The sequence below is a fragment of the Paenibacillus sp. Marseille-P2973 genome, from assembly GCF_018101095.1.
Lineage (GTDB): Bacteria > Bacillota > Bacilli > Paenibacillales > Paenibacillaceae > Fontibacillus > Fontibacillus vini.
Map to the genome: position 1 here is coordinate 1 of NZ_JAGQEH010000009.1, position 57,671 is coordinate 57,671.

Below are 57,671 nucleotides of genomic sequence, written 5' to 3' on the forward strand. Positions count from 1 at the left end.
ACGTGTTACTCACCCGTCCGCCGCTAACCATCAGAGGAGCAAGCTCCTCATCAAGTCCGCTCGACTTGCATGTATTAGGCACGCCGCCAGCGTTCGTCCTGAGCCAGGATCAAACTCTCCAATAAAGATGGAAGGAGTCTCAAACCCGAAGGTAAGAGGTGTTCCATCAAGGTGTTTGACTTGCTCATTTTGAAACTGACGAGAAAAATTAATTTCTCTATTTAATACTCACTCGTTGTTCAGTTTTCAAAGATCAACTTCGCTTTCGTTCGTCGCTGCGTTTCAGCGGCGACTTAAATAATATATCATGTTCTAGCGAAGAAAGCAAGCACTTTTTTGAAGAAGTTTTTCACTCTATCAATTTTTAAGCTAGCTTTCTTTTCCGGTAAAAGAGTTAGGCTCTCACCGGGATACTTACTATATCATAAATCTTTTAACGCCTCAAGCAATTTAATAGCTGAAATTAATGGAAGAACAACATAAAAAAAGCGGAGTCGCAAAACTCCGCTTTTTTCACTAACTATTCCTTAATCCACGGGTTCCGATTTTCAGAGCTGTTTCTAGCTCGCCCTGTTGCTTGGCGTTCTTTTTTTTCCGAGCTCCCTGAGGAAGATCCTGATCTCTTCTTGTTTGTTTTCCCCGAAACGGCACTCCCCGATACTTTTACATCCTTTTTCCCTTTAGTTTTAATCTTAGATTGGACTTCGGCAACATTCTCCGAGCCTTCTAAGCTCTGTTGCTCAACCGTTCCCGTCAACTCAGTGGCTACGGTGTTCCGGTCAAACAATACCGGTTCAGGAACGCCGAAGCCGCCCAGAGGAGCCATAGGGACATTCGGTTGAACCGGAATTCCCGCTACTCCCGGCATCCCAGACATTCCGGACATTCCTGGCATTTCAGACATTCCCGGCATTTCAAACATCCCTGGCATCCCAGACATCCCCTGCATTCCGGTCATTCCTGGCATTCCGGGAGCAACTTGCTCTCCCATAACTCCATACGGTTCCTGATAAGCAGGCGCATATCCATAGGGGTTCATGGCATTTGGATGCATAGCGTTTGGATGCATTGCGTTAGGGTGCATAGCATTTGGGTGCATAGCGTTAGGATGCATAGCATTTGGATGCATTGCGTTAGGGTGCATAGCGTTAGGGTGCATAGCATTTGGATACATCATTTCATGATGATATTCCTGAATAGGCATTGCTTGAGGTCCGCAACAGGTGGATGGTCCGTATGGAATCGGCCAGCCGTAGCCCTGCTGCTGATGCATTCCGCCATACATCTCATTCGGATGTACGGAATGATGCGGATAATTCTCGCCCATTAACGGATGCTGCCACGGAGATTCGTAATGCTTGTTATCCATTAGATGCTCCGGGCATGGCTCCATGGAATATCCCGTTACAGGCGCTTGATGGAACGGAGCGTTTGAAATTCCCGGATACTCGCCTCCAAAGGAGTGTTGCATTTGCATCCCCATTACCTGCTCCTGAGGCATTTGTGGAAAATCATAATATGAGGACACCATCTCGGCATGCATTGGATACTGATAAAACAAATTTTCGTTCTCCATTTTTGGTCCCTTATCCGAACACCCGCATGGAGAGGAAGTATGGGCAGGAGCAATATAAACGGGTTGTTCCACCTGATAATGATAAGGAGAAGGGAGGACTGGATATTCTTGTTTCGGCGGACAAGGCGGCTCTTCTGCTTTAATGTGCTCGATCTTAATGTTCTCATATTGAATCGGTTCATAAGTAATATTCTCTATGCCGATTTCTACTTGGATCGGAACAGGGACGGGGGCTGGCTTCGGCGGCTCCACATTCTCAGGTGCCGGGGCCGGTAATGGCGCCGGGGCCGGAGCAGGAGCAGGAATTGGCTTAGTTTGTTCAGGTTTCTGCCCTCCCGCTATAGGTGCCGTATTTTTCTTTCCGGTTGGTCCGGACACAATCGGCGCCTGATTGGCATTGTTTTCATTTGCGGGAGGATCCGACGGCGCATTCTGTCCTTGGGTCGGAATATTAACGATTTCTCCAACCTTAAGCACATTGGGATCGCTCAATTGAGGGTTGGCTTGAATCAGGGACTGCAACGGAAGCCCCCAGGCTTTAGCCAGCTTCCATAAAGAATCTCCCTGTTTGACTGTATGCTTGTAGACATTGGCTCCTTCGCCATCAACCGGAACAGCGGACGACGGAATCTTTACCTTGTCGCCTAGATTGAGTTGATCCGGATTAACGATTTGCGGATTGGCCTCAATCAGCTTTTGCAAAGGCACCTGATACTTTTTTGAGAGATCAAATAAAGTGTCGCCCTTTTTAACAATGTGGATTTTCACGCGTTAAAGACCTCCTAGAATTCTTCTCCGGTACGCGACTCTCCCGCCCGGGGCCCAATTAATACATCCTATGCAGGAGCCCATGTTTTTGACATCCCCGCACAATAAAAAAATCCTATCCGTCTCTTCCGAAACGAACAGGATTTTGATTCAAAATTCTAAGAATACGCGCCTTGCTATGCAATTACCACACTTTTAAGCCGTCTTTGTCAACGATGCTGCGGAACTCTTCAAGCAGGTTCAACGTGATCGGGCCTGCATGACCTTCGCCAATAATCCGGCCGTCTACTTCGCGAACCGCAATTACTTCGGCCGCCGTGCCCGTCAGGAAAACTTCATCCGCTACATAGACATCATGAAGCGTGAACGGCTCCTCTTTAATTTTGAGGCCTTTATTGTTGCAAATTTCGATGATCGCCTGGCGGGTAATCCCGTCAAGAGCTCCCAAGTAACAAGGCGGCGTAGTAATCACGCCGTTCTTCACTACAAAAATATTGTCCCCCGAGCCCTCAGTAACGTAGCCTTGAGCATTCAGCATGATCGCCTCGCCCGCTCCCGACAGATTCGACTGGATTTTCACCAGAATATTGTTCAAATAGTTCAGGGATTTGATCTTCGGATTCAAGGCATCCGGGAGATTCCGTTTAGTGGAGACGGATACGGTCTTAAGCCCGGTTTTGTAAGCTTCCTCCGAGTAAATCGCGAGTTGCTCCACAATAATAACGACCGAAGCCTTCGGACAACGGTTCGGGTCGAGTCCCAAATTGCCCATCCCGCGCGATACGACCAGGCGGATATATCCATCGCGCAGTTCGTTGCGGCGCAGCGTTTCAACAAGAGCCTCCTCCATTTCCTGAAAGGTCAGCGGAATGTTGAGCATGATCGATTTTGCCGAGTCATACAGACGGTCCAAGTGTTCTTTGCATTTGAAAATATTGCCGTTGTAGATACGGATACCTTCAAATATCCCGTCACCGTATAAAAAACCGTGGTCGAATACCGAAACTTTTGCATTTTCCTTGGTTACGAATTGTCCGTCTAAATAGATCCATTGTTCTGCCATTATTTCTGCACCTCCGATTTTAATCCTTCATAAGTGTAACTGGGATAACTGCCCAGAATCCGTACCTGGCAGCCCAAAGCCTCAATTTCCCCGATCGCGGACGGAAGAAGCACCGAATCCATCGGAGCAAGCACATCCATATAAAAGTAATAATTACCCAGCCGTTTTTTGGTGGGCCGGGATTCGATTCGCGACAAGTTCAGTTTCCGCCAGGCAAACGCCGAGAGAACCTGATGAAGCGCGCCCGGAAAATCCTCGGGCAAGGTAACGAGAATGCTGGTCTTGGCCTCGGAAGGCCTAGAACCGATTTGCAAAGGCGACGGCCCGATCAACGCAAACCGGGTATAGTTATTGTCGTGGTCCGTAACCTTTTCCGCAAGAATATCAAGTCCGTGATGTTTGGCTCCTAAGGTGGTCCCTACCGCCGTCCAGCCGGATCCGGGATGCTGCTTTACCAGCTCCACGGCCTCGGAGGTGCTTCCTACATGCTCCAGCTCCGCATGAGGCATGCGGGACCGGATAAACTGCAGGCACTGCGCCATGGCCACCGGATGAGAGAGAACCTTCTTTACTTTCGAAAAGTCGATGCCTTCACCCGAAGAAGCTTCAAATTCGTTGCGATTGCCGACCAGATTTTGAATCGACGGATATACCCATTCGACCTGCATCGGAATGTCGACCTCATGGACAAGCCAGTCCATATGCAAACTGACCGAGCCTTCAATCGTATTTTCCATCGGAATCACGCTGTAATCGCTGATGCCGTTTGCGGCAGCCAAGAAAACATCCGAAATTTGCTTATAATGTAGCAGTTCCACCGGTTCGTCTCCGAACAAGTGAAGCACCGCCTCGTGGGATACCGATCCTGCCGGTAGCAATGCTATTCGTTTCATGCTTTTACTTCCCCTTTAATCATATCCAGTAATGAAGAGCCTTTAATCATAGTAAGCTCGGTAACGCCATGTGTGCAAGGTTTTAACCAAAGCGTCCTTGCCGTAATCCCTTCGTTCCCTAGCACACCCAACAAAAAGCTTCTAAGCTCTTCACCCTGATTATCCGTCCGGTCAACCAGTGCCAGCAACGTAGGACCGGCGCCGCTGAGGGCCGTTCCAAGCGCTCCATGCTCGGTCGCTTCCTCCAGAATGCGTCCCATTCCCGGGACGAGCGAGGCCCGATAAGGCTGATGCAGCCGATCCCGCATCGCATCCTTGATCAAATCCAACCGGCCCATGGTTAAAGCGGCGGTCAGCAAGGAAGCGCGGCTTATGTTATAGACGGCGTCGCTCATGCCAATTTGCTTGGGTAATACCTCTCTAGCTTTCGAAGTGGACAGCTGAAAATCCGGAATGGCTACCAGCACATCAAGCTGTTCCGGTGGTTCAATCCGCAACGCTTCTGCGTGCGCCCCGTCCCAAACAGCCGTGATGATTCCTCCGTATAGCGAAGCCCCCACATTGTCCGGATGATGTTCAAGTGCCGTAGCCATATTGAATAGTCGGCCAAGGCTCAGCGGCGAACCGATCAGCAAATTGGCGGCATACAGGGCGCCCACGATAGCCGAAGCGCTGCTTCCAAGCCCGCGGGTCAAAGGAATATCGGAATACATCGTAATTTCAAGCTCAGGAAGCGATACTCCCGCTTCATCAAACACGGATTGGGCTACTTTATAAAGCAAATTGCTCTTGTCCGTCGGCAGTCCATCCAGATTCTCGCCATGCAGGTGAAAAACGGTGGCTTTCGCCGGTTTCATTTCGATCCATGCATAGAGGGTGAGCGCCATGCCGAGAGTATCGAAACCCGGCCCCAAATTGGCCGTGCTTGCCGGGACTTTTACCCGGACCCCTTCATTCCGGATCATAGCGCACCTCCCCTCCATATTCTATACAAGTTTGTGTCATGCACATGCCGTTCATAAGATGAAACTCCTTTTATGAATATGGGATACTTATTTATATAAAATTCAGGTTTACTAGCCTTCTACGCGATATACGCTCTTAACCCGACGAATCACATCCAGGGTTTCGAAATGGTTCAGTACTTGATCCATACTAGCCTTGCTGGCGTTATGGGTAACAATCATAATTTCAGCGTCAGGAGTATCCACGTTAGGCGACTGGACTACCGATTCCAGACTTACTTCGTATTCAGCGAACACCTGTGTAATCTGAGCCAACACCCCGGCTTTATCAGATACCTGAAGCAGAAGGAAGTTTTTAAATGAGATCTGATCGTCATTTTTCAATTTTTTTGGTTTGTAAGGCACAATAGCTTTCAGACCGTTAACGCCCAGCTTCAGGTTCTTAACGACCGCGACCAGATCGGCAACGACGGAAGTGGCTGTCGGCATTTCGCCGGCCCCGGCTCCGTAGAACATCGTCTCGCCTACCGCTTCGCCATATACGTATACCGCATTAAACACTCCGTTCACCGCCGCAATCGGATGGCTCTTCTTCACCATGGTCGGCTGTACGGCGATACTGAACTCGTCATCCTGACGATCCGCGATCCCGAGCAATTTCATCTCATAACCGAGACGTTTTGCATACTGGATGTCTTCTTTGCTAACGGACGAAATTCCGCGAACCTGTACGTCCTGCAATTCTACATTTGTCCGGAACCCGAGCGTTCCGAGAATGGCCATTTTGCGGGCCGCATCAAGTCCTTCGACATCGGAGGTAGGATCCGCCTCAGCGTAGCCAAGTTCCTGGGCTTCAGCAAGGACGTCTTCATAGGAAGCCCCTTCCTGGCTCATCTTGGACAGGATATAATTCGTCGTCCCGTTGACAATACCCATGATTTTCATGATCCGATCCGAAGAGAAACCTTCAATCAAAGTACGTATGATCGGGATGCCGCCTGCCACGCTCGCTTCATAGAACACATCGCATTGCTTCTCCAGCGCTTTGGCCAAAATTTCAGATCCGTACAACGCCATCAGATCCTTATTGGCCGTAACGATGTGCTTTCCCCGGTCAAGGGCTTCCAGAATGTATTCTTTAGTGCCGGCAATGCCGCCCATTACTTCCACAATAACGTCGATTTCGGGATCGCGGATGACCTCCCAAGGATCTTCCGTCAACTTGCTTCGCTCTATTTCAATGTTCCGCTTCTTATCCAGACTCTTAACCGCTATTTTCTCAATGACGATCGGGGACCCGACTTGACTGCTCAAGTCCTCCTGATGTCCTTCAACAATCCGTACGACACCGGTTCCCACCGTGCCCAATCCAAGCAATCCTACTTTAACGGGTTTCATATTTTGACCCCTCCCTTGTAATAAATGGTAAAGAACGAATGACTTATCCCTGACCGACGATCTGCGTTTTTCTGACGCCGGGGGTGGTTTGAAGCAATTCCATCAAGGCATCCAATTCTTCCGTCAATCTGGAGGTTTCCACGGAAATAACCACATTGGCTCTGCCTTGAAGCGGTATGCTCTGATTGATCGTCAGAACATTTCCTCCCGAGCCGGCAATTAACGACAGCACTTTAGACAAAATACCCGAAGTGTGCTCCAGGTCAAAGGAGATAGTAACAATGCTGTCCCGCTCAATCTCATTTAATAGATGAATGCCATCTTTGTATTTATAAAAGGCACTTCGGCTCAATCCTACCTGGGCGACCGCTTCATGCACGGTTTTTACATCCCCAACAGCAAGAAGCTGCTTAACTTGCAACGTCTTGATGACAGCCTCAGGCAAAATATCCTCGCGGACCAGATAATAACGTTCCTTCACAAACGTCCTCCCCTTAGAGACTTATGTTTTCGTATAGTGGACATTATAACGGAAAGCTTCCCTTGAGGCAATCCACATTTGTGTAATAGGCGCTATTTATAAGAAAAACGGATACTATATCCTGCTCTAGGATAGTATCCGTTTCATGGTGTACATGGACCTGCATTGCATCTTAATAATAGTAGCTGCTGCCTTCAACAAATTCAAATTCAAAATCGCCGATGCGGACCAAGGTTCCGTCTTTGGCGCCCCGGTTCCGCAGCTCCTCGTCCACACCCATATGGCGCATAGTCCGGGCCAATTTCAAGATCGCGTCATGGGTATGAAGCTGCATACGCTTCATCATCCGCTCGATCTTAGGACTCTCGACGATAAACATCTCGTTCTCTCTCCGGATCGTGAAGCTGTTGTCTTCCGTTTTATCCAGTTTGTAAATTTTCCGTTCGCTGAGCTCCGTAACCTCTTCGATAGCTGGTGCTTCCGGAATTTCATCCAACATATCGGCAGCCCGGTAAAGCAGTTCTTGCACGCCTTGGCGGGTCAACGAAGAAATAGGGAGAATCTCCAGGTCCGGACGGATTTCCTTCACTTGTTCGCGGAACTTCTCCAGATTCTCCTCCGCTTCGGGCATATCCATTTTATTGGCGGCCACGATTTGTGGACGGCTCTCTAAATCGGTATTATAGAGCTTAAGCTCATCATTGATCTTCATCCAGTCGTCAAAAGGATCCCGCCCTTCGGAACCGGCCATATCAACCACATGAATAATGATCCGGGTGCGCTCCACATGACGCAAAAATTCATGTCCAAGCCCAACACCTTCATGAGCTCCTTCAATAAGCCCCGGGAGGTCGGCCATGACGAAACTACGGCCTTCACTGACATCTACGACACCGAGATTCGGCGTAATTGTTGTAAAATGATAGGCTCCGATTTTCGGTTTGGCTGCCGATACGACGGACAGCAGCGTCGATTTGCCGACGCTCGGGAAACCGACCAGCCCGACATCCGCCATCACCTTCAGCTCAAGCACAATCCAACGTTCCTGACCTTCCTCGCCATGCTCGGCCAATTCAGGGGCCGGATTGTTCGGCGTAGCGAAGCGAATGTTTCCGCGTCCTCCGCGTCCTCCTCTTGCCACGACGATTTGCTGGCCGTGATGCGTCATATCCGCCAACACTTCCTGCGTGTCGTCATCAATAAGGACCGTACCCGGAGGAATGCGTACTACCATACTTTCCGCATTAGCGCCGTGCTGGCTCTTGTTGCGTCCCTTTTCCCCGCGTTCCGCCTTGAAGTGACGTTGGTACCGGAAATCCATCAACGTTCTGAGGCCCTCGTCGACCCGGAATATGACGTCGCCGCCTTTGCCCCCGTCGCCGCCGGCCGGTCCGCCATCAGGCACATACTTCTCTCTGCGGAAAGCAACGATTCCGTCTCCGCCATCTCCGCCTTTAACATATATCTTTGCTTTATCTACAAACATGCATTCACCTCATTCTAGTTTGCGCAAGCTACGCGGAGTCTTAAGGATTCGGGTCTCGAATCGATCTGCTCCGCCAGCACTCTTTTGCCGGTATTCCATTCATTCAGGTGGCGTTTTAATATCTCTATATTGTCCAACGTATGATCTTGCCGTTCAAACATGGCCAGTACTTCGCCGCCTTCCCGGCAAATGGACAATTTAAGCTGCAAGACCTCTCCCCAGGAGGAACGTCCCGTAAACTGATAAGCCCGGATCGTCGAAATAATCGCTTCCGTGAATTGTTCCGCATCCTCCGCAGTCAACAGGTCTCCGAGTTGGAGGTCGTCCTGTATGCAAACTTCAAGCTGGACCGAACCGTTCATTTCCCGAAACGAGTGGAGGTAAAAAACAAGCGAAGGAATGCCTAACCTGGAAATTTTACTGTCCGCTGCCATCCGTTCCTTTATTCTTTCCACACAGCCCGCCAGTTTATCATACTTGCCCAGCTGGATATATCCGTATAAAATTTGCAGATCGTTCATCCAGTCATGGCGATGATGGCCAAGGGTAGCTGCAGCCGTCCGTTGAACGGATTCGAGCAGTTGCTTTCGCTCGTTTTCCGCCTGTCTGTTTACATACTTTACATACCCGAAAAATAGGAACAACAGGCATAAGCCGATAAGAGTATAGCCAGCCGGTGAATGAAAATAATACATAAGAACCAGACAAGCAATGGATAGCGCAGCCACGATCGCCGACGCCGTGAACCGATGTTTCATGAGTTACCCCGTTCCTCTAAACAGATTGGGCGAACCTTCCACCCTGACATCATTACCCAGTATATCACAAACCTTGTCCGAATAACGTTCCAAAATATATACTTTCTGCTTCACCCGGCGAAACAATTTCGGCTTATCATTCCATCATGTCAAAAAGAAAGCCCCCGGCATTCACATGCCGAGGGCTTTCGAAAGTTACAACCGAAGCGAAGCTCTTAAGCTTCTACTGCAGCCGCTACAGGAGCGGTTTCCACTGGGTAGACGCTCACTTTTTTACGGTCGCGACCCCAACGTTCGAATTTCACGACGCCATCCACTTTTGCAAACAGCGTGTCGTCTTTACCGATTCCCACGTTGGTACCCGGATGAATTTTCGTGCCGCGTTGGCGAACAAGAATGCTTCCGCCGGTAACGGTTTGACCGTCTGCACGTTTAACGCCAAGGCGTTTCGCAATACTGTCACGTCCGTTCTTCGTGGAGCCTACGCCCTTCTTCGAAGCGAACAACTGAAGATCCAATTTCAACATTGTCCATCTACCTCCTTCTTCAAATAATAACGTCTTTTATTTTAATATACGATCCGTATGAGCCTTCGATACTCTGAAGCATAACGACCATGGATAAGAGCAGCAATTGCACCTGTTCAGCCGCTTTCGGAGCAACATCCCCGGGAAGTTTCGCGTTCAGAAAGCCGTTTTTCATTTCGGCATCCATCACGGTTCCCGTCAGCGCCTCGATAGAATTCACCGTACCAACAGTAACGGCGGATACACCGGCACATACGATATCCTGTCCTGATTCGGCGTAGCCAGCATGACCTGACACTTCAAACCCTGTTATGTCGTTATCCCTGCCGCGCAGAATGGAGACGATAATCATCTACCGCACCTACTTACGCTTGGATTTTCTCGATGGTCACTTTCGTGTAAGGTTGACGATGACCTTGTTTTTTGTGGTAGTTCTTCTTAGGCTTGTATTTGTAAACGACAACTTTTTGGCCTTTGCCGTGTTTTTCGACTTTCGCCGTTACACTTGCGCCGGATACCAATGGAGCTCCCGTTACCAAACCTTCACCTTTAGATACTGCCAACACGCGATCGAACGTCACGCTTGCGCCATCTTCAGCGTTCAATTTCTCGATGTAAAGAACATCGCCTTCTTGAACACGGTATTGTTTACCGCCAGTTTCGATAATTGCGTACATTTGCTTGCACCTCCTCATGTCTCAGACTCGCCTGATTTAGGTGCCGTTGTCCTTAAGAACAAACGGACTTTCTAACCCGATCGGAGCGGTTACAGCATGTGTACAAGGCTAACTCATAACACATACCCTAATATACTACCATGGGTTCATTAAGAAATCAATCATCACCTAAAAAATAGGTTGCTCCCTCATTCTTTTCCGGGTCATTTCCAGCAATCCAAGCTTGGTCCAGCCTAATATATGATGCTGTGTCCGATCCCCGTTCAGCGAAGCTTCCAACGTATCGCACACGGCCGTACGATGATGCTCGCTGCTCATATCAATGAAATCGACAATGATAATTCCGCCGGTATCCCGGAGCCGGACCAGCCTCGCAATTTCCCGAGCCGCCTCCACATTCGTCCGAAATACGGTATCTTCCAAATTGTCTCCGCCGGTAAATTTCCCGGTATTCACATCGATCACCGTCAAAGCTTCCGTCGTGTCCCAGACCAGATATCCGCCTCCCGGCAGCCACACCTTGCGCTGAAAATCCTTATCCAGTTGCTGCTTGATTCCATAGTAATCAAATAGAGGAATATCGGCCTTGTAAATTCGGACATTCGGTTGTTTACCTTGCAGCATTGCCGCCAAAAAAGCAGTCGCCTCTCCGGCTTGTTCCGGGCAATCCATGATCAGCTCATCCGTTGCCGGGCTATACACATCCCGCATCAGCCGTTGAACCATGCTAAGATCATGATGTAAAGCGGCAGGGGCGGAAGCTTGTTCACCTTTAAGCAAAATCGTTCCCCATTGCTCTCTTAACTGGGCAAGATCCTCCGCGACCGCTTCTTTCTCCGCATATTCGGCAACCGTCCGCAGGATAAGCCCTTCTTCAGGCGTACGCAGCTCCTCCCCGATCTCTCTGAGACGGGAACGTTCTTCCTCTTGCCCGATTTTCTTGGATACGGCAACATACCCGGCTGACGGCATATAAACAAGCCAACGACCGGGTAGCGAATAGTGCGTCGTTACGCGCGCCCCTTTGTTTCCGATTGCTTCTTTAACTACCTGCAGAATTAATTCCTGTCCCGGCTTAAGCAAGTCCGAAATCGGAGGCTTTTGCTTAGGCTGTTTCTCCAAATGAGGATGCAATAAATCATCGATATATAGGAATGCATTCTTCTTCTGGCCGATATCAACGAAAGCAGCCTGCATACCGGGTATCACATTCATGACTTTTCCTTTAAAAAAACTGCCTACCAGTCCTCTTTTTTGAGAACGCTCCGCTGCATATTCCACCAATTTTCCTTCTTCAAGCAGCGCCATCTGGGTGGAATCAGGGCCGCAGTGAACAATCAACTGTTTCATTGACCTCACCCTCACTCTTACGTTCTATCCAAGCCGTCTTCTTCATTATAACATGGCCTCCCATAATCAAGCGCCGGGATCTCCCCGCAAATAAGAGGAAATTACCCGTTGCTCCGGCACCACAGCTACAATATTCCCTTGAGCATTCATAATATATATGAAATGATACTTTTCCCTTTTAAAGAGACGCAAAAGTCCGTCCAAAGGTTTCGCTTTGTCGGCAACAATCGGCTGTGCCAGACTCCCGGCCAATAGATGGCGGGCAAATTCATTCTCACGGTTAACGAGAAACCGCAAGAACCGGTACGGGATATTTCGATAATCCGTTATATTGGAATAAAGCAAAAACACGCCTACCAATAACAGGTTCATTTGCAGCGCCCCATAACCCAGCACCAGCGGAGCAACAGAATACACCGTCACAAACAAACTGAACAGGATGCTGATGCGAAGCGACCAAACCAGCGTGGAATGAAACGGAAGCCCCTTACTGCATAAGGCCTGGCAAACCCTTCCTCCGTCCAGCGGCAAAATCGGGAGCAAATTAAACAAGGCGATTAACAAGTTGCTTTCTACAAAATAAGAAAAAAACGGCCCCTCCCAAATGCCGGTGGCATGAAGAAGCCAGGAGATTCCAATCATCAGCAGGTTTTGCGCCGGTCCGGCCAGCGCAATGGCCACCTCACGTCCGGCAGTCAAATGTCCGGTATCCTCCATCACCGCAACGCCGCCAAAAGGGAGCATTTGTATGGACGATACGTGAATGCCGAATAGCCGGGCGCAAGCCACATGGCCGAGCTCGTGAACGAACACTATGGCAAACAAGGCGAGAAGCTCCAAAAAATGACCGGTAAAAATGGAAGCCAGCATAATTAGTATAAAAAAGGGATGAAAAGAGATATTGATGCCGCCCCACTTAATCAAAAGGAATCACATCCGCCGGATCAATATACCGATCATTTTTTTTCATCGCAAAATACAGGGTTGGAAATTCGTTCTCGCTCGGGGCTACGATTTTTCCAAGGACGTCGCCCCCCTCCACCCAATCGCCTTTGGCTACCGAGGGCTGTTCCAGATGTCCATAGACCGATACATACCCGTTCGCATGTTGAACCGTTACCGTCATTCCGGTTATGGCGTCACGGGCTACGCTGAGAATACGTCCCGTTTCTACGCTTTTAACCTGATCTCCGCCGCCCGAATCTCCCGTCGGGATAATCTCCACCCCTTTCAGGTTAAGGGCAAAAGGAGATGCCAATGTCCCTTCGATCGGAGTCACAAATCCGGTGACCGTCCCTACCTTTAAACCTTTCTCTTCATTGTGTTTAAAGATTGGAATAAAGGAAGGCGGCCCCCCAAAAGTACGCTCATACCAAGCCTCTGCGGCGCCAAAATCCATTTCCTGCGTAAGCGATTGGGCCACGAAGGCACGGACCGGAAGAGACCAGGCGGGCTCATACCGTTCAATTCCCCATAATGCAGCAAACAATAGAGCGCTGATGATCATTCTCAGGAACAACATACTCCAAAATGAGGTCTTGTTGCCTCCGGAATAACCGCCGTCTCCCGAACCAGGCACATCGCTATCATTCCATCGGCCTTGCCCCCGTTTCCACAGGAGCTCGGGATCTGGCTCATCCACTTCTCTTGAAAATAGAGGCTTCGGCGCTTGCTTGTCTCCTCTGACCACTTCCGTATTTCCGGGCATTCCGTCCGCCGCGGGGGCATGTCCCGCTCCCGCTCCCGCCAAATCTCCGGCAGTCAACTGTCTGATGCGTTCTTCGCGGCGCTTTCGCACATTCGATTTCACATCCATTTCTCGCACCCTCCCGGTCACATCTCGTGATTTATATGTATGAGGGGCTTGACCGAAATATGAACCGCAAAAAAACCGATGCCCTTCGGCACCGGTTCTTTAATCCACTTTATACTTTTCCTGATGCAGCTTAATGCTGAATACCAATCCAATACAAAGCATATTGATCAGCAGCGAGGTCCCGCCATAACTAATAAACGGCAGCGTAATCCCCGTGATTGGCATTAATCCGATCATCATTCCGACGTTCTCGAAAATCTGGAACAAAAACATCGCGGCAATCCCGACGATCATATAGGCGCCTCGCTTGTCGATGCAGTGCAAGGCAATGAGAATCATCCTGTAAATAAACAAGAAGTAGATGAGCAGCAGCAAGGCGGAGCCGAGAAAGCCGAATTCTTCACCGACCACCACAAAGATGGAATCCGAATAAGGATACGGGACGAACTTTTTATTTTTTAGTTCACCTTGCAAATAGCCGTCTCCCGTCAGCCCCCCGGAGCCGATTGCAATTTTGGCGTAACTGGACTGATGCTTATCATCGCTTGAAGCCTGGTCCGGATTAATGAACGTATTTATTCGCTGGTACCAGTGCAGCTTCTTATGCTGTTCCAAATAATCGTGAATCTGCACATTGTAAGTGTTGAAAATAGTAACAAAAGCAATTAAGGCAGCTATTACTACGGTTAGTCCGATGAGCACATGACTATACTTTGTATTGCCGATCCACAGCATCGCAACCAGGACGACCAGATAAATAATGGCGTTGCCCAAATCGGGTTGAATAAGCACCAAAATAAACGGAAGCAACGTCACTGCCGAGATGGGAATAATGTCCCGGCGAAAGCGCAGTTGCTGTCCGTTTCGCTGACCCAGCAAGTAAGCCGTAGTCAGAATCAGTATGATCTTGACGAGTTCGGCAGGTTGAAACTGCAGTCCTCCCGGAATCATGAACCAACTGCGCGCTCCATTAATTTCCGGGGCAAACAAGAATACCAGGACAAGCAGGAAGCAGCCTCCCCCGTAAATATACCAGCTATATTTCAAAAGTGTCCTGTAATCAACCAGGGCCATAGCGAATACCACGATAAATCCCACGATATAGAATCCTAGCGTTTTCAAATCGTAAGCCCTGAATTGGGTTTCATACGGAGCAATGGCGCTTCGGACCAGCAGCGTGCTGAACACCATAAATACAAGGAGGATACCCACCATTGGCCAGTCCACTTTTTTCAGTTTGAAAAACAAGTAATATCAACCCATTCCGAAAAACTTTTTGAAGCGCGTAAACATGCCCTTTTTCTGATCCAGCAGCATCAGGGGAACCGTATCGCCCAAAATCCGGCGGGCAATGTTGCGGTAAGCGATTGCCGCTCTCGAATCGGGGTTCATTACCGTCGGCTCACCGGAATTGGCCGCTTTGATTACAGACTCGTCATCCGGCACGATACCGATCAAGTCGATATTCAGCACCTGAAGGATATCCTCAATTTCGAGCATGTCGCCGGATTTGACCATATTTGCCCTGATCCGGTTTACGATCAATTTTGGCGAAGAGATATGGGAGCTCTCAAGCAGCCCGATAATCCGGTCCGCGTCCCGCACGGCCGCATGCTCCGGCGTAGTCACGACGATAGCCTGATCGGCACCGGCAATAGCGTTTTTGAAGCCCTGTTCAATCCCGGCAGGGCAGTCGATAATCACGTATTCATGATCTTTTTTCAATTCAAGAATGATGTCCTTGACCTGTTCAGCGGTCACCGCGTGTTTGTCCTTAGTTTGCGCAGCGGGCAGCATGTAAAGCTCATCGAATCGCTTGTCCTTCACCAGAGCCTGGTTTAAACGACAGCGTCCTTCAGCCACATCGATCAAATCATAAATGATCCGGTTCTCCAGTCCCATAACTACGTCCAGATTGCGCAGTCCGATATCCGTATCCACCAGACACACCTTTTTGCCAAGCAGCGCAAGCGCTGTACCGATATTGGCCGAAGTGGTCGTTTTGCCCACACCGCCCTTACCGGATGTGACAACGATAGCTTCTCCCATAGATTACACCCCTTTAAACGCGATAAAATCCGGTCTCATCCGGAGGATATTGCTAATTTTGTCTATCTGCATCTTCCCGTCACTTAAAAAAGCAAATTCCATACTAGTCTCCCGGTTCTCCCATTCATCCGGAGGCCGGCTGATAACCTCGGCAATTCTAAGCTGGGTAGGCGCCAAATAAGAGGCCGCAATTACCGCCTCTTCATTGCCCTCCAAGCCGGCATGCGCCATTCCTCTCAATGATCCGAGAATAAAAATATCTCCCGTACAGGCGATCGTTCCGCCCGGATTCACGTCTCCCAGGAACATCAGGTTCCCTTCATGATGGAGCACTTGCCCGGAGCGGACGATTCCGCACATCGTAGTCAATGATTTGAGAGGATCGGCAGCAGACTCCGAATCCGGCATTTCCACGGAGCGAATCAGCAGGTTTCCCTTTTGCCTCAGGATATCCAGGATCGACTCTTTCTGGTCGTCGCTTACGATCCGCGTCCCCAGCTTTACGTCAACATGTATGATCGGACCGGTTAAAATATTTTGATGGCTATGTTCCAATTTATAACGCAACTCTTCCAGCAAAGTTCCGAGTTCACACTTGTCGTCCAGCAGGAAAACCAGGCCATCCTTGATGCCTTTGATTGTAACGTGATTGGGTTTTACTGTCATAAGCCTGTCCCTCCTCCCTAATCAATTCGAGCAGAAGGCGGAAAGTTCCTGCTTCTCCCGGGCAAAAGTCGGAAATCAAGCCTTGTCTTCGACTGAACGACGCTTGGTAATGATTTCTAGCTGTCGGCGAAGCGGTACATAAATGATCAACGCGAACACAAACTGCACGAACACATTCGGAATAATATGATTCATCAAAGCCCAGGCATACGGCTCGTGAACAAGTCCGAACAAGGAATAAGTACCGAACAATATCGAATCAAGCAGTATACTTCCGGTCAAAACGATAATCATCATTAATGGAAGCGGAGCTTGACGCGTCTTGGACAGAAGCCCCAGCAGGTAGCAGGAGAATCCCATCGCGAACGAATAAGCGCCGATCATGGAACCATAGTATACAATATCCTGCAGCAAGCCGAAGCACAGTCCGAGCACCAGTCCGGTATGGCGATTCTCATATACGGAGAAAAATAAAATAGCGATATAAACCAGATGCGGGACGATGCGGGTCTCCCAGGAAGGCGGGATCAGCCAGGGGACGATGGTCCCCTCCACAATGAACAGAAGAAACAGCAGCAGAATCAGAATATATTTGCGTTTCCTCACTCTTTTTCAGCCTCCGGTGCAAAGACTACGAACAGCTCTTTCCAATCCGTAAAGCTCGCCGCCGGTTTAACCGTAGCTGTATAGGTCAACCCAAATTCGCCTACCTGGATATCCGTGACCTTGCCGATAATCATCCCGCGCGGAAATACCCCGCCGATTCCCGAGGATACGATAAGGTCACCCTCGGCAAGAGTCTTCTTGTCATCAATTCGGCTCATCAGGAAATTACCGCTGGTTTTGTCAAAGGACTCGATCACCCCGAAAATCTGATTCTCCTTACCTTGGGCCGTTACGGCAATCCCGTTTGAATTCGGATCTCTAGCATCCATCGTCGTTACCAGTTTCACCGTGGCGGTAAAATTGCTGACATGGCTGACGATCCCAACCAAACCTTCAGCGGAAGAGACGGCCATGCCTTCTTTGACGCCTTCCCGTCCACCGATGTTGAGCACGATCGTCCGATTGACAGGATCATCATTCACGCTAATGACATGTGCGATCTTCCAGGTGTAATCGTACATTTCCTTTTGAGCATTCGTAAATTTCAGGTCGTTCTTCAGGCGCTCGTTCTCCTGCTCAATCCAGTTATAGTAAGCCTTATCCCGCGTATAGTGGGACAGGGCGATTTTAAGCTGCTCATTCTCCTCCTGGAGCGCATGCAGTTCCGAGATATCTTCAAACAAGCCCGCTACGTAGCCAGCGGGCTTGTAAAACACGTATTGCACAAAGCCAACCGTGTCCTTGACAAACTTTTCCGGCCAGGACAATTTGGTTCTCGATCCGAGGGTGAAACCCATGACCGCAATGAAAAGGATGAGTCCCATCAGCAAAATAAACAGTCTTTTATTGCCAAGCAGCTTAAACAGTTTAAGCACCCTCCAACCTTACATATTTCTCCCTATCCCCTTAGCGGGGATTCTCCCGAATGATCAGAATGTTAAAAACCGAGAAAAACGGCTGTCCGTCCGCTGCCGGACGGGGCCGTTATCCAATGTGTGAAGCATTCTTCAATCTTAACGCTTGGAACGAAGCGCGGAGCTGCTCTTTGACTTAAACAAGTGAATGTTATCCAAGGCTCTGCCCGTGCCGATCGCTACGCAATCCAGCGGGTTCTCCGCAACGATAACGGGCATTCCCGTCTCGCCTGCAAGCAATTTGTCCAGATTGCGAAGCAGGGCTCCGCCGCCGGTCAATACGATTCCGCGGTCCATAATATCCGCGGCCAGCTCCGGAGGACATTTCTCCAAGGTGACTTTAACGGCATCCACAATAGCATTAACCGTATCGCTAAGCGCTTCGGAAATTTCGTCAGAAGTGATGGTGATCGTTTTCGGCAGTCCCGAAACAAGATCGCGGCCCCGGATTTCCATCGTTTCGACCTTTTCCAAAGCAAGCGCGGAACCGATATCCATTTTCAATTGTTCGGACGTTCTTTCGCCCACCATTAAATTATACTGCCGTTTAATGTACTGGATGATCGATTCATCCATTTCGTCGCCGGCAACCCGTACCGATTTACTCGTTACGATGCCTCCCAGAGAGATAACCGCAACCTCTGTCGTACCGCCGCCGATATCAACAACCATGCTTCCTGTCGGTTCCCAGACCGGCAAGTCAGCGCCGATTGCCGCTGCGAAAGGCTCCTCGATCGTATAAGCTTCACGAGCTCCGGCTTGTTTGGTCGCATCTTCTACCGCGCGTTGTTCAACGGCCGTGATGCCGGACGGAACGCAAACCATCACGTTAGGATGGCGCTGGAACAGCGAACGCTGCTTCTGTGCCTGGCGAATGAAATATTTGATCATTGTTGCCGTCGTATCAAAATCGGCGATAACCCCGTCCTTCATTGGACGAATGGCCCGGATATTGCCCGGAGTTCTCCCGATCATTTTTTTGGCCGACTCGCCGACCGCCACAATATTTTTAGTATCGGTATGAATGGCGACTACCGAAGGTTCTCTCACGATAATTCCTTTTCCACGGATATAAACCAGGGTATTTGCCGTCCCCAAATCGATTCCCAAATCTTTCGTAAAGCCACCTAACATGCTGTATCTCCCTTTCCTTCTGTATCTTATCTATTATATTACATCAAGCCTTGCTCCTTCAAACTGACGAATTTTCCGTCCCCGATGACAATGTGGTCCAACACGTCGATCCCCACAATATCTCCCGCCCGGCACAGCCGTTCCGTCATCCGGATATCCTCCGGACTAGGCGTCGGGTCCCCGCTGGGATGATTATGGGCGCATACGACGGATGCGCTGCTGCACTTGATTGCGGCGCGAAACACTTCCCGCGGATGAACGATAGAAGCATTTAAACTTCCGATCGACAGGGTCTCCTGAGCAATGATATGATTTTTCGTATTTAAAAACAGACAAACAAAATGTTCCTTATGCAAATACCGGAGTTGTTCCATCAATAAATCCGCCGCATCATGCGGGCTGCGAATCGTCTGCGCTTCCGGCAGGCGCGTTCTGGCTAACCGTTGACCAAGCTCTATACCAGCCTTGATCTGCACCGCTTTAGCCGGTCCGATTCCTTTCATTTTCGTCAATTCATCTAGACTGAGATCCAAGATGCCCCGGATCCCTCCATTTTCCGCCAGTATCCGCTGAGCCATGTGAATCGCGGACTCCTGACGCGTCCCCGTCCGCAGCAAAATAGCAAGCAGTTCCGCCTGACTTAGCGCGCCTGCCCCATATTGCAGCATCCGTTCTCTGGGCCGTTCTTCATTAGGAATATCACGCAGCATATAAGTTGCAATTTCCAACATGATCCCTCGCTTCCGAATGGTTTTGGCAAAGCAACGCTTTGCGGGCAAAATACATTCCGGAAGGATATGCTTTATCTCTTCCTGATTCTTAAAACACGGCAATTCCGAATGAAGCCAGCATCTCGGCCAGCAATGACAACGGTAATCCGACGACATTAAAATAACAGCCTTCGATCCCGGTCACGATCGTCGACCCAAGTCCTTGAATGCCGTAAGCTCCGGCTTTGTCCAGTCCTTCTCCGCTGGCAGCGTATGCTTCGATCTGCTCCTCGGTCAGCGCCTTCATCGTCACTACTGTCATTCTGTAATCCACCCGGGTCTCGCCGGTAAGGCTGTCTATACAGGCAACGCCGGTATAAACCTGGTGGCTCCTCCCCTGCAACGAAGAAATCATAGAGGCGGCCTCCTGCTTGTCCTTCGGCTTGCCCAGCACAACATGATCCCTGACAACAACCGTATCGCTACCGACGATGACGCCTTGACGATCCTGAGGATTCAAGCTCAGGTATACGGCGTCCGCCTTCCGTTTGGCAAGCTCTGTCACGATGATTTCCGGCGACCAGTCCTCCGGTGTCGTTTCATCGGCATGACTCGGCACAACTTCAAACGGAATATGTAAAGAAGATAACAGTTCGCGTCGGCGCGGGGATGTAGATGCAAGAATGATGCGGCGTGCTGCTGAGGATTCCAAGGGGCACTACTCTCCTTTAACGGTTCGGATTTCCAAAGAAAGCCTCTCTTCCTTCGGTTCCGTCTCTCACAGGGCTTAGATGGCGGAAAGATTCGACAACGATTTCACTGTCATCCTCGCCATTTTTTGACACCCCATTATTATAAGGTTTATTCAGCGGCAATACAAACACAAAAACGGTAAGGGGAAGTATTACCAATCCCTTACCGTTTTTTACCGAATTTCAGCGATCAGCTTCCGGAACCCACTAGTTTTTGCTCAGCAAGAATAAAGCTCATAATCTCGTCCTGGACTTCCCAAAGCAATGTTTTGGCCCCTTTTTTGTTATATTCAGCCATAGCTTCTACTGCACTGTTCATCGCCTTTTCCATCTCACTGACCTCCGCCGCAAAGGTCTCCGGCTGCTGGCCGCGGACTGCGGCTGCGCTTTCTGTCCACAATTGATGACTCTGCCCAAGCTCCCCCAGCTCCTCGGCCGTTAGCATTTGAGGGGAAACTTCGACCAGACGCGATGCCGATAAAGAACTAAGCAATTCTATCAATTCGGCACTTTGGGCAAAATACCGTTCCAGCGATACCACGTCCCCGTTGAATACCACCTCGGCCGAAGTAGGCAGCGCGATTTCATGCAGGATGAGATTGACTCCGGCCGTCTTGAGCTGGCTGCTGAGTAATTTGGCTTGTTCACGATCAGGGGAAACACCGGCGTAAACCCGCTTTTCGTCAACGGTGTCCCTGGCCGCGGCAATCCCGGATTCCTGCAATTCCTTCTGCGCGAGCACCACTCCTTCAGCCGTGCTAAATACCCCATACTGAAGAAAATGGTAGGTTTGCTCCGGCAAAGCAATGTTTACCGGTACGGAGTTTCCCGAGCCTGCGTTATCCTCTTCAATAATCTGACCGAAGACAGGGATATCCGTAACGGCTTCTCCTGCTGCCGTTTGATTAGGAACGGAAATCCCCGGGATGGGAACGGTCACTTCGCCATTGAACATGGAGAGGACTACAAATCCGAACAACGCCCCGGTAACGATGGCGCCTGTCAGTGACCCGGCAACCTTCCACCATGACGTACGGCGCGGGGCGTGATTACCGTAAGACGGAACGACCATTCCGTGAGTCCCGGTATAATCCGTAAACGGGTCTCCCCAATCCTCCGCCAGTTCAACGGCGCGATAGGTGGTTGGGTCCCGATCACTCCGCTCGTTATAAACAAAACCGGTATCATCCTCGGAGACAGGTTTCCTTGAGTATTCAGGCTCGGCTTCCAGTGTATGTGACGATGACGGTGACGGTGGCGTTGTGGGTACGACTTCTAAAGTGCGCTTTTGCTGAGATTGCCGTTCCACTGAAACTTGCCGTTCCTGCGGGATTTGTTGTTCCTCCGTGGATTGGCGATCCTGTGAGATTTGGCGATTCTGCGAGGTTTCCCGCCCTTGATCGTCAAATCGGAAAGTCATTTTAGCGTTATTCACGTTCCGCACGCTCCTTGTCCATTCTTCTAAAAATACAATATGAATGGAGAGGAGCTTATATACCAGCCAAAAATAAAAGAGCAACCCCGAGAGTATCGGGGTTGCTTAAGTTTCTTTTCTGATTATTACCGGCTATGTTTCCACCGTTCAGTCGGACAATTTTTGGGCGAGTTCATATCCAACTTTCCAAATATCGCCGGCCCCCATCGTCAATACCAAATCTCCCGGTTGAAGCCGACCCTCAAGATCCGCGATCACATCCTGCTTGGTCGACAGGTATCTGGCTCCCGCATTGCTGTTTTGCTTAATGAGTTCCACCAGCTTGGAAGAGCTCACCCCTTCAATTTGTTTCTCGCCTGCAGGCGAGTAAATGTCCGTGATGATTACTTCATCCGCTCCGCTGAACGCACGGCTGAACGCATCCAGCAAAAAGAAAGTGCGCGTATAACGCTGCGGTTGGAATACGGCGATGATCCGCTTGCCCGTTGCCTTCGCGGCGGCAATCGTCGCTTCAATCTCCGTCGGATGGTGCGCATAGTCGTCGATTACCAGAATCCCGCCACTTTCTCCAAGCACCTGAAACCGCCGTTTAGCTCCGTGGAACCTGATGATGGCAGCGGTGATTTCGGCAAAAGGAATGCCGGCCTCCAGACAAACAATGATCGTTGCCATCGCATTGTATACGTTATGTTTCCCCGGAACCGAGAGCTCGACCTTTCCGAGTTCCCGCTCGCCGTGCTTCATCATAAACGAGACTTGACGATCGCCTAGCTTGATTTGCTCGGCTGTATAATCGCAGGCCGAATCGATGCCATAAGTTATCGTTTGGCACTTTAAACTTGGCAGCAACTCTATGATATTGGCATCATCCCCGCAGATCACGGCCTTGCCGTCCGCTTTGATCTGATTCAAAAACTGGACATAAGCTTCTTTCAAGCGACCGAAGTCGCCGCCGTAATTTTCAAGATGATCCGCTTCTATATTCGTAACGACTCCCAGTGAGGGATGATACTGCAAGAAGGATCCGTCACTTTCGTCCGCTTCGGCCACCACAAATTTTCCTTGTCCGGCTTTAGCGTTCGTTCCGATGTCCATGATCTCTCCGCCGATAATATAGGTCGGATCGGTTCCGCATTGTTCCATGACGAGCGCGATCATCGAAGAGGTCGTCGTCTTGCCGTGGGCTCCCGCAACCGCAACTCCCTGTCGTTCATTAAGCAGGCGTGCGAGCATCTGGGAACGGTGCAAAATCGGAATCCCCCGCTCCTCAGCTTCTACCCGTTCTACGTTATCTTTCGGAAGCGCGGTGGAATATACCACCAAGTCCGCTCCATGTACTTGCTCCGCGGTGTGGCCGATATAAATTTTGGCTCCCTTAGCCGCCAGTTTTTCAGTCAGTTCCTGGGCCGCCACATCCGATCCAGTTACGGTATAACCCATTTCAAGCATTACACGGGCGATGGCGCTCATGCCATATCCCCCGATACCGATAAAATGCACATGTTGTTCAGTCGTATTTAACAATTTATAGTTCACCAGCCTTTTTCAGAATCGGTTTGATGCAAAAGAGCTGCCCGCACATCCGAAATCATATACAGTGTGCCGGTGACCACCCCAAGATCTTCCCGTTCCGTCCGTGACTCCAAAAGAGAAAGTGCCTTTCTCCAGTCACGTTCCACAATGATTTCCAATTCCGGTTTTGCCTTCGCAGCTTTCAGCTCTTGGACAAGTTCATACAACGCCTCCGCATCCAGCTTACGGCGAAAATCGGGCTCGGTCAGAATAAGCGTATCCACTATAGGTAATATATGCTCCAAGTAGGCGTGATGATGCTTATTAGCCAGCATCCCCATCATCAAATTAAGCTTACGGTAGCTGAATGTTTCACGGATGCTCTTGGCAAGCGTTTCCGCTCCCTCTGGATTGTGCGCCCCATCCAATACAATGCGCGGTTCAGTCGATATCCGTTCCAGCCGACCTGCCCAGAAGGTAGCCTCAAAACCGCGTTGTACCGGTTCATCTTCAAGAACAAAAGCCATATATTGCCTCAGTATTTCGAGTACCATCATGACACCTGCTGCATTTTTGCACTGATGCCCGCCCAGCATGGACATTTCCAGCTCGAATTCGCGGAAAGGTCCGCGGAACAGCATTGCCTGTCCTTTCTCACTGACCTTGAGGCGGTCGAACGAGAACTCTTCACCCAATAAATATAGACTGCTCCGCTGCTTCGACGCCGTCTCTTTCATGACGTCAATAGCCTCCGGCTGTTCGACGCAACTCACTACCGGAACACCGGGTTTTATAATCCCGGCTTTTTCGCGGGCGATTTGTTCGATCGTATCGCCAAGAACATCGGTATGATCATATCCGATATTCGTAATCAAAGAAACGATCGGAGTTACTATGTTAGTAACATCCATCCTTCCCCCAAGGCCCGTCTCCCATACCACGACATCCGGGTAGCATTCCTCGGCAAAATAAAGAATCGCGATCGCCGTGCTGACCTCGAACATGGTAGGCGATCCTAGCTCGGTCTCCGCAATTTCCCGCACTAGTGGCATCACCCGATTTGCCAGGGACACCAGCGTCTTCTCGGGAATGTCTTGCCCATTGCACTGAAACCGGTTCGTGAATTTGGTAATGTACGGAGAGGTAAACGTCCCTACATTATAACCGCATTCCATCAATGTACGGGTTAAAAAGGCGCAGGACGATCCTTTGCCGTTCGTACCGGCTACATGTATAAACTTCAGTCTGCGCTGCGGGTTGCCGAGCCGTTCCATCAAGAGATAGATCCGTTCCAACCCCGGACGGATTCCGAAAGGAATCAGCCCGTTGATCCAATCCACAGCTTCGCTATAGCTTTGCAGTGCTTCTTCACTCTGTCCTTGATGAGCCCCCATCACGTTCACCTTCATTTAATTGTTGGTATATAAAAGCTCGACGAAATAACAGCTTTGGCTGCGTACATTTCCCGTAAAACGGACAAATGACGCAGCCGCAGATGTTGACGAAATTGACTAGCCCTTCAATTCGCCGATCCGGGCCAGAACTTTATCGCGTTTATCGGAATAGTCCGCCATCTTGGCGCGTTCTTCCTCAATCACCTTAGCCGGAGCCTTAGCGACGAAACCTTCGTTAGCCAGTTTTTTCTCAACGCGCTCCACTTCTTTGTTCAAATGTTCAACCTCTTTTTCAAGGCGCGCGATTTCCTGGCTGATATCGATCAGTCCAGCAAGCGGCAAATATAACTCCGCTCCGGTAACGACCGCTGTCATCGCCTTATCCGGGACCGCCGCCTGCAAGGAAGCTTCATACTGGGACGTATTGCAGAACCGGCTGATATAGTGACCGTTCCGATTCAGAATATCCAGCAATTCTGCCGAAGCCGGTTTTACAAGCAACTCGACTTTTTTGCTCATCGGAACATTCACTTCCGAACGAATATTACGAACCGAACGAATCACGTCAACGAGCAGATTCATTTCCTCCAAGGCATCCGGCGCTTCAAGCGAAGGATCATATTTAGGCCATTCGGCCAATGTAATCGATTCGCCATGATGCGGCAAATGCTGCCATATTTCCTCGGAAATAAACGGCATGAACGGATGAATCAAGCGCAGCGTACGATCAAGCACGTAGGCGAGCACGGACTGCGTTTTGCGCTTCGCCGCAGCATCTTCCCCGTACAGGGACAATTTGGCAAACTCGATGTACCAATCGCAGAGATCATCCCAAATAAAGTTGTATAACTGACGACCTGTTTCCCCAAATTCATAGGCATCGATCAAACGGGTAATTTCACGGGCCGTTTCATTGTAACGGTGAAGGATCCACCGATCCGCGGTAGACAGGTCTCCGCTAATATCTATATCTTCGATCGTTACGCCTTCCAGGTTCATCAAGGCGAACCGGGATGCATTCCAGATTTTATTGGCAAAGTTACGAGCCTGTTCCACCCGTTCCCAATGGAAACGAAGATCCTGCCCCGGCGTGCTGCTTGTCGAGAGCATGTAACGCATCGCATCTGCCCCATACTTCTCGATGACTTCCAGCGGGTCAACCCCGTTGCCAAGCGATTTGGACATTTTACGCCCTTCGCTGTCACGAACCAATCCATGGATCAGCGCGTTTTTGAACGGAACGGACTTCGTAAATTCCAAACCGGTAAAGATCATGCGCGATACCCAGAACGGAATAATATCGTATCCGGTAACGAGCACGCTCGTAGGGAAGAAGCGTTTGTAGTCCTCGCTGTTCTCATTAGGCCAGCCTAAAGTCGAGAAAGGCCACAAAGCCGAGCTGAACCAGGTATCGAGGACATCTTCGTCCTGCACCAGATCATCCCGTCCGAGCTTGGCCCGGGCTTCCGCTTCATCCCGTGCGACAACCATTTCACCGGTCGCTTCACAATACCAGGCCGGAATACGGTGTCCCCACCATAATTGGCGGGAAATGCACCAATCGCGGACATTTTCGATCCAGTGAAGATACGTCTTTTCGAACCGGTCCGGTACGAACTGGACGCCTTCTCCGGATTTCTGGGCGGCGATCGCAGCTTCCGCCAACGGCTTCATTTTTACGAACCATTGCGTCGACAGATACGGCTCAATGACCGCTCCCGTCCGTTCGCTGTGTCCAACTTGGTGAACATGATCTTCGATTTTGATCAGAACGCCCTGGTCCTGCAAATCCTTAACGATTTGTTTGCGGCATTCGCTGCGGTCCAATCCTTGGTATTGGCCCGCTTCGTTATTCATCGTTCCGCTTTCGTCCATGACGGTAATTTGCGGCAGATTATGGCGAAGACCCACTTCAAAGTCGTTCGGATCGTGAGCCGGAGTAATCTTAACCGCGCCGCTGCCGAATTCCTTATCCACATAATCGTCCGCAATGATCGGAATTTCACGGCCGGTAATCGGCAGAACAAGCATTTTTCCGATCAGATTCTTGTAGCGCTCATCCTTCGGATGCACCGCCACGGCGGTATCTCCAAGCATCGTCTCAGGCCGCGTCGTTGCGACAGTAATAAACCCGCTGCCGTCTTTAAGCGGATATTGCAAATGATACAAATGACCATTAACTTCTTTGTATTCTACCTCAATATCGGAAAGGGCCGTCCGGGCTACCGGGTCCCAGTTGATAATGTATTTGCCGCGGTAAATCAAGCCCTTATCAAAGAGCTTAACGAATACTTCACGGACGGCCAACGACAGACCTTCGTCCAACGTAAAACGTTCCCGTGAATAATCGAGAGAGAAGCCCATTTTTGCCCATTGCTCATGAATGGAGGCCGCATATTTATCTTTCCATTCCCATACCTTCTCCAGAAACTTCTCACGTCCAAGGTCGTAGCGTGTTTGCCCTTCTGCGCGAAGATTCTGCTCGACTTTGGTTTGAGTCGCGATCCCGGCATGGTCGGACCCCGGCAGCCAGAGCGCATCATAACCTTGCATCCGCTTGGTGCGGATCAATATATCCTGAAGGGTGCAGTCCAGCGCGTGTCCGATATGCAGCATACCGGTTACGTTAGGCGGCGGGATTACGATTGTGAAAGGCTCGGCTTCCGGTCTTTGTCCAGCTTTGAAAAAGCCGCCTTCCATCCAATAGCGGTACCATTTTTGTTCCGCCGCTTTCGGATCGTACGTAGTCGGCATTTCCGCCGACAGGGATTGTCCATGGTTTTCTGTCATTTGTACCAAACCTCCATTACAAATAATTGACTTAAAATATTCGTTCAAAAAGTCAGGTTTTCAGGACCAAAGCGTATGCTTCCGAAGTGCGTTTTTTACAAAACGCTTTAGGTCGGATGAAGCTAGGGACTGAGTAGCGGAGCTAAACGTTTTCGTAGAAAACGACTTCGTAAGCATTTGCTCATAAGGTACGTGAGCAACGGAAGGCCCGGCTGAATTCAAGATTCGACGTCGAATCGGCTTCATGATCTGCTTCGTCATGGAAAGATGATTATTTGAACTACCTTTTAAAGCTAGAAAACACAAAAAGCCCCTCGCCTCAAAGGACGAAAGGCTTTACTTTCGCGGTACCACCTTTGTTTCGCAGGCTACACCAATCCCGGAATTCAAATAAAACCGGAATCCAGCTTGCGACACTCATACAGATAACGGCTGCTGCCGGCCCGTTCTAGCATAAACAGTTTACGGATCAAACGGGCGACTCCCGGGCGACTTCGGTCAGCTGCATCCTACGGAACTTCCCAGCACTTCCAATTCCGCTCTCTGAAGGGTTTACTGCCTACTATTCCCATTCCAAGTCTTTACAATTAGATTTTGCTTAGAGTTTATCTTTATCATAATAGCTTGAATACCTTCACGAGTCAACAAAAGGGGCAAAAATGGACAACAGTCCACCAAGAGAGGACAAACTTAAGCATAAATGAATACATGAAAAAAGCCGCACATAGTGTGCAGCTTTTAAGATGGAGGCCTATTAATCAAGGGATGTACAGCACCTGTCCCTCAGACAAATGTTGTTCGGACAGTCTGTTGTAAAGCTGCAGTTCTCGCGAACTAAGCTGATAACGCTCCGCGATTGCGTCCAATGTCTCTTCACGTTGGACAATTACAAGCCTGACTTTACGGAAAGGAGTCTGCTCTTCGGCATTGCGTATGAACAAGCTCTTCCAGCGTACTTCCTCTGCGTCGTTTTGTTCTACCGCCGGCAATGCTTCTTCCGTCTCTTGCAAACTCTGACCGGATTCGGAGTCCGGCCGATACGAGGATAGCAGCTTGCTGATTCCGTAACTGCTCTCCTGGGCAACATCGCCGTTCTTTTTGCTCCCGAGGGCAATTTTCAGTTCTTTCTTATCCTCCGGTTCCGGCCGAATTTCGGCATCCTGCGCGGATTCCGCGGAAAAGGCATCGTCCTCCGTTTCGAAATCGGCGGTAACCGGGACAGCCTCTTCAAACGAAAGCTCTTGCGAAACAGGTAAAGCTCCCTCTTCCCTTTCAGCGGAAGCATATTCGCCAGAAGGTTCATCCAAATCGATCTCGGTCACCGTCACGGACGGACGGGCCGCCTCCTTAAACCAAACTTGCTGCTGCTCGGATTGGAAAGAACGCTCTTGATCCGGGCTCTCTGCTGCGTACTCTTCCTCTAATTGAGGATCACGCGCAGCCAATTCTTCCGGAGCCTCTGCTTCCGCCTCCTTGTCCTCCACAACGGACTGGGCATAGAGCGGCGAAGCGTGGTCATTCCATGTAAGTATGTTTTGCTGCTCGTCCGTATCGTTCAATTCAGGCAGAGATTCCTGCTCCCACATCCGGAAATTCTCGGTATAGCTGCGCGTCGCTGAATCCAATCCCGCTTCACGCCCCGAAAGGTGGTCAGGATCTCTTTGCACGTCCCCGCGCAAGTCGGAAGCCGGCTCATGAGCAACCACGAGTTCCCGGTCCTTCCACTCCTCCGGTTCCACGGCCAACGATGAAGTTTCGATGCCCTGCAAGGATAAAACGCCCGTAATATTAAGACTGCGGGCACTTAGCAGGTCTACGTCGAAATTTTCAATTTCGACCGCGATTTCCTCCAGCTTACCGACCCGGCTAAGCGGAATCGTGATCTCCACCGGAATCCAATGCTCCAGTTCCTGAGTGTTTCCCTCCCCGCGATAAAGTCCCGACAGCAGTAAATGGCCGCGCAGCGAAGCATACTCTTCCCCGGGAATGACCTGAATTTTCGGATAGAGTTCAATTTCTTCCAGTTCGTCGATGCCTACTACATTTTCCGATAGATGCACGCGTTCATAAATATCGAACCTCAGACCGTAGGATTGATCCGCCAAAAATATTGCCTCCTTTCAGCATATCCAAACATGATTTTGTATCCAGTAAACTGCATGGTCCAAATCATCGCTCGTTTTTATCTATATGCTTAAAAAAAGAGTGCATGCCTGCTTTTTCGCGGTTCTGCGGCTTGAGATTCGCTCCAGCCGCCAAGCTTAATTCAGCTATACAGCCTGACGCGAACCTTATCCCACTCCTCCGGCCAAGGGTCCGGGACTTCAACAATTTCTCCGGTTAAAGGATGCGGAAACGCCAGGCTCTCCCCATGAAGCGCTTGATGGGGCAGAAGTTTCGTGCTCCCTCCATATAGCGCGTCGCCGATCAGCGGATGCCCCGCATGACTCATATGCACGCGAATTTGATGCGTCCGCCCCGTTTCGAGCCTCAAGCGGACAAGGCTAGCCTTCGGGAATGTCTCCAAAACCTCTACCCGGGTCACGGCCTCTTTGCCGGCCTTGGACACGCGGCGCCGGGAAGAATGGTGACGATCCCGGCCGATAGGCTCGTTAATCCGGACAAGAGCCGGGTTGACGACGCCTTCCACCAGCGCCACATAAACCCTCTCGATCTCTTTCCGCGCCATGGCGGCGTCCAGTTTAAGCTGGGCGAAGATGTTCTTCGCATACAGAACGGGACCGGTCGTATACTCATCCAGCCGATGAATATGCGCAGGGGCAACCGGTTCGTCCCGCAGCGAATAGATTCCGGAGACGAAATTCGCTAGCGACGGCTCACGGCTCTCCCCGTCTGGATGCACCTTAATTCCGGCCGATTTATGCACGACGAGGCAGAAATCATCCTCATACAAAATCCGGACCGGCTGCTCCACGGGTTCGTACTGTGAAGTTTTCGGCGGGAACACCCTCACGCGGAGCCTGTCTCCAGCCAGCTTAATCCCGCCTTCGGCATCCAGCGACCGGAGCAGTTTGGCCGGGCATCCGAGTTCCCGCTCAAGCCAAACGAGGGCCGCTTCATAGCGGCCCCCGTGTTCCGGCGGATTCAATTTGCCCGGCATCAGTTCCAGCCATTCGCCGCGTCTCTGCCCGGCTATCCCCTTGCTCACAGCTTTTGCAGCGCACGGCGGTGCGCCTCGATCGTGAGATCGATATCGGCCTCGGTATGAACACCGGAGACGAACATGCCTTCAAACTGGGAAGGCGCAATGTTGATGCCTTCCTCAATCATCGCGGCAAAATAGCGGCGGAAGAGATCCAGGTCGCTGCTCTTGGCCGTATCGAAATTGATAACCTCCCCGTCCGTAAAGAACGGGCAAACCATCGAGCCCACGCGATTAATGGTACAAGGGATCCCCCGCTCTTTCGCGTTCGCCGTAAATCCGGCTTCCAGTCTCGCCGAAAGAACTTCCAGACGATCGTACACTTCCGGTGTCAAAAGCGACAAGGTGGAGAATCCAGCCGTCATGGCTAGCGGGTTCCCGCTCAGTGTACCAGCTTGATAAATCGGCCCGCTCGGTGCGATCTGCTCCATAATTTCACGTTTGCCGCCGTAAGCTCCAACCGGAAGCCCGCCGCCGATCACTTTACCTAGACAGGTCAAGTCAGGGGTGACTCCGAAGCGGCCTTGAGCACAATGGATATGTACGCGGAATCCGGTCATCACCTCATCAAAAATCAACAAGCTTCCATGTTCCGTCGTCAAACGGCGCAAGCCTTCCAAAAATCCAGGCTGCGGCGGTACGACTCCCATATTTCCGGCCACCGGCTCCACAATAACGCCTGCGATTTCCGATCCGAAACGCTGGAATGCTAGCTCCGCCGATTCCAGGTCGTTATAAGGCACCGTGATCGTATTGGCGGCCACGCCTTCCGGTACGCCCGGGCTGTCGGGTAGACCGAGGGTAGCCACGCCGGAGCCGGCTTTGATCAGAAGGCTGTCCGCATGGCCGTGATAAGAGCCTTCGAATTTCAGAATCTTGTTGCGGCCTGTATAGCCACGTGCCAATCGGATCGCACTCATGGTCGCTTCCGTCCCGGAATTAACCATCCGGACAATATCAATCGACGGTACACGCTCGGCAACCAGCTTGGCCATCTCCGTCTCCAGCAGCGTAGGAGCGCCAAAGCTGGTACCTTTGGCTGTCGTCTCTTGCAATGCCGAAACTACCTTAGGATGGGCATGCCCCATGATGAGCGGTCCCCAGGATCCTACGTAGTCGATATATTCATTACCGTCGATATCATAAATTCGCGCACCTGCGCCCCGGTCCATGTAGACTGGCGTTAAGCCGACGGATTTAAAAGCTCTAACCGGGCTGTTGACCCCGCCTGGCAATACCTGCTTCGCTTCCTCAAAAGCCTGCCGCGATAGTTCTTCACTGCGGCGCCCGATCTTTTCACTCATGGTTCCCTCTCCTTGTCACGGTCATTTTATTATTTGCCTTCACGCAGCCAGCGGGCCGCATCTTTGGCGAAATACGTAATGATGATATCCGCTCCGGCGCGTTTCATGCCCAGCAGCATTTCCGTTACGATAGCCCGCTCATTGATCCAGCCTTTCTCGGCCGCGGCCTTGACCATCGAGTACTCCCCGCTGACATTATAAGCGACGAGCGGGAGATCGAACTGGTCGCGCAGCATCCGCAGCACGTCCATGAAGGCCAGCGCAGGTTTCACCATCAACATGTCCGCGCCTTCCAGAACATCGGTTTCCGCTTCTCTAAGCGCTTCCCGGGCATTGGCCGGGTCCATTTGATAGGTTTTGCGGTCGCCGAATTGAGGAGCGGAATCCGCCGCTTCGCGAAACGGACCATAGAATGCGGATGCGTATTTTACCGAATAAGACATGATCGGCACGTTGCTGAACCCGGCTTCATCCAGTCCCGCGCGGATGGCCTGTACGAAACCGTCCATCATGTTGGAAGGAGCGATGATGTCCGCTCCCGCCTGGGCCTGAGAGACTGCAGTACGTACGAGCAGGTCGAGCGATTCGTCATTCAGGACATCTCCGCAGACGTGCCCGTCCCGTTCGAAAGTATGCACCATCCCGCAGTGGCCGTGATCGGTAAACTCGCATAAGCAGGTGTCGGCTACTACGAGCAGGTCGGGATAAAGCGATTTGATCTTACGAGTCGCTTGCTGAACAATACCGTCTTCGGCAAAGGCCGAGGATCCAACGTCGTCCTTGCTCTCCGGAATCCCAAAGAGCAGCACGGCCGGAATGCCGAGGTCCACAATCTCTTTTACTTCTTCCTCCAGCGTGTCCAGCGAAAAATGATATACCCCCGGCATGGATGAAATTTCATTCTTGACGCCGCTGCCGTAAGTAACAAAGATCGGCTGGATGAAGTCATCCACCGTCAATATCGTTTCGCGTACCATTCCCCGGATTCCGGCGGATTGCCGCAAACGGCGATGTCTTACTATAGGAAAACTCATGATGTAATCCCTCCCGGATTTACTTATAATTTTACAAGGTTGTTCAAGTCGACTTTTTGAACACACATTTTAAGCCTGTCGGCCTAATCTATGTTTTCTTCTTTCTTTTTCCATTCGCAGAGGGCGGTCACCAAACTATCGATCGTTGCCTCCTCCGCAAGTGTGCCAATGTGAAGACCAGCCTCCTCGGCCGTTTTGGCGGTAACGGGGCCAATGCAGGCGATTTCCGTTCCCTGCAAAGTCTCTGCCGGGTTTTCGAATCCCATTCGTTTCATGGCACCGAGAAAATTGGTAACGGTAGATGAACTCGTAAAAGTGACGGCATGAATCCGGCCTTCCCGAAGCAGCTTGACCAGTTCATCATCTTCTTCCCCGGTAGGAACCGTGGCGTACATAACGGCTTCAGTCACAGCGAGTCCTTGCTCGCGGAGCGTCTCCGGCAGCCAAGTGCGCGCCAAGTCGCCGCGAGGCAGCAGAACCTTTTGGCCTGCTTGCAGCGCTCCAGCGAAGGCTTCCATCAATCCCTCGGCCTGATACCGGCCCGGCAGCTCCTCCGCAGCTATTCCGTATCTCCGCAGCGCTTCCTTCGTTGCGGGACCAACGGCGGCAATACGGGACTTATGCAGCGAACGAATGTCTTTTCCCAGCCTCTCCAGGTGTTTGAAGAAAAATTCAACCCCGTTGACGCTGGTGAAAAAAGTCCAGTCATACTCTTCCAGAGAACTCAGAGCCTCGTCGGTTTCTTTCAAAGCTGTCCCTGTCGGCATCTCAAAGTCAATAACGGGGAATTCATAAGATTCTCCCCCGAGATCCTCGATTTGCCGGACCAATTCGCTAGCCTGGGCACGGGAACGAGTGACCAGAATCCGTTTGCCGAACAAAGGCATGAATTCCGCCCATTTCAACTGCTCACGCTGAAGAACGACTTCCCCTACAACGATAACGGCAGGGGGCTTGAAGTCGGCCTCGAGTACTTTCTGCTCAATGTCGACAAGCGTACCCGTCAGTGTTTCCTGTTCCGCCCGGGTTCCCCAGCGCACAAGAGCAACTGGTGTCTCCGGCGATCGGCCGTAAGAGATAAGCTGCTTGCTGATGTACCCGATTTTTGCTACGCCCATCATAAAGACTAGCGTGCCCGTTGCGTTAGTTACCTTTTCCCAATTGATCGACAAATCCAATTTATCGGGGCTCTCATGCCCTGTAATAATCGAAAGCGAGGACGCCATATCCCGGTGCGTTACGGGAATTCCGGCATAAGCCGGGACCGAAATTGCTGCGGTAATCCCAGGGACGATTTCATAGGGAATTCCATGTTTGCGAAGCAGCTCCGCCTCTTCTCCCACGCGTCCAAAAATCGTCGGATCTCCGCCCTTCAGGCGAACCACCGTTTTGCCGGTCAAGGCCAGATCAACCAGAAGCTGATTGATATCCTCCTGCTTCATCGTGTGACGATCGGTTCGTTTGCCGACGTAGATTTTCTCGGCTCCTCGCTTCATTTTCCCAAGCAGGCTCGGATTGGCGAGGCGGTCATAAACGACCACGTCCCCTTTCATCAAACAATCAAGCCCTTTTAAAGTAATCAGCCTTGCATCGCCGGGACCTGCCCCGACCAAGTAAACTTTCCCCGTCTTCCCCATTACCATCACTCCTCAGCTGCCGCCAAAATTTCGCCCGCTCCTCTGGATACCAATTTATCCGCAACGCTTTGCCCCAGCAGTACCGGATCATTCCCGGCCATGCTCTCCTTTAAAACCAGGCGCCCATCCGGCGTTCCAACCATCCCGGTCAGTACCATTTCACCGGAGAGGCCGTCTTCACTATCCTCTTGTTTATTTTTACCCAAAACCGCATAGGCTCCGATCGGAACCTGACAGCTTCCTCCCAGCACACTAAGGAAGGTGCGTTCGGCCGCAACCGTCAATGCGGTTTCCGGATCATTGTAAAGTGAAAGCAGGTGACGGACTTCCTCATCGTTTTCCCGGCATTCGATACCGAGCGCCCCTTGGCCTACCGCTGGCAAACAAATATCTACAGGCAAATAGGAGGTGATTTTGTCCTCCCATCCCATTCGGAACAATCCGGCAGTAGCCAAAATAATGGCATCAAAGCCCTCCGTCTCCAGTTTGCGAAGACGGGAATCAATATTTCCCCGGATCGGCTCGATGACGAGATCGGGACGATAGGCGCTAAGCTGACTGGAACGTCTCAAGCTGCTTGTGCCTACCTTGGCTCCTTGAGGTAGTTCGTCCAAACTTATCCCCTCCCTGGAGATAAATGCATCGCGGGGATCAACCCGTTTCGGCACGGCCCCATTTACTAATCCTTCCGGCAGTTCGGAAGGCATATCCTTCATGCTATGTACCGCCAGATCGATTTCCCCGTCCAGCATCGCCTGCTCGATTTCCTTGACGAATAATCCCTTTCCTCCGACTTTGGACAAAGTAACGTCCAGAATCCGGTCTCCTTTGGTTACGATCTTCTTGATCACAAAATCATACGGCAGCCGGTGTTCTTCGCAAATCGCCTTCAGAGCCTCGATCACGTGGCCCGTTTGTGTCAAAGCCAATTGACTCTGTCTGGTTCCTACTATAATGGTGCGTCTCATCCTTCATTCCTCCCGTTGTTGATCTATCCATGCATCCAGCTCTTCCTTGCTCCAAGGATGGAAACGGCCTTCCCGAATGGATGCCAATATGTCCATTTCTGCCAGCAATTTATATAGTTTGGCCCGAAAACCGGCATCTTGTACCCGGCCCTTGACCACAGATCTGGCAAAACTCAGAAAATCCACGTAAATTTCATACTCACTTCCGTATCGTTCGTCAATCTCCCGGCTCAGCATCCTCGAAGCACCCGGTCCAGCCCCGGATGTAGAAACAGCCAGAATCAATCCTCCGCGGCGCACGATGCTTGGCGTAATAAAAGATCCTTTGCTTCCGTCACCCGTATGGTTCACCGGAATGCCGAGTTGTTCGGCTTCCCGTACGACCGCTTCGTTAATATCCGGTTGATCCGTCGCGGCATATGCCAAAAAGGCTCCGTCAAGATCGCCCTCCCTGTAGTTCCGCATCTCCCAAATCAACCGTCCGGCGGACTGATCGCTTTGCAGCCGATTTGTTGCATCAGGAGCAACTACAACCACCACCGCCCCCGCTTCTATTAAGGAAGCCGCTTTGCGCTCCGCTACCGGACCGCCTCCAATTATGACGCACCTGCGCCCTTTCAGCTTCAACATAACAGGAACATAATGTGTCATCGGTTTACCTCCCGGGACGGCTAATCAGAATCAGGCTGCGACCAAGTTCAGGACGAGCCAATCATTGTGCAATGTGTATAGCATACTGTACGCTGCACCTTTTTTCCAGCAGGTCTTATTTCGACCGCAAGGAGGATTCCCAAACTGCTCTTCGAATAGAAATAAGCCCCGTGCCAGTCGTTCTCCCCCGGATGCATCCTCTGCATAACCGGGAATATAACGTAAGCCCAGGGCGTGTAAATTATACCGATGCCTGTACCAAGGACAGCGCCGGTTTTTCCTGCTGCGATACCTTCTCTTCCTTGGCAGCTTCGAATACTTCTTGCGAAGCACCGCTTGCCATCTCCGATTCCGCCAGTCTTTCCATCTGCTCTTCCAAAGAGAAGATTTGGGTGAACATGTTCAGCGCCTCGGCACCGTTCTCTTCGCCCGCCAATTCCTTGATGCGGTTAATCGGATCATGCATCATTTGATTAATAATACTTTTGGTTAATCGCCGGATGACCTTCCGTTGACGTTCGTCAAGCTCCGGAAGCTTATTGAACAAACTCTCGAGCGTGCTTTCATGGATGGACGAGGACTTCTCCTGCAAAGCGCGTATAACAGGTTTTACGCCCAACGTCTGAAGCCAATTTGCAAAGGAGGAGATCTCTTCCTCGATCATGTCCTCAATTTTCAGGGCTTCGCCCCTGCGCATCTCCATATTGCTCTCCACAATGCCTTCAAGATCGTCAATATCGTACAAAAATACATTCTGCAATTCACTGATCGCCGGATCGATATCTCTCGGAACCGCGATGTCGATCATAAACAGCGGACGGTCCGGCCGCTGTTTCATGCTTTGAGCGACTTGAGCGGAAGTAATGACATAGCCTTCAGCTCCTGTAGAGCTGATCAGAATATCCACTTCTTCCAACCGCTGCATCGCCTCCTGCATGGAACAAGGAGTACCGCTGAATTTAGAGGCCAGCTCCTGAGCCCGCGCAAAGGTTCGATTGGCGACGATCACCTCTTCGGCCCCTGCGCCGCTTAAATGCTTGGCCGTTAGCTCACTCATCTTTCCGGCACCCAGGATCAGAACTCGCTTGCCGCTAAAGCTTCCAAATACGCGTTTTCCCAGCTCTACCGCTGCATAGCTGACGGAAACCGCACTTTCTCCGATCGCCGTTTCCGAGTGCGCGCGTTTACTGAGTGTCACCGCCTGTTTGAACAGCATATTAAACCATGTTCCTGTCGCCTTCTCACTCTGCGATAAAAGAAAGGCGCTGCGGACCTGACCCAGGATTTGCGTTTCGCCGAGCACCATGGAATCCAGGCCGCAAGCAACCCGGAAAAGATGACGTATTGCCTGCTCGTCCTCATACATATATAAATGTTTGGTGAATTCCTCACGTGAAATCCCAAACCATTTTTCCATAAAACTACGAATAAAATACCCGCACATGTGCAGCCGATCCACGACTACATATATTTCCGTCCGGTTACAGGTAGCAATAATGACGCCTTCCAATACACTTTTGGTGCGTAAGAGCTCCTGCAGCGCTTGTGGCATATCTTTTTCTGCAAACGAAAAACGTTCTCTGACTTCCACAGGCGCCGTCCGATAATTCAACCCGACTACGACAATGTGCATTGCAAGTTCACCTGCCTCTAAGAGATGTCAAAGCATCATGTGTAAACAAACTATGTTAATTATATCACAGGGGGTAGTCCGTTACCCCGCTGTTTCTATGATTTTTTTATGAATTATTTATGAACTATGTTCCAAACAGACTTAAATTAATAAGCATTGCTCAGCAAGTAAAATAAATAACCATGGAAATTTTCCATGGTTATATCTTAGTTTACCCATTTTTCTTATGTTATAAAATCGCTCTTTAAACAAGCTCTACTTGATTCACTACAGGCGTGACCACTTCGAGTTCACCCAAACCGCGAATTAATTTCTTAGCAAAATATTTCTCCGGTTGTAAGACGGTCACCAGGTAATCGATCGCCAATTGCGGGTCTACAGTTTCTCCGCAAGTGTAACAATCAATCGCAGCAAAACCTCTCTCAGGATACGTATGAATCGAGAGATGGCTCTCCGACAGTAAAACAAGCACCGTGGCACCTTGTGGTTCAAACTGTCTGGCTTGCACCGACATCACCGTGGCTCCGCAAGCTTCGGCTGCTTCCACCATATGAGCTTGCAGCAGATCCGCGTTGTTCAGAACCTCAAAATCGACTCCCCAAGTATCAACAGCAACGTGTCTTCCGAAAGTTGAATATTCCATCTTCCGGTTCCCCCTTCCTAGGAATAAAATGTTTGAAAAAATTTCATCCGCTAGGACCTACGTCATTCACTTCCCGAGGGAAATATCTCTCGCAACATCTCCATGTCCTGAGTGAATCCTGGTTCCTATATTCTTTTCAACGAGATTAAAAATAACATCTATCGGGGACAAATGCAACACTTTTTTGGCCCCAGGTAAATATTATTCTTCTTCCTGCCGGATTGTGCGTAAACACGCTGTTTTTCAGACTTTCGGCATGAAAAAACCCGCCGAAAAGTGGACTCTGTTCGACGGGCCTGAATTGTTATTCCATTGTGTGATTGGCGTTATGCTTCCAAGGCGAATAATCGGCGGGTATGTCCGCGAAGCTCGTCGTCAATCCGGTTCACTGCATCGGGGTCATTAGCGATAATGCGTTTGTCGAGCAGGGTATTGATGCTGCCGTGAATGTATTCAATCTCCCGTTCCACATCATTATTCCGATAGATCCTTTGCAATTCCCCTAAAGTATCCTTTAACTCAAACACTAATTTGTACGAATCCTTGGAGTACTCCACGATTTTGCGGACCCGGCCATCCTGATAATAATACATCATCATGAATCCGTTATAAATTCTCGTAACCATTCCGGAGCCCTTGAAAGCGGCGAACAAAAGTCTCATGACATTTGTTAAATGGGGTTTTTCCAAGCGGAAAGACAATTCACAGACATAATAACCGTCCCTGCGGTCAAAAGGCAGATGGACTTCTTCCCCGCCGTCATCCTCCAGCACCACCTCTTGACTGCCGTTCTCCAGCACCTTCACTCGCTGGCGGACATGAGGATCATACACTTTGTGAATAAACTGCGACATCTGGACTTCCGACAAACGCAAACTGGCATTAACATACTCTGTGGCTAACCGCTGAGCCATAAAAATCTCCTCAATTCTTTTAATCCTTTTAAATAATTATACACTACTCATTAAATCATTTGCTCAGCGGTTAAAACGTGAAATCCTGCCATTTTTCAGAAAAAACCGGATTAATCCGTTTTTAGCTGTAAAAATCCCCTTGCATGCTCACTTTCCTACCTATCATTCTTCAAATCCCTTCTCGATCCATCGATTCAGGCTATTTCCTCCTGTTTATTCCAATGTCTCGTCCAGGCTATCCGGGAAAGCAAACGAGGAAATCGCGGACCAAAGTTCATCCCGACCCATGCCTTCCTCGGACGAAAACATAATGATTTGATCACCTGCACGCAGGACCAGCGCCTCCCTGATGACTTTCAAATGCTTTTGCCACCGGGATTTTGGAATTTTATCGGCTTTTGTAGCGACTACGCATACAGGAAGATCATAGTGCTTTAGCCAATCGTACATCAATTCGTCGTCCTTTGAAGGCGGATGCCGTAAATCGATCACGAGCAGGACAAGCCGAAGCGTCTCGCGCTCCAGCAAGTACTTCTCGATCATCTTGCCCCATACCTCGCGCTGTGTTTTGGATACCTTGGCATAGCCGTACCCCGGAAAATCGACAAAGTAGACCTCATCATTAATGCGGTAATAGTTCAAATGTTGGGTTTTCCCGGGGGTCGAGCTTGTCCGGGCCAAATTTTTGCGGTTGATCATGCGGTTGATCAGTGAGGATTTCCCCACGTTGGAACGCCCTGCCAGAGCAACTTCCGGCAAGGCGTCCTCAGGATATTGACTGGGTCCAACCGCACTGATCACAAACTCTGCGTTGGTTATTTTCATCGTTACGATCCTCTCTATTGCAGTCCGGATTGTTCCACAAGCGCATGCTCCAGCACCTGATCCATATGGGATACCGGTACAAAAACCACGTCTTCCTTCACACTGTCCGGAATGTCGCGCAAATCGCGCTCATTGTCTTTCGGCAGCAGTATTTTTTTGTAGCCCGCCCGGTGAGCGGCGAGCGATTTCTCCTTCAATCCGCCGATTGGCAGCACCCGGCCGCGTAACGTAATTTCGCCGGTCATCGCAATGTCCTTCGATACATGCCGGCCCGTCAATGCCGAGATGAGGGCCGTCGCAATCGTAATGCCGGCCGATGGGCCGTCCTTCGGAATTGCGCCTTCGGGGATATGAATATGGATGTCATTCTTTTCGTAAAAGTCCGTAGATATGCCAAGCTCCGACGCCTTGGAGCGTGTATAACTGAACGCCGCCTGCGCGGATTCCTTCATGACATCTCCGAGCTTCCCGGTCAAAATCAGCTTGCCGCTGCCCGGAACGACGGTGACCTCGATCACCAGTGTTTCTCCGCCGACCTCGGTCCAGGCCAGCCCGGTTACCGTACCGATCTGATCTTCCAGTTCGGCTATGCCGTAGCGGAATTTCGGTACTCCCAAATAATCCTTGATATCTTCGGGACCGATCTCTATCCGCTCCAAACCTTCGGAGACAACCTTCTTCGCAGCCTTACGGCAAAGCGCGGCGACCTGCTGCTCCAGATTCCGCACCCCGGATTCACGGGTGTATTCCCGGATCGTTCGCAGAAGGGCATCCTCGCCGATTACTAGCTGTTCCGACTCCAACCCATGCTCCCGTTTTTGCTTCGGAAGCAGATAACGGGTTGCGATTTGCAGCTTCTCCAGCTCCGTGTAACCCGGGATATAAAGCATCTCCATCCGGTCGAGCAATGGACGCGGAATGTTATGCACCGCATTGGCGGTCGTAACGAACATGACGTTCGACAAATCAAACGGCACTTCAATAAAGTGATCGCTGAACGTGTTGTTCTGTTCGGGATCGAGCACTTCAAGCAAGGCCGACGAAGGGTCGCCGCGGAAATCGGAGGCCATCTTGTCGATCTCATCCAGCAGGAAGACCGGATTCAAGGTGCCCGCCGTCTTCATTCCCTGAATAATGCGGCCCGGCATCGCACCGACATAAGTGCGGCGGTGTCCGCGAATTTCGGCCTCATCCCTTACGCCGCCCAGGGAAATCCGGACGAATTCCCGGCCCAGCGAACGGGCGATGGAACGAGCCAGCGAGGTTTTACCTACCCCCGGAGGACCAACCAGGCAAAGAATCGGACCCTTCAGCTTCTTGACCAGCTTCTGAACGGCCAAATACTCAAGAACGCGTTCCTTAGGCTTATCAAGTCCGTAGTGGTCTTCATTCAACACCTGCTCGGCTTTAGCCAGATCGAGGTCATCCTCGGTCTTATTGTCCCAAGGCAGACTGAGCAACCAATCCACATAGTTCCGGATGACGCCGCCCTCGGCGGAACTTGCCGGCATTTTCTCCAGCCGGTCAATTTCCTTTAGCGTCTTCTCGCGCACTTTCTCAGGCAGATTCTTTTCTTCGAGCTGGGCCCGAAGCTCCTCTACCTCGCCGGCGCGCCCTTCCTTCTCGCCAAGCTCCTTCTGGATCGCCTTCATCTGTTCGCGAAGGTAATATTCCTTCTGCGTCTTCTCCATCTGCTTCTTGACGCGCTGGCTGATTTTCCGTTCAAGCTCAAGCACTTCACGCTCATTATTCAAAATATCAAGCAGCTTCTCAAGCCGCATTCTGACATCAATCGTCTCCAGAATCTCCTGCTTATCCTTGATCTTGAGAGATAAATGACTGGTGATCACATCCGCCAGCCGGCCTGCCTCTTCGATGTCCGATACCGCAGCAAGCGTCTCCGGAGTCACTTTCTTGGATAAATTGATATAATGTTCGAATTGGGTAAGCACCGTGCGCATCAGAGCATCCACTTCCGGATCGAGAGAATCTTCCTCCGGCCGCTCCTCCGCGATTACCTCGTAATAATCTTCATTGACCAAATATTCCACGATTTCGGCGCGCTCCATGCCTTCCACCAGCACTCGAATCGTGCCGTTCGGAAGCTTTAGCATCTGCCGGACCTTCGCTACGGTACCGATACGAAAAATATCTTCCTGGGTCGGCTCTTCAATGTTCACTTCGGATTGAGAACAGAGGAGAATCAGATTGTCATCGACCATCGCCTTTTCCAGCGCCTTCACAGACTTTTCCCGGCCTACGTCTAAATGCAGCACCATACTAGGGTAGACGAGAAGGCCGCGCAAGGGCAGCAAAGGAAAACGACGGCCTTTGGATTTATGGGCTCCCATCGCTTTCGCACCTCCAAACGTTCTCGTTAGATATCATTCCTATTTTAGCAAATGTTACATGAAAACACCAATGAAGAGCGGCTGCTCAAGTGGCAGCCGCCCAAGTAAAACACGACGTTACATCACTCCACCCGATGGGGGAGATTCCGCATGGAGGAAGGAAGCCGGAGCCGGAGCGGGCGCAAACAGCTCTCCGCCTGCGATTAATCCAAAGTCCTTCTCCGCTTCTTCTCCGAATACGTGCAGGAACACTTCTCCCACGGATTCGACCGGAATGACCCGCAGTCCTTCCAGCCCTTCGAATAGGCTTTGCCAATTATCCTTCGGAATCAGCACCGTCGTGGCTCCAGCCTGAAAGGCAGCTTCCACTTTGGCGACAACGCCGCCGACCGGCTTCACTTTGCCATGGATTCCGATTTCTCCGGTCATCGCGACGCGGTGATCGACCGGAATCCGTTTGATTGCCGAGGCGATTGCCGTCGCAATGGCCAGCCCGGCGGACGGTCCGTCGATCGGCGTCCCCCCGGGAAAGTTGATATGGATGTCATACCCTGACGGGTCGAGCCCGATTCGCTTCAAAACGGTCAGCACATTTTCAACAGAGCCTTTAGCCATGCTCTTGCGCCGCAGCGTGCGGCTGCCGCCTCCGATTTCTTCCTCATCGACCACGCCGGTGATGTTGTAGGTTCCCTTCCCTTTCTCTACAGGGACCGCCGTAGCCTCGATATCAAGCAGCGTCCCCATATTGGCGCCGTACACCGCCAGCCCGTTCACTACCCCGATTTCAGGCTGTGTCGGAATTTTACGGTCCGGACGCGGAATCAGCTGACTGCTGGTCGCTACCCATTCGAGATCGGCTGCTAGCAGATGATCCCGTTTTTCCGTCAGTGCAAGGCCGGCAGCCAATTGAACCATATTGACCGCTTCGCGGCCATTCGTCGCATATTTCTTAATGACGTCAACGGCTTCCGGACAAGGCTGAAATCCGATCCGCTTCACGGCGTCTTCCGCAATTTGCGAGATTTCCTCCGGCAGCAGCGGCCTAAAGTAGATCTCCATGCAGCGCGAACGAAGCGCTGGCGGAATTTCCTGCGGCGACCGGGTTGTCGCACCGACTAATCTGAAATCCGCAGGCAGCCCGTTCTGGAAAATATCATGAATATACGCCGGTGTGCCGGTATCTTCCGAATTGTAATAGGCGCTTTCCAAGTACACTTTACGGTCTTCCAGCACCTTCAGCAGCTTATTCATCTGAATGGAATGCAGTTCACCGATTTCATCGATGAACAAAATCCCGCCATGAGCCTTTGTAACGGCCCCTGGCTTCGGCTGCGGGATCCCCGCCACGCCCATGGCTCCGGCTCCCTGATAAATCGGGTCATGCACGGACCCGATAAGCGGATCCGCAATGCCGCGCTCATCAAACCTGGCGATCGTAGCATCGATCTCCATGAACTTCGCCTCGGCTTTAAACGGAGAAGCCGGGTTCTTCTTGGCTTCTTCCATGACTACCCTGGCCGCGGCGGTTTTACCGACCCCAGGGGGGCCGTAAATGATTACATGCTGCGGATTGGCACTGCAGAGCGCGGCCTTTAATGCGCGAAGCCCGTCCTTTTGACCAACGATATCGGTCAATGAAGCGGGACGCGTTCGCTCCGCAAGCGGCTTGGTAAGCGATATCGCCCTCAGCTTGCGCAGTTTCTCCATTTCCTTGCGCGATTCTCGGTCTACCGCCGTACGGTTCCCTTTTTGGCTGCGCAGCTGATTCCAGAAATACATCCCGATCACTACGCCAAAAAATAATTGAACGGACATCAGAATAACACTCAATTCCATTGTCACAGAGCCTCCCCACTTTAACTGATACTTGGTAGTATAGCCTTTTCGCTCCATCATAAAACGGGGAGTTTGAAAGTGAACGGGGTATGTCACAAATTTTCTGCTTCGTTGAGTCCGTCGCCTACCCTAAGAAACCATCGCCCTTGCCATAAATGCAAAAAAACTGCAGGCCGTATATAGAATACAGCCTGCAGTTCCATTTCACGCATATTAATATGCGAATCCATCCATTTTAGTTACTCGGTACCGCCCGATGCTCTTTGCGGCCGGGAATCTCTCCCGTCGCTTCGTAAACCTCGACGATATGATCGATTTCCTTTTTCAGCTCGGAGAGCAAATCCGCTTCCGGTACTTTACGGATCATCTCTCCGTAACGGAACAGAAGGCCTTCTCCCCGTGCACCCGCGATACCGATGTCGGCTTCGCGAGCCTCGCCGGGACCATTTACGGCGCAGCCCAGCACCGACACTTTAATCGGCACCTTCAGATTCGAAATATAATCTTCCACCTCGTTGGCGATAGAGAACAAATCGATATCAAGACGCCCGCAAGTAGGACAGGAAACCAGGGTAGCCGCATTCGTAATCAGTCCGAATGTCTTTAACAGCTCGCGAGCTACCTTCACTTCCTCCACCGGATCCGCACTGAGTGAAATGCGCAGCGTAGAACCGATCCCCATGGACAGCAGCGCTCCGATTCCGGCTGCGCTCTTAACAGTACCGGAGAACAGCGTTCCGGCTTCCGTAATCCCGAGGTGCAACGGATATGGAATGACCTCAGCAGCCTTGCTGTAAGCGGCGATGGCCATCGGCACATCCGAAGCCTTCAGCGAGACGATGATGTCATAGAAATCCAATTCCTCCAAAATACCGATATGAAAAAGAGCGCTCTCCACCATCGCTTCAGGAGTCGGATAACCGTATTTCTCCAACAGGTGATTTTCCAGAGAACCTGCATTAACGCCGATTCGGATCGGAATCCCGCGCTCCTTGCAAGCTTTTACTACAGCTTCAACCTTTTCACGGCGCCCGATGTTACCCGGATTGATCCGGACCTTGTCGATGCCGTTCTCAATGGCCATCAAAGCCAATTTATAGTTAAAATGAATATCGGCGACGAGCGGAATGTGGATCTGCTTCTTGATCTCTTTGATTGCCGCCGCCGCTTCCTCATTATTTACCGTCACACGTACCACCTGGCAGCCGGCTTCCTCTAAACGGTGAATTTCCGCCACCGTAGCGGCAACATCCGCCGTTTTGGTCGTACACATACTCTGGATGATCACTTCATTACTTCCGCCGATCGTCAGATTCCCGACCTTGACCGGCCGCGTATCTTGTCTCAGGAACATTTCAGGTCTCCCCCATAACGCCAAAGCTCCACCCCTGCATAAAGAGGTCGAAAAAAGAACCTCTTTGTTGCAAAGATGGAGATTTCGGCATTTATTTTGTCGCGGATTCGGCTAAGCCTTACGCGCTCTCTTCTTGTTTCTTGTCTTTTTTGTCCTCTAGCTCAGGCACCGTTTTCTCTTGAACGACCTTTTCGGTAATGACGCAATCCGTAATGTCGTCGCGGGAAGGCACCTCATACATCACATCCAGCATAATGCCTTCGATGATGGCCCGAAGTCCGCGGGCACCGGTATTGCGTTTGATCGCTTCGCGGGCGATCGCTTCCAGCGCTTTCGGTTCGAACTGGAGATTAACGTTGTCCAGCTCAAGCAGCTTTTGATACTGCTTCACCAAAGCATTCTTCGGCTCGGCCAGAATGCGGACCAAAGTCTTCTCGTCCAAAGGCTCCAAAGTCGAGATAACCGGCAAACGACCGACGAATTCGGGAATCAAGCCGAATTTCAGCAAGTCTTCCGGCAATACCATCGACAAGTATTCACCCGGTTTCAAATCCTTTTGTCCATCGCTGACGGCGTTGAAGCCGATCACCTTTTTACCGATCCGGCGTTTGATCATCTGCTCCAGGCCGTCAAAGGCACCGCCGCAAATAAACAAAATGTTCGTCGTATCGATTTGGATGAATTCCTGGTGAGGGTGCTTGCGTCCGCCTTGCGGAGGAACGGAAGCGACCGTGCCTTCCAGAATCTTCAGGAGGGCCTGCTGCACGCCTTCCCCGGAAACGTCGCGGGTGATGGATGGATTCTCCGACTTGCGCGCCACTTTATCGATTTCATCGATATAAATAATGCCGCGTTCCGCCTTCTCCACATCATAATCGGCAGCTTGAATCAACTTCAACAGGATGTTCTCTACGTCTTCACCGACATAACCGGCTTCCGTAAGGGAAGTCGCATCGGCAATCGCAAACGGCACATTCAAAATTTTAGCCATCGTCTGCGCTAACAGCGTCTTACCGGAACCCGTAGGTCCAAGCAAGAGAATGTTACTCTTTTGCAGCTCGACGTCTTCAATTTTGCTTTGCGTATTTACGCGCTTGTAATGGTTGTAAACGGCAACGGAAAGAGACTTTTTGGCCTGTTCCTGCCCGATTACGTATTGATCCAGAATGTCGCGGATTTCCTTCGGCTTCGGAATCTCTTTCAGATCGAGCTCCTCTTCATGGCCGAGTTCCTCTTCCACGATTTCCGTGCACAATTCGATACATTCGTCGCATATATAAACGCCCGGTCCGGCAACGAGTTTCCGGACTTGTTCCTGCGATTTGCCGCAGAACGAGCATTTCAACTGTCCTTTTTCGTCGTTGAACTTAAACATGTAAACACCCCTTTAAGATTTAATGGGCTTGTTGATGACCTGGTCGATGATCCCGTAGGCCTTAGCCTCTTCCGCGCTCATAAAGAAATCGCGATCCGTATCGCGCTGAATTTTTTCAAGGGGTTGACCCGTCCGGTCCACATAGATCTGATTCAGCTTCTCACGTGTCTTGATAATCCAATCGGCATGAATTTTGATATCCGCCGCCTGACCTTGAATTCCTCCGAGCGGCTGATGAATCATCACTTCGCTGTTTGGAAGCGCGTAACGCTTGCCGGGAGCGCCTGCCGTAAGCAAAAGCGAACCCATGCTGGCAGCCATACCCATGCAGATGGTCGACACATCAGGTTTGATATATTGCATCGTATCATATATACCCATCCCGGCAGTAACAGAACCACCTGGAGAGTTAATGTACAGATGAATGTCTTTTTCCGGATCTTCCGCGGCCAAAAACAACAATTGGGCAATCACGAGATTGGCTACGTCATCGTCAATCGCGTTGCTGAGAAAAATAATGCGATCCTTGAGCAGTCTCGAATATATATCGTAAGACCGTTCTCCCCGGTTAGTTTGTTCTACGACCATAGGTACCAGACTCATGTGACCAACCTCTTTTCTTTTTTGAAATTTCTTATGCCCAAACATATTTTATCACGTTCAAAGGCGCATGTCATTTTTCACACATTACAGTTTATGTCCTTGGGAATACAATATGTAACCAGAGCTTTGTCCGGATAACCACTTGGAAATAATTGTATGTCGAAAAGTGAAAAATTAAGGCACGCATTTTATATATACGTGCCTTAACATTTGCTTGTGTTATTACTCCGCGAGTTGCTCGAGCACGGAATGACAATTTTTCTACGTCTTACTTATCTTCAGCTGCAGTTTCTTCCTCTGCTTTTGGCTCGGCTTTAGCTGCTGCTTTTTTTGTTGTTTTCTTGGCTGGTTTTTCGGATTCTTCCGATTTCTCAGCTTTTTCTGCTGGAACTTCTTTCGCGTTCTCGATCAGGAATTGAATCGTTTTGCGAAGAAGCACATCCTCATTCAAGCTGCCCAGGGAACCGTTAGCGGCAAGAATGTTACGGATTTCTTCAGGGCTGCGTTTGTAAGCATCGGCCATATCCTGAAGCTCTTTGTTGATTTCTTCTTCCGTAGCTTCGATCTTCTCGGCTTTGGCGATTTGCTCCAGAACCAGGTTGTTGCGTACGCGTTTCTCGGCATCGTTCGTCATCTGACCTTGCAGGTCTTCGATCGTTTGGCCGGAGAAACCAAGGAACATATCCAGGTTCATGCCTTGAGCACGAAGACGGTTGTCGAAATCGCGAACCATGTTTTGAACTTCGCTATCGATCATAGCTTGCGGAATTTCAACTTCTGCGTTTTCGCCGATTTTGTCGACGAGTACGCGCTCGCGTTCTGCTTCGCCTTCTTTTTCCTTACGGGATTGCAATTGTTTCTTCAGGTCTTCTTTATACTCGTCCAAAGTGTCGAATTCACTAACATCTTTAGCAAACTCATCGTCCAGTTCAGGAAGCTGTTTGCGCTTGATTTCGTGAACTTTCACTTTAAATACCGCTTCTTTACCTGCCAATTCTTCAGCATGGTAAGTTTCCGGGAAAGTAACGGTTACGTCCTTGAAGTCGCCTGTTGCAAGACCCACAACTTGCTCTTCAAACCCAGGAATGAAAGTGTTGCTGCCAAGTTCGAGCGAGTAACGCTCAGCTTTGCCACCTTCAAATGGAACGCCGTCTACGGAACCGTCGAAGTCAATTACGACAGTATCTCCGTTTTGTGCAGCTTCTTCGTCGATGACAACGAGTTCAGCATGACGCTCTTGCATACGAGTAAGCTCTTCGCTCAGTTCTTCTTCGCTGACTTCAACGTCAGTTGCAGGAACTTCGATTCCTTTGTAATCGCCAAGCTTCACTTCAGGTTTAACAGTTACTTTGGCTTTAAATTTGAAAGCTTGTCCTTTAGCGAATTGTTCTACGTCCACTTCCGGGCGGTCTACCGGGAAAATATCAGTTTGATCAACCGCTTCAGTATAAACTTCAGGAAGCAAAATATCGATGGCGTCTTGGTACAAGCTTTCCACGCCGAAGCGGGACTCAAAAATAGCCCGAGGTACTTTACCCTTACGGAATCCAGGTACGTTTACTTTCTTTACTACTTTTTGAAAAGCTTTATCCAGTGCAGCGGTAACACGTTCCGCTTCCACTTCGACCTCGAGTACGCCGAGGTTCTTCTCTATTTTTTCCCAAGTTGCTTTCATTTTATGCCTTCCCCTCCAAATTTCACTATACTTAAAATACTGAAACCGAATCGCGCGATAAAGCAGCTACCTTGGTTTCAGTATAGCTGTCTTAGTCCACGTTCAGAATAACCACTACATTATAAACAACAATACAGCTTTTTACAAGGCCCGTTCCATGGCATCGCAGCCGCATTATAGGATATTTTTCAAAAAAAATAGTTTAACCGTTGGCGCCGGCCGCCACGAATTGGCGCATGGAGCGGTACGCCTGCTCGTAACGAAGACGTAGGCTGTCCGTAATTCCATATAGATTGCGCAGCTCCTCGTCTCCGATTCCGCCGGGCAGGCTGTCGGCCACCGTTTGATGCAGCGCCGCCGCCCAAATATCGATCATGGCTTCCTCTTCGACCAGCAGCGATTTGTAATCCATCGTTCCATAGATTGCCATTACAAATTGAGTCCACAGCTCCTGTGCAAAATAAAACAGAGTCGGATCATGCACCTGCGTCTGGTCCCCAACCCGCTCCAAAACAGTCTGAACCGGCTGCGGAAATTCTTCCGGCCTGATCGGCACCGTTTCAATCTCGATCTCTACATGCTCGCCGGAACGAAAAAACCGTATCAAGCCTTGAGTCCCCCTGCGTCGCAGCGTTTGCAAAACCCGGTATTGCAGCAGAGGATGCAATTCTGTGCTTTGCAGCCAGCCGATGAGCGCCTCGTCAACTTCCGGCTTGTCCAGATAGGACAATTGCTCCAAGGCCAGAAACGTGTGCTCGGACATCGGTTTCTCCATAACCGTATGAAGAAGCTTGTCGGCGTAATTTACATCTTCCGCAAGCTTTGCTTCAACATGCTGCCTGGCCATGGATTCCTCGCCTTCTTCATCGTCCTCGTAACCGCCGGATTCACTCCCCTGCAGCATGGGAAAAGCATCGGTCAGCCAGTCCAGCAAAGCCTGCCATTCTTCGTAAAGCCTCGGGTCCTGTCCCTGGCATTGCAGCAAAAATTGAAGGAGCTCCGAAGCTTCAGAATAACGCTCCGTCTCCAGCATCCTAGTTAGCTCTATTTGATAAAAATCCAAAGTTTTTGGAAATAAAACAACGTTGTTGTCATTCTCGCTCTGATGATTACCGCTAATAATGGGACCTCCCTTCGTCCGGTCTAATTCATTTGAGATTATAGCATAGAGAATATAGAAGACAAAAATCAGTCTTCAATTGTACTTCTCCGTCCAAGATAGCAATTAACCTATTGCATATACTATCTGACTGTGATAATATATTTTTTGCTTCTGTTTTTTGTTTTATATGTCATGTCCCAGTAGCTCAGCTGGATAGAGCAACGGCCTTCTAAGCCGTCGGTCGGGGGTTCGAATCCCTCCTGGGACGTAGTCAAGAGCCGGTTCATTGCGAACCGGCTTTTTTCGTCCCTGGGGATGAGAACCCCTACAGGGGTTCGTCGGAGCGAGGCTATTCGCGCTTAGCCGGAGGCGCCGAGCGGAGTCTCGCGCTGGGGCGCGAGTATCCCTCCTGGGACGTAAAGTTAATGCTCTCCTTCGGGAGAGCTTTTTGCGTTCCAGGAGGGTGAGAACCCCTACAGGGGTTCGTCGGAGCGAGGCTATCCGCGCTTAGCCGGAGGGGCCGAGCGGAGGCTCGCGCAGGGCCCGATCGCTCTATTGGATATTTCCAATGAAAATGGCTACAATCGGCCGATTTTCCTCAGTTAATTGGAATTATCCAATGACTTGGCCAGATTTTATATAGAAACTGCGGTTCTCCGCAGAATTCATTGGAAATATCCAATCGACAGCTTCTAACCGCCACCAGCTACTAACTGTATTTATCAGCACAACCGGCAGTTATTCACCCTTCCGGGGAAGATCCTGGATGGCGCTTCGCAATATGGAACAGGAATCGTCGAATTTTTGTTGCTCCTCATCTGTCAAATTGAGCTCCACCACTTCCTGGATGCCGCCTTCTCCGATGATAGCCGGGACGCCGGCGCAAACGTCGCTTTGTCCGTACTCGCCTTCGAGAATGGCGGAGATGGCGATAATTTTATGTTCATCATTCAGAATGGAACGTACGATGTAGGCGAGCGCATTCCCTATTCCAAACTGAGTGTTGCCCTTCCGCGTGAAAATCTCCCATCCCGCATCCTTCGTTTTGCGCGCGATCTCGTTAAGGTCCACATCTTTGAAACGTTCCTTATGCTGGTCAAGGATTTGCAGTATCGGCTTCCCACCGATCGTCACATGGGACCAGGCCACAAATTGGGACTCGCCATGCTCTCCTAGCGCATACCCGTTTACGCTGCGGGGGTCGATGGAGAAAACGTCGGACAGCAGGGTTTTCAATCGCGCCGAGTCCAGCGAGGTTCCTGTGCCGATCACTTTGTGACGAGGAAGTCCGGAAGCCTCACGTACAATATAAGTCACGATATCCACCGGATTCGCGGCCACGACAAACACGCCGTCAAAACCGCTGCTCATGATCCGGGATACGATGTCCGAGGTGATTTTTTTCGCGTCCTCCAGTACATCCAGTCTCGTTTGCCCCGGCTTTGGATTGGAGCCGGCGGTCAGTACGACTACGTCGACATCCCTGCAATCCTCCAGATTACCGGCATGGACTTTTGTCCGGGTGGAAGTAAAATCCATGCAATGCGATAAATCCAGCGCCTGGGCCACCGCGCGGTCATAGGTCCGATCCACCATCATGATCTCATCGCAGATGGACTGATTGATCATCGAATATGCACAGGCCGCCCCGACGAGCCCTGACCCCACGATAGTCACTTTTCTTGATTTCCTGGCCATCTTCCCGCCTCCATTTTCAACCGGTTCCGATTTCTATGTTCAAAAGAATATCTTCCTAAATTATAACCGGAATCGACATACGTACTCCAATGATTTACTTTCATATTTTTTACACTTTTAAGTCTATTTCACGCCAAATTGAGTTTCGTTCTACTAATCAGTTAAAATTGAAGATATTACATAAAAATGGAGGCGATAGAATGAGTCAATCGATATATAATTTCCAAGTAAATACCATCGACGGAAAAGAAACCACGCTCGAGCCGTACAAAGGTCAGGTTCTGCTGATTGTCAACACGGCCAGCGCCTGCGGACTGACCCCGCATTACAAAGGGCTGCAGCACCTATACAGCACTTATAAGGATCAGGGCTTCACCGTGCTCGGTTTTCCCTGCAATCAGTTCGCCGGGCAGGAACCCGGGACTGAGGAAGAGATTAAAAACTTCTGCGACTTGAACTATCAGGTAACCTTCCCGATGTTCAGCAAAATCGACGTGAAGGGCGAAAACGCTCATCCGTTATACAACTATTTGGTAGAAAACACCCCTGAGCCTTACCGTACAGGCGATATCGAGTGGAACTTCGTCAAATTCCTCATCGACCGTCAAGGCAATATCATCAAACAGTACAGTGCCCGCACCGAGCCGGAAGCATTGGAAGAAGACATCCGCCAGCAGTTGCAAAAAGCAGAATAACATGCCGGAAAGTATCATTGTGGTCCCACAGATCCCATAAGTCTCACAACCCTGAACAAATAAAAACCGCTGTATTGCAAGAGAGGGTAACCATCCCCCGCCACTTGCGAATACAGCGATTTTTTTTAGCGTTTTAACTTCCGGTTGTTAAACCAAAGCGGCACGCGGAATAACAGATTGATCAGCAGCACCACGAAAACCAGCACCGCTGCGGACTTATCCGCAATCTGACGGGCATCCTCCACGATCGCCTCGGAGTTGACATACCAAAGGTGGACCGCCAACGTCTCGCCCGGCGAGAATAAATTGAAGTCCCACATCTCACCGGATGTACTAAGGCCTGCTGTCAAAATAATGACAGCCGATTCCCCAAAAGCCCGCCCGGCCACAAGACAGATGCCGGTGACAATACCATCCATCGCCACAGGCAGAACGACGGATCGGATCACCTCGAACTTCGTCGCGCCGAGCGCATACGAAGCGTTACGAAGATCGTCCGGAACCGCCCGGACGGCTTCCTCCGTTACCCGTGCCAGCATCGGCAGATTAAGAAAAGCAAGGCTTACCGCGCCGCCCAGAATCGTCAGACCGATGCCGAGCAGCTCGGCGAAGATCGCTAAGCCCAATAGGCCGAAGACGATGGACGGAACGGAGGACAGCGACTCGACGCAGATGCGAAGCACTTCCGTAAACCGATTCTTCGGTGCATATTCGGCCATATAAATGCCGGCCCCTACCCCGATCGGGATAGAAATGATCAACGACAAGATCAGCACGTAGAAGGAATTGAACAGCATGGGGCCGATACCGCCGCCAGGATCGATTTCTTCGGGGAGCTTGGTCAGGAAAGACAGAGTAATTCCCGGTAATCCCTTCCCCAAAATCGTGAACAAGAGCCAAAAAATCAGGAGCAGTACCAGCGCGCCGAGCCCGTAAAAACAAGCCGTTGCGATCCGGTCCAATCGCAGAGCGCGAATCTGTTTTCTTGATGCGCTAAACCGGTTCATGATTCAGCCCCTCCCTTTCTTCCAAGGTATCGGATAACCAGAATGAGCGCGAAGGAAATGAGGAGCAGCAGGAAAGCCATCATATGCAGAGCGTAATTCCATGCCGAATCAAACTCGACGTTCGAGATTTGCATCACGATATTGCTCGTCAGTACTGATGAGGGCGTAAATAATGTCTTAGCCAACTGGGGCGTATTTCCGATCACCATAACTACGGCCATGGTTTCCCCGATGGCCCGAGTCATCCCGAGAATCACCGCGGCCACGATCCCCCGGCCGGCCGCCGGCAAGACAACCCTGAAAATGACCTGAAGACGGGTTGAACCAAGCGCATAGGCGGCCTCTCGGTATTTTTTCGGGACGGCTCCGATCGCATCGTCGCTAATTCGGCTGATCGTCGGCAAAATCATGATCGTCAGCACGATGGCGGCCGCCAACAAGCCGTCCCCTAATCCTTCGCCGCTCAGTTCACGCAGGAATGGAAGCAGGACGGTTAATCCGAGATAACCGTAGACGATCGAGGGGATGCCCACGAGCAGATCCAGAACGGGCCGGATGGCCTTTTTCATCCATTTCGGCGCAATCTCCGCCATAAGAATTGCAAGCCCAACGGAAATGGGAACAGCCATAATCAAAGTCAGCAAAGTTAAAGACAGCGTATTTAAAATAAACAGAGCGGCTCCGAATCGCCCCTCTTCCGGCGTCCAGTCCAGCGAGAAGAAGAACTCGGCCGGAGAAACGTCCCCGAACACAAGAATCGCTGTTCTTCCTATAAAGAAGATAACCAGTGCCAGAACGGCACAAAGAGTCAAAATGCTGAACAAAAAGTAATTTTTAAAAAGCTTGTTTAAAAAAAACGCCTTGTTAAACCGTCTGGTCCTACGGCGATTGGGCATAGGAGCCGAGTCTGCGCCCTCCAGGTTGCCGGCTTGATGAACTGGCATGCTCACGATAGTTTCCTCCCATACAGCGGCCAGCCCCGAAGTTCAGGGCTGGCCGGGTTACGATAACAAGATTATTTCATGGCGGAGATCGGAATGAATTTGAGCTTTTTCAGAGAGCTTTCTTGGAATTTTTTGCTTTGCACGTATTCGATAAACGCTTTGGTCGCCCCGGTTGGCTCACCCTTGGTCATGTAGTAACCGTAGGACCAGATTTTGTATTTGCCGTTAATGACGTTTTCGGTAGTCGCCGCAACGCCGTCATGTTTCACAGCTTTAATGTCGCTGCCGCTGATGTACGTAAGGTCGATGTAACCGATCGAATTCGGAGTCGTTGCCACAGCTGTCTTCATGTCACCGCTGGATCCGACTTCCTTGTAGTTCTTTTCTTTTTTCACGATGTCGCCGCCGCCCAGCGCTTTGGCCTGGTAATTGACGCGCGTGCCGGAACCGAAGGAACGGGTGATTACCACAATGTCCTCATCTTCTCCGCCAACGTCCTTCCAATTCGTAATTTTGCCGGAATAGATGCCCTTAAGCTGCTCGGTGGTCAAGTTGTCGACTTTTACGCTTTTGTTTACGATCGTGGCAAACGGAATAACGGCGACCTTATTGGCCACTTGGCCGTCGAATGCTTTAAATCCAGGCACATCAACGCTGGCATCCCAGTCGCATGCTCCGATATCGGCGATTCCTTTCTTTACGGCCTGCGGGCCGGTAACGGAACCTTTCCCGCTGGCAGAGATTTTAACCTTCGGATGGAGTTTTTGGAATTCCTTTCCCGCCTGCAAAGTGAGCGGCAGTAATGCTGTCGAACCATTGATGGTGATTTTACCTTTCAAAGTGTCTTTGGCTCCGGCCGTACCCGCGATCGCAGACGACAATAATAAAGCAGACGCTACTGTGAACAATGATAATTTTTTAAATAATTTCATGGATGATTCTCCTCCCGATTTCGGTCTATTTGGTTAATTCCGTTCCTTTGCCATCCTGTACCAACACAACTTTGCCTTCGGCAATCAACGCGATGGCCCCAGTTTTGGAAACCGTCAATTCGCTGACATCTTTATCCGTACTGTACAGTTCGGTTTTAGCGCCCGATGAAGCTACTTCATATACCTTACTGCCGTTGTCCGACGCTGCCAGCACGAATAGTTTGCCTCCCGACACCACAGCCGAGACGACATCCAAATCAGCCGCCAAATCCGTTACGTTATTTCCGTCCGCAGAAACGACCTTCAGCAAGCTGTTCTGAATCACGCCATCCGGATCTGCGCTTACGTAAACGGCTCTGCCGTCCGCCAGCAGGGAAAGGTACAGCTTATTGTAACTATCCTTGGTCAACTGACGAGGCTTGGAATCTTTGGTGGCAAGGTCCAGCGAGAACACTTGAGTACCGGCGTTGGAATAGTCGATTTTAAGCGACTCCTCCGTGCCTTCTTTATCCGTTTCAGCTTTTCCCGTCACTTGTACGAAATAGATCACTTTTTTTCCATCTTCACTAACCTGTACGCCGGATTTGTTCTCCACTTTATCCGCCAGCACCTCGGTCACTTTGCCTGTATCCACGCTTATGTATGCAATCTTCTCCTGTTTGTCCCCTTGGATAAAATAAATGCTCTTCCCGTCCTTGGACCAGAACAGGTCCGTCTTAACCGAAGTATCTTTACCGAGCTGCTTCACCAGCCCGCTAACCGTATTCAGCAAATAAAGTCCGCCGCTCTCACTCGTAAAGGCAGCCTGGGATCCATCCGGGGATACTACCGCTCCGACCGCATTTTCATTTGAAGAAAAGACTTCATATCGGCCACCCGAATCCAGCTTGATCAATTGCGGCACTTCTCCATCCTCTTTCGCGGCAATCACGTTCCCTGCGGCATCAAAAAACGGCAGATCAAATTGTCCGGACAAGCGGCCTACACTAAGAAGTCCCTTCGAAGGCAGCAGTTCTCCGCCCAACGCTTCAACTACAGACGACAGTTCGACGTAAACCGTTCCGCCAATTTGTTGCGGGGCCGTTCCGAATTGCCCGGTTTCTCCGTTTACACTGTAATCCTTGGAGCCGATTTTAAGGCTTAATTCGTACTGTTGGGATGCATCCTTGATAACCAAACTGCCTCCGCTAAGCTTGATATCGGCGCCCAAAGCGTTTGCCAGATCCCGTAGCGAGTAAAGCGTTGTTTTCCCGGATGTCACTGCTTTAACGGAGACTTGAGTACCATCGACGGTAAGTTTAACGGTTGCCGTTTTGCTTTGGGCAGCTGTTGCTTTGGTCCCCGCATTCCCGGCTTTTGTACTGACGGCGGCTCCCGCGGTACCGACTGCCGTGGCTGAGGCCAATAGAGCAGTTGTTAGAACCATACCGAGCATTTTACTGTTTTTCATTCGGTTCACCCTTTTTTTATGATTTTGTGTCCGGGTCCCGCAAAGTACGAGATCTGCAGTCGAGAATTTATGTTACTTTGTGGGGTGATGAATAGGTATATTGTGCTATGCCTTGATTGTCGTACAGAATTGTTAATTCAATTCTCCGGGATTGTAA

At 50.6% G+C, this 57,671-nt stretch carries 50 protein-coding genes, 1 tRNA gene, 1 rRNA gene and 2 other annotated features; of the genes, 2 read left to right on the forward strand and 50 right to left on the reverse strand.

Features of this window, described 5'->3' with window-relative positions; translation table 11 throughout:
• From KB559_RS17100 to KB559_RS17320, 45 genes are all read right to left on the reverse strand, one after another.
• A 16S ribosomal RNA gene (locus KB559_RS17100) occupies nucleotides 1-125 on the reverse strand; the annotation flags it as partial.
• 395 nt (nucleotides 126-520) lie between these two features.
• Nucleotides 521-2,344 (reverse strand): LysM peptidoglycan-binding domain-containing protein, encoded by a 1,824-nt coding sequence (locus tag KB559_RS17105; protein WP_211023204.1) that lies wholly within the window; start codon nucleotides 2,342-2,344, stop codon nucleotides 521-523.
• Between the two features lie 184 nt (nucleotides 2,345-2,528).
• Entirely contained in the window at nucleotides 2,529-3,407 is an 879-nt protein-coding gene (gene ilvE / locus KB559_RS17110; RefSeq protein WP_211023206.1) for a branched-chain-amino-acid transaminase, read from the reverse strand.
• Nucleotides 3,407-4,300 carry a prephenate dehydratase gene (gene pheA / locus KB559_RS17115; RefSeq protein ID WP_211023208.1) on the reverse strand — a complete coding sequence of 298 codons (894 nt, stop codon included), beginning with the start codon at nucleotides 4,298-4,300 and terminating at the stop codon, nucleotides 3,407-3,409. The genes ilvE and pheA overlap by 1 nt, the downstream gene beginning before the upstream one ends.
• The gene (gene thrB / locus KB559_RS17120; RefSeq protein ID WP_211023210.1) at nucleotides 4,297-5,265 is read right to left on the reverse strand and encodes a homoserine kinase; all 969 of its coding nucleotides are present in this window, start codon (nucleotides 5,263-5,265) and stop codon (nucleotides 4,297-4,299) included. The genes pheA and thrB overlap by 4 nt, the downstream gene beginning before the upstream one ends.
• A 111-nt stretch (nucleotides 5,266-5,376) precedes the next feature.
• Nucleotides 5,377-6,663: a homoserine dehydrogenase gene (locus KB559_RS17125; protein ID WP_211023213.1), complete on the reverse strand. Its 1,287-nt coding sequence runs from the start codon at nucleotides 6,661-6,663 to the stop codon at nucleotides 5,377-5,379.
• A gap of 43 nt (nucleotides 6,664-6,706) precedes the next feature.
• Complete coding sequence (locus tag KB559_RS17130) at nucleotides 6,707-7,144, reverse strand: ACT domain-containing protein (protein WP_211023215.1); 438 nt, start codon at nucleotides 7,142-7,144, stop codon at nucleotides 6,707-6,709.
• A gap of 172 nt (nucleotides 7,145-7,316) precedes the next feature.
• On the reverse strand, nucleotides 7,317-8,630 hold the full coding sequence (obgE, locus tag KB559_RS17135; protein ID WP_211023217.1) for a GTPase ObgE: 1,314 nt from the start codon (nucleotides 8,628-8,630) through the stop codon (nucleotides 7,317-7,319).
• 14 nt (nucleotides 8,631-8,644) lie between these two features.
• Nucleotides 8,645-9,388 carry a Spo0B domain-containing protein gene (locus KB559_RS17140; protein ID WP_211023219.1) on the reverse strand — a complete coding sequence of 248 codons (744 nt, stop codon included), beginning with the start codon at nucleotides 9,386-9,388 and terminating at the stop codon, nucleotides 8,645-8,647.
• Nucleotides 9,389-9,603: 215 nt separating this feature from the next.
• A complete protein-coding gene (rpmA, locus tag KB559_RS17145; protein WP_044481732.1) occupies nucleotides 9,604-9,915 on the reverse strand; it encodes a 50S ribosomal protein L27 in 312 nt (103 codons plus the stop codon).
• 19 nt (nucleotides 9,916-9,934) lie between these two features.
• Entirely contained in the window at nucleotides 9,935-10,267 is a 333-nt protein-coding gene (locus KB559_RS17150) for a ribosomal-processing cysteine protease Prp (RefSeq protein ID WP_211023221.1), read from the reverse strand.
• Nucleotides 10,268-10,280: 13 nt separating this feature from the next.
• Nucleotides 10,281-10,592 (reverse strand): 50S ribosomal protein L21, encoded by a 312-nt coding sequence (rplU, locus tag KB559_RS17155; protein WP_044481735.1) that lies wholly within the window; start codon nucleotides 10,590-10,592, stop codon nucleotides 10,281-10,283.
• A gap of 13 nt (nucleotides 10,593-10,605) precedes the next feature.
• Nucleotides 10,606-10,693 (reverse strand) — a sequence feature (ribosomal protein L21 leader region).
• A 67-nt stretch (nucleotides 10,694-10,760) separates the two neighbouring features.
• Nucleotides 10,761-11,942 carry an Rne/Rng family ribonuclease gene (locus tag KB559_RS17160; RefSeq protein WP_211023223.1) on the reverse strand — a complete coding sequence of 394 codons (1,182 nt, stop codon included), beginning with the start codon at nucleotides 11,940-11,942 and terminating at the stop codon, nucleotides 10,761-10,763.
• A 66-nt stretch (nucleotides 11,943-12,008) separates the two neighbouring features.
• Nucleotides 12,009-12,866: a M50 family metallopeptidase gene (locus tag KB559_RS17165; RefSeq protein ID WP_211023225.1), complete on the reverse strand. Its 858-nt coding sequence runs from the start codon at nucleotides 12,864-12,866 to the stop codon at nucleotides 12,009-12,011.
• Nucleotides 12,859-13,758: a M23 family metallopeptidase gene (locus tag KB559_RS17170; RefSeq protein ID WP_211023227.1), complete on the reverse strand. Its 900-nt coding sequence runs from the start codon at nucleotides 13,756-13,758 to the stop codon at nucleotides 12,859-12,861. The genes KB559_RS17165 and KB559_RS17170 overlap by 8 nt, the downstream gene beginning before the upstream one ends.
• 99 nt (nucleotides 13,759-13,857) lie before the next feature.
• Nucleotides 13,858-15,006 carry an FtsW/RodA/SpoVE family cell cycle protein gene (locus KB559_RS17175; RefSeq protein WP_211023229.1) on the reverse strand — a complete coding sequence of 383 codons (1,149 nt, stop codon included), beginning with the start codon at nucleotides 15,004-15,006 and terminating at the stop codon, nucleotides 13,858-13,860.
• 6 nt (nucleotides 15,007-15,012) lie between these two features.
• Nucleotides 15,013-15,807: a septum site-determining protein MinD gene (minD, locus tag KB559_RS17180; RefSeq protein WP_211023231.1), complete on the reverse strand. Its 795-nt coding sequence runs from the start codon at nucleotides 15,805-15,807 to the stop codon at nucleotides 15,013-15,015.
• 3 nt (nucleotides 15,808-15,810) lie between these two features.
• Nucleotides 15,811-16,473: a septum site-determining protein MinC gene (minC, locus tag KB559_RS17185; RefSeq protein ID WP_211023234.1), complete on the reverse strand. Its 663-nt coding sequence runs from the start codon at nucleotides 16,471-16,473 to the stop codon at nucleotides 15,811-15,813.
• Between the two features lie 75 nt (nucleotides 16,474-16,548).
• The gene (gene mreD, locus KB559_RS17190) at nucleotides 16,549-17,079 is read right to left on the reverse strand and encodes a rod shape-determining protein MreD (protein ID WP_211023236.1); all 531 of its coding nucleotides are present in this window, start codon (nucleotides 17,077-17,079) and stop codon (nucleotides 16,549-16,551) included.
• Nucleotides 17,076-17,954: a rod shape-determining protein MreC gene (gene mreC, locus KB559_RS17195; RefSeq protein WP_211023238.1), complete on the reverse strand. Its 879-nt coding sequence runs from the start codon at nucleotides 17,952-17,954 to the stop codon at nucleotides 17,076-17,078. Before mreC ends, mreD begins: the two co-directional genes overlap by 4 nt.
• A gap of 138 nt (nucleotides 17,955-18,092) precedes the next feature.
• On the reverse strand, nucleotides 18,093-19,127 hold the full coding sequence (locus tag KB559_RS17200) for a rod shape-determining protein (RefSeq protein ID WP_211023240.1): 1,035 nt from the start codon (nucleotides 19,125-19,127) through the stop codon (nucleotides 18,093-18,095).
• Between the two features lie 38 nt (nucleotides 19,128-19,165).
• Entirely contained in the window at nucleotides 19,166-19,858 is a 693-nt protein-coding gene (gene radC / locus KB559_RS17205) for a RadC family protein (protein ID WP_211023242.1), read from the reverse strand.
• Nucleotides 19,859-19,946: 88 nt separating this feature from the next.
• Entirely contained in the window at nucleotides 19,947-20,549 is a 603-nt protein-coding gene (locus KB559_RS17210; RefSeq protein WP_211023244.1) for a Maf family protein, read from the reverse strand.
• 230 nt (nucleotides 20,550-20,779) lie between these two features.
• A complete protein-coding gene (locus KB559_RS17215; RefSeq protein ID WP_348772934.1) occupies nucleotides 20,780-22,024 on the reverse strand; it encodes an SPOR domain-containing protein in 1,245 nt (414 codons plus the stop codon).
• A gap of 147 nt (nucleotides 22,025-22,171) precedes the next feature.
• Nucleotides 22,172-23,548 (reverse strand): UDP-N-acetylmuramate--L-alanine ligase, encoded by a 1,377-nt coding sequence (gene murC, locus KB559_RS17220; RefSeq protein ID WP_211023572.1) that lies wholly within the window; start codon nucleotides 23,546-23,548, stop codon nucleotides 22,172-22,174.
• An 8-nt stretch (nucleotides 23,549-23,556) separates the two neighbouring features.
• The gene (locus KB559_RS17225; protein ID WP_211023246.1) at nucleotides 23,557-24,930 is read right to left on the reverse strand and encodes a bifunctional folylpolyglutamate synthase/dihydrofolate synthase; all 1,374 of its coding nucleotides are present in this window, start codon (nucleotides 24,928-24,930) and stop codon (nucleotides 23,557-23,559) included.
• Between the two features lie 117 nt (nucleotides 24,931-25,047).
• Complete coding sequence (locus KB559_RS17230) at nucleotides 25,048-27,720, reverse strand: valine--tRNA ligase (RefSeq protein ID WP_211023248.1); 2,673 nt, start codon at nucleotides 27,718-27,720, stop codon at nucleotides 25,048-25,050.
• Nucleotides 27,721-28,039: 319 nt separating this feature from the next.
• Nucleotides 28,040-28,305, reverse strand: a binding site (T-box leader).
• Between the two features lie 173 nt (nucleotides 28,306-28,478).
• Nucleotides 28,479-29,825, reverse strand: coding sequence for a LysM peptidoglycan-binding domain-containing protein (locus KB559_RS17235; protein ID WP_211023250.1), 1,347 nt, complete (start codon nucleotides 29,823-29,825; stop codon nucleotides 28,479-28,481).
• Between the two features lie 161 nt (nucleotides 29,826-29,986).
• Nucleotides 29,987-30,889: an RluA family pseudouridine synthase gene (locus KB559_RS17240; protein WP_481856468.1), complete on the reverse strand. Its 903-nt coding sequence runs from the start codon at nucleotides 30,887-30,889 to the stop codon at nucleotides 29,987-29,989.
• On the reverse strand, nucleotides 30,886-32,187 hold the full coding sequence (gene hemL, locus KB559_RS17245; protein WP_211023252.1) for a glutamate-1-semialdehyde 2,1-aminomutase: 1,302 nt from the start codon (nucleotides 32,185-32,187) through the stop codon (nucleotides 30,886-30,888). The genes KB559_RS17240 and hemL overlap by 4 nt, the downstream gene beginning before the upstream one ends.
• 29 nt (nucleotides 32,188-32,216) lie before the next feature.
• The gene (gene hemB / locus KB559_RS17250) at nucleotides 32,217-33,221 is read right to left on the reverse strand and encodes a porphobilinogen synthase (protein WP_211023254.1); all 1,005 of its coding nucleotides are present in this window, start codon (nucleotides 33,219-33,221) and stop codon (nucleotides 32,217-32,219) included.
• Nucleotides 33,222-33,304: 83 nt separating this feature from the next.
• A complete protein-coding gene (gene cobA, locus KB559_RS17255) occupies nucleotides 33,305-34,858 on the reverse strand; it encodes a uroporphyrinogen-III C-methyltransferase (RefSeq protein WP_211023258.1) in 1,554 nt (517 codons plus the stop codon).
• Between the two features lie 5 nt (nucleotides 34,859-34,863).
• Nucleotides 34,864-35,826, reverse strand: a complete 963-nt coding sequence (hemC, locus tag KB559_RS17260) for a hydroxymethylbilane synthase (protein WP_211023260.1) — start codon at nucleotides 35,824-35,826, stop codon at nucleotides 34,864-34,866.
• 3 nt (nucleotides 35,827-35,829) lie between these two features.
• On the reverse strand, nucleotides 35,830-36,477 hold the full coding sequence (locus KB559_RS17265; protein WP_211023262.1) for a precorrin-2 dehydrogenase/sirohydrochlorin ferrochelatase family protein: 648 nt from the start codon (nucleotides 36,475-36,477) through the stop codon (nucleotides 35,830-35,832).
• Between the two features lie 241 nt (nucleotides 36,478-36,718).
• Nucleotides 36,719-38,110 (reverse strand): glutamyl-tRNA reductase, encoded by a 1,392-nt coding sequence (hemA, locus tag KB559_RS17270; RefSeq protein WP_211023264.1) that lies wholly within the window; start codon nucleotides 38,108-38,110, stop codon nucleotides 36,719-36,721.
• Nucleotides 38,111-38,354: 244 nt separating this feature from the next.
• Nucleotides 38,355-38,753, reverse strand: a complete 399-nt coding sequence (gene speD / locus KB559_RS17275) for an adenosylmethionine decarboxylase (RefSeq protein WP_211023266.1) — start codon at nucleotides 38,751-38,753, stop codon at nucleotides 38,355-38,357.
• A gap of 326 nt (nucleotides 38,754-39,079) precedes the next feature.
• Complete coding sequence (locus tag KB559_RS17280; protein ID WP_211023268.1) at nucleotides 39,080-39,667, reverse strand: non-ribosomal peptide synthetase module; 588 nt, start codon at nucleotides 39,665-39,667, stop codon at nucleotides 39,080-39,082.
• 213 nt (nucleotides 39,668-39,880) lie between these two features.
• Nucleotides 39,881-40,492, reverse strand: a complete 612-nt coding sequence (gene yihA, locus KB559_RS17285) for a ribosome biogenesis GTP-binding protein YihA/YsxC (RefSeq protein WP_211023270.1) — start codon at nucleotides 40,490-40,492, stop codon at nucleotides 39,881-39,883.
• Between the two features lie 14 nt (nucleotides 40,493-40,506).
• On the reverse strand, nucleotides 40,507-42,843 hold the full coding sequence (gene lon / locus KB559_RS17290; protein WP_211023272.1) for an endopeptidase La: 2,337 nt from the start codon (nucleotides 42,841-42,843) through the stop codon (nucleotides 40,507-40,509).
• 117 nt (nucleotides 42,844-42,960) lie between these two features.
• Complete coding sequence (gene lonB / locus KB559_RS17295) at nucleotides 42,961-44,679, reverse strand: ATP-dependent protease LonB (protein WP_211023274.1); 1,719 nt, start codon at nucleotides 44,677-44,679, stop codon at nucleotides 42,961-42,963.
• Between the two features lie 235 nt (nucleotides 44,680-44,914).
• Nucleotides 44,915-46,033: a flavodoxin-dependent (E)-4-hydroxy-3-methylbut-2-enyl-diphosphate synthase gene (ispG, locus tag KB559_RS17300; RefSeq protein ID WP_211023277.1), complete on the reverse strand. Its 1,119-nt coding sequence runs from the start codon at nucleotides 46,031-46,033 to the stop codon at nucleotides 44,915-44,917.
• A 118-nt stretch (nucleotides 46,034-46,151) separates the two neighbouring features.
• Nucleotides 46,152-47,408, reverse strand: a complete 1,257-nt coding sequence (gene clpX, locus KB559_RS17305) for an ATP-dependent protease ATP-binding subunit ClpX (RefSeq protein WP_211023279.1) — start codon at nucleotides 47,406-47,408, stop codon at nucleotides 46,152-46,154.
• Between the two features lie 12 nt (nucleotides 47,409-47,420).
• On the reverse strand, nucleotides 47,421-48,011 hold the full coding sequence (gene clpP / locus KB559_RS17310; protein WP_211023281.1) for an ATP-dependent Clp endopeptidase proteolytic subunit ClpP: 591 nt from the start codon (nucleotides 48,009-48,011) through the stop codon (nucleotides 47,421-47,423).
• A 268-nt stretch (nucleotides 48,012-48,279) separates the two neighbouring features.
• Nucleotides 48,280-49,686, reverse strand: coding sequence for a trigger factor (gene tig / locus KB559_RS17315; RefSeq protein ID WP_211023283.1), 1,407 nt, complete (start codon nucleotides 49,684-49,686; stop codon nucleotides 48,280-48,282).
• Between the two features lie 202 nt (nucleotides 49,687-49,888).
• On the reverse strand, nucleotides 49,889-50,719 hold the full coding sequence (locus tag KB559_RS17320) for a hypothetical protein (protein WP_244861641.1): 831 nt from the start codon (nucleotides 50,717-50,719) through the stop codon (nucleotides 49,889-49,891).
• A gap of 263 nt (nucleotides 50,720-50,982) precedes the next feature.
• Here KB559_RS17320 and KB559_RS17325 point away from each other — a divergent pair.
• Nucleotides 50,983-51,056: transfer RNA gene (locus KB559_RS17325), tRNA-Arg, on the forward strand.
• Nucleotides 51,057-51,526: 470 nt separating this feature from the next.
• Here the strand turns inward: KB559_RS17325 and KB559_RS17330 are convergent.
• Complete coding sequence (locus tag KB559_RS17330; RefSeq protein WP_211023285.1) at nucleotides 51,527-52,486, reverse strand: L-lactate dehydrogenase; 960 nt, start codon at nucleotides 52,484-52,486, stop codon at nucleotides 51,527-51,529.
• A 200-nt stretch (nucleotides 52,487-52,686) separates the two neighbouring features.
• On the opposite strand from KB559_RS17330, the gene KB559_RS17335 reads away from it, so the two are divergent.
• Nucleotides 52,687-53,181 carry a glutathione peroxidase gene (locus KB559_RS17335; RefSeq protein ID WP_211023287.1) on the forward strand — a complete coding sequence of 165 codons (495 nt, stop codon included), beginning with the start codon at nucleotides 52,687-52,689 and terminating at the stop codon, nucleotides 53,179-53,181.
• Between the two features lie 125 nt (nucleotides 53,182-53,306).
• On the opposite strand, the gene pstA is transcribed toward KB559_RS17335, so the two are convergent.
• The 4 genes from pstA to KB559_RS17355 form a co-directional block, all read right to left on the reverse strand.
• Nucleotides 53,307-54,188 carry a phosphate ABC transporter permease PstA gene (gene pstA, locus KB559_RS17340; RefSeq protein ID WP_211023289.1) on the reverse strand — a complete coding sequence of 294 codons (882 nt, stop codon included), beginning with the start codon at nucleotides 54,186-54,188 and terminating at the stop codon, nucleotides 53,307-53,309.
• Nucleotides 54,185-55,084 (reverse strand): phosphate ABC transporter permease subunit PstC, encoded by a 900-nt coding sequence (pstC, locus tag KB559_RS17345; protein ID WP_244861646.1) that lies wholly within the window; start codon nucleotides 55,082-55,084, stop codon nucleotides 54,185-54,187. Before pstC ends, pstA begins: the two co-directional genes overlap by 4 nt.
• A 119-nt stretch (nucleotides 55,085-55,203) precedes the next feature.
• On the reverse strand, nucleotides 55,204-56,064 hold the full coding sequence (locus KB559_RS17350) for a phosphate ABC transporter substrate-binding protein (protein WP_211023291.1): 861 nt from the start codon (nucleotides 56,062-56,064) through the stop codon (nucleotides 55,204-55,206).
• Between the two features lie 25 nt (nucleotides 56,065-56,089).
• Entirely contained in the window at nucleotides 56,090-57,514 is a 1,425-nt protein-coding gene (locus KB559_RS17355) for a stalk domain-containing protein (RefSeq protein ID WP_211023293.1), read from the reverse strand.
• Nucleotides 57,515-57,671 lie beyond the last annotated feature (157 nt).

Excerpts from the sequence above, each read along its gene's own strand:
- ilvE (WP_211023206.1), bottom strand. The coding sequence starts at position 3,407 with ATGGCAGAACAATGGATCTATTTAGACGGACAATTCGTAACCAAGGAA.
- pheA (WP_211023208.1), bottom strand. The coding sequence starts at position 4,300 with ATGAAACGAATAGCATTGCTACCGGCAGGATCGGTATCCCACGAGGCG.
- thrB (WP_211023210.1), bottom strand. The coding sequence starts at position 5,265 with ATGATCCGGAATGAAGGGGTCCGGGTAAAAGTCCCGGCAAGCACGGCC.
- KB559_RS17125 (WP_211023213.1), bottom strand. The coding sequence starts at position 6,663 with ATGAAACCCGTTAAAGTAGGATTGCTTGGATTGGGCACGGTGGGAACC.
- obgE (WP_211023217.1), bottom strand. The coding sequence starts at position 8,630 with ATGTTTGTAGATAAAGCAAAGATATATGTTAAAGGCGGAGATGGCGGA.
- KB559_RS17140 (WP_211023219.1), bottom strand. The coding sequence starts at position 9,388 with ATGAAACATCGGTTCACGGCGTCGGCGATCGTGGCTGCGCTATCCATT.
- rpmA (WP_044481732.1), bottom strand. The coding sequence starts at position 9,915 with ATGTTGAAATTGGATCTTCAGTTGTTCGCTTCGAAGAAGGGCGTAGGC.
- KB559_RS17150 (WP_211023221.1), bottom strand. The coding sequence starts at position 10,267 with ATGATTATCGTCTCCATTCTGCGCGGCAGGGATAACGACATAACAGGG.
- rplU (WP_044481735.1), bottom strand. The coding sequence starts at position 10,592 with ATGTACGCAATTATCGAAACTGGCGGTAAACAATACCGTGTTCAAGAA.
- KB559_RS17160 (WP_211023223.1), bottom strand. The coding sequence starts at position 11,942 with ATGAAACAGTTGATTGTTCACTGCGGCCCTGATTCCACCCAGATGGCG.
- KB559_RS17170 (WP_211023227.1), bottom strand. The coding sequence starts at position 13,758 with ATGGATGTGAAATCGAATGTGCGAAAGCGCCGCGAAGAACGCATCAGA.
- minD (WP_211023231.1), bottom strand. The coding sequence starts at position 15,807 with ATGGGAGAAGCTATCGTTGTCACATCCGGTAAGGGCGGTGTGGGCAAA.
- minC (WP_211023234.1), bottom strand. The coding sequence starts at position 16,473 with ATGACAGTAAAACCCAATCACGTTACAATCAAAGGCATCAAGGATGGC.
- KB559_RS17200 (WP_211023240.1), bottom strand. The coding sequence starts at position 19,127 with ATGTTAGGTGGCTTTACGAAAGATTTGGGAATCGATTTGGGGACGGCA.
- radC (WP_211023242.1), bottom strand. The coding sequence starts at position 19,858 with ATGTTGGAAATTGCAACTTATATGCTGCGTGATATTCCTAATGAAGAA.
- KB559_RS17225 (WP_211023246.1), bottom strand. The coding sequence starts at position 24,930 with ATGGGGGCTCATCAAGGACAGAGTGAAGAAGCACTGCAAAGCTATAGC.
- KB559_RS17230 (WP_211023248.1), bottom strand. The coding sequence starts at position 27,720 with ATGACAGAAAACCATGGACAATCCCTGTCGGCGGAAATGCCGACTACG.
- hemL (WP_211023252.1), bottom strand. The coding sequence starts at position 32,187 with ATGAGTGAAAAGATCGGGCGCCGCAGTGAAGAACTATCGCGGCAGGCT.
- hemB (WP_211023254.1), bottom strand. The coding sequence starts at position 33,221 with ATGAGTTTTCCTATAGTAAGACATCGCCGTTTGCGGCAATCCGCCGGA.
- cobA (WP_211023258.1), bottom strand. The coding sequence starts at position 34,858 with ATGGGGAAGACGGGGAAAGTTTACTTGGTCGGGGCAGGTCCCGGCGAT.
- hemC (WP_211023260.1), bottom strand. The coding sequence starts at position 35,826 with ATGAGACGCACCATTATAGTAGGAACCAGACAGAGTCAATTGGCTTTG.
- KB559_RS17265 (WP_211023262.1), bottom strand. The coding sequence starts at position 36,477 with ATGACACATTATGTTCCTGTTATGTTGAAGCTGAAAGGGCGCAGGTGC.
- hemA (WP_211023264.1), bottom strand. The coding sequence starts at position 38,110 with ATGCACATTGTCGTAGTCGGGTTGAATTATCGGACGGCGCCTGTGGAA.
- speD (WP_211023266.1), bottom strand. The coding sequence starts at position 38,753 with ATGGAATATTCAACTTTCGGAAGACACGTTGCTGTTGATACTTGGGGA.
- KB559_RS17280 (WP_211023268.1), bottom strand. The coding sequence starts at position 39,667 with ATGGCTCAGCGGTTAGCCACAGAGTATGTTAATGCCAGTTTGCGTTTG.
- yihA (WP_211023270.1), bottom strand. The coding sequence starts at position 40,492 with ATGAAAATAACCAACGCAGAGTTTGTGATCAGTGCGGTTGGACCCAGT.
- lon (WP_211023272.1), bottom strand. The coding sequence starts at position 42,843 with ATGGGAGCCCATAAATCCAAAGGCCGTCGTTTTCCTTTGCTGCCCTTG.
- lonB (WP_211023274.1), bottom strand. The coding sequence starts at position 44,679 with ATGGAATTGAGTGTTATTCTGATGTCCGTTCAATTATTTTTTGGCGTA.
- ispG (WP_211023277.1), bottom strand. The coding sequence starts at position 46,033 with ATGTTCCTGAGACAAGATACGCGGCCGGTCAAGGTCGGGAATCTGACG.
- clpX (WP_211023279.1), bottom strand. The coding sequence starts at position 47,408 with ATGTTTAAGTTCAACGACGAAAAAGGACAGTTGAAATGCTCGTTCTGC.
- clpP (WP_211023281.1), bottom strand. The coding sequence starts at position 48,011 with ATGAGTCTGGTACCTATGGTCGTAGAACAAACTAACCGGGGAGAACGG.
- tig (WP_211023283.1), bottom strand. The coding sequence starts at position 49,686 with ATGAAAGCAACTTGGGAAAAAATAGAGAAGAACCTCGGCGTACTCGAG.
- KB559_RS17320 (WP_244861641.1), bottom strand. The coding sequence starts at position 50,719 with ATGCTGGAGACGGAGCGTTATTCTGAAGCTTCGGAGCTCCTTCAATTT.
- KB559_RS17330 (WP_211023285.1), bottom strand. The coding sequence starts at position 52,486 with ATGGCCAGGAAATCAAGAAAAGTGACTATCGTGGGGTCAGGGCTCGTC.
- KB559_RS17335 (WP_211023287.1), top strand. The coding sequence starts at position 52,687 with ATGAGTCAATCGATATATAATTTCCAAGTAAATACCATCGACGGAAAA.
- pstA (WP_211023289.1), bottom strand. The coding sequence starts at position 54,188 with ATGAACCGGTTTAGCGCATCAAGAAAACAGATTCGCGCTCTGCGATTG.
- pstC (WP_244861646.1), bottom strand. The coding sequence starts at position 55,084 with ATGCCCAATCGCCGTAGGACCAGACGGTTTAACAAGGCGTTTTTTTTA.
- KB559_RS17350 (WP_211023291.1), bottom strand. The coding sequence starts at position 56,064 with ATGAAATTATTTAAAAAATTATCATTGTTCACAGTAGCGTCTGCTTTA.
- KB559_RS17355 (WP_211023293.1), bottom strand. The coding sequence starts at position 57,514 with ATGAAAAACAGTAAAATGCTCGGTATGGTTCTAACAACTGCTCTATTG.